Source organism: Paraburkholderia solisilvae (genome assembly GCF_902859875.1).
Classification (GTDB): Bacteria; Pseudomonadota; Gammaproteobacteria; order Burkholderiales; family Burkholderiaceae; genus Paraburkholderia; species Paraburkholderia solisilvae.
Genome location: NZ_CADIKF010000046.1, coordinates 1 through 56,454 on the forward strand (window position 1 = coordinate 1; position 56,454 = coordinate 56,454).

Below are 56,454 nucleotides of genomic sequence, written 5' to 3' on the forward strand. Positions count from 1 at the left end.
GGCATCGGCCGCGGCCGCGGCGGCGACCGCATCGCGCGCCGCTTGCGGCGCCAGTCGCGGACCCGGCGACGGTTCGACCGCCGGGTTGACCGAAGCGCTCATCGCGGGCCGCGTCGGTTCGGCGGCGTAGGCCGATTGCCGCCCGCGCATCGGCATCGGCGGCTCGACGGCTGCGCGGTTCGCGTTAGCGCGGCCCTGAAAGATCTCGCCGGTTTGCGCGGCGTCACGATGCAGCGTATCGGCCGCGCCCGCGCCTTGCGGCGTGACGTTCGATGCGCTTTCAGGGGAATCGGTGGCGGCCGCTTCTTTGGCAGCCAGCGGCGTGGCGGCCGCCGGCATTGCTTCGGGCTTCGAATCGGGCTGTGAGGCAAACTGCGAACCGGATGGTGAACCGGCCTGTGAGTGTGAACCAGGCTGTGTACCAGGCTGTGTACCAGGCTGTGAACCAGGCTGTGACACCGGCTGTGATGCATCCGGCGGGATGGCGGCAGAGGGGGTACCGGAAACTCCGGCGTTATCTGGTTTATTTTCGCTCATGACGGTGTGTCAGGCGCGCCCAGCGCGCGAACGAATGGACAGGGTTCGATTATCCGCCAGCGCGCGATGAGCGGCAAACCAGCACACAATTGGTCACATCCGGTCACACCGATGCGCGCATCGCGTTACATCGCGTCACAACGCTGCGACCCCGTACGCGGCGCACGCTGAAAGCACACCGTCAAGGATCGGGTTGCTCGTCGAGTGTTTCGCGCAGCGCGATCTGCATCGATGCGTGAATGCGCACGAACCAGCGCCACAGCGCGGTCACCAGCAAGCCGGCGCACACCAGCACGGCGATCAGCAGGCCGGTCGGCGGCAGAATCGTGCCCGACAATGCCGCGACCAGCAGAAATACGCCGACCATCGACGCGACCGGCACGAGGTCCGAAATCGCGTAGCGCAGCGCGCTCGTCAGGCGTCCTGCCTTCGCCGGCTGCACGCTGACTTCGGCAAGCAGGAGCGCGAGCGACTTCGTCTTCCGGTAGACCGCGACCAGAAACGGCATCGACACGATCAGCGCGGCGCTCCACAACACGACACGCTGGATCGGTTCCGACGGCACCCAGCCGGCGAGCAGCCTGCTTGCGAGCGGCGCGCCATACGATGCGCCGAGAAAGATCGCGACCACCAGTGCGAGATTCACCGCGATCTGCAGAATGATCCGGCGCGTCATGCTAAAAAGCGTCGGCTCGCCGCGCTCGGGACTCAGGTTGCCGAGCCACTGCCCGTACAGGCCGAACATGTTGGCGAGACCACGCGGCATTGCGTGTGCGACGCGCTGTGTCAAAGGATCGGCCGCGCGGATCAGATACGGCGTGAAAAGCGTCGTGAGCGCCGAGACAGCGACCGCGATCGGATACAGGAACGCGCTGGTCACTTTCAGCGTCAGGCCGAGCGACGCGATGATGAACGAAAACTCGCCGATCTGCGACACGGTCATGCCGACCCGCATCGCGGTGCGTCCGTCCTTGCCGGCGAGAAAGGTGCCGAGACCGCACGACACGATCTTGCCGACGATCACCGCGACCGTGATCACCACGATCGGCCATGCGTAGTCGACGAGCACCGCCGGATTGAGCATCAGCCCGATCGTCACGAAGAAGATCGCGGAAAACGCATCGCGCAGCGGCGCGATCAGATGTTCGATGCGATGCAGATGGCGCGACTCCGCCATGATCGCGCCGATCAGAAACGCGCCGAGCGCGATGCTGTAGTCGAGCTTCACGACGAGCAGGCAGAACGCGAAGCAGAAGCCGAGCACCGACACGAGCAGCATTTCGTCGCTGTTCGAGCGCGCGACATAATTGAGCGCGCGCGGCACGACGAGAATGCCGATCACGAGCGACACGGTCATGAAGAGCAGCAGCTTGCCGAGCGTGACGAACGCGACGCCCGCGGAGAGTTCGCCGGTTTGCGCGATGCCGGACAGCAGCACGAGCATCGCGATGCCGAGAATATCTTCCACAATCAATATGCCGAACACGAGTTGCGCGAAGCGCTCGCGCTTCAGGCCAAGCTCGGACAGCGCCTTGACGATGATCGTGGTCGACGAGATCGCGAGAATCGCGCCGAGAAAAAGCGCATCCATCGAACCCCAGCCGAACGCGCGGCCGATCTCATAACCGAGCCACAGCATCAGCACGATTTCGGAGAGCGCGGCGACAATCGCGGTCGCGCCGACGCGAAAGAGCTTGCGCAAGCTGAACTCGAGCCCGAGCGAGAACATCAGGAACACGACGCCGAGTTCACCGAGCGTCTGGATGGTCTGCTGGTCGTGAATCAGCTGGAACGGCGGCGTATAAGGACCGATGATCACGCCGGCCGCGATATAGCCGAGCACCACCGGCTGCTTCAGGCGATGGAACAGTACCGTGACGACACCCGCCAACGCCATCACGACTGCCAGATCCTGAATGAAGCCGATACCATGGTGCATAGCGCGAATCCTTACAAAAAGTAAACTTCAAGCTGCGATGGTAGCGCACAACCTGTGGCCGCTGATCGATCGATTGCAGATTCTCCGTTTGGCTGTGCCTGATTAATGGACAGGTCACAATAGCGGGCATTCCGCATCCGGATTGCGCGCTGGATTGCGCCCTCGATTGCGTCACGAATTGCGTCACCCATTGCGCCCCGAAGCGCGCCCCGAACCGCGCCCTGAACCGCGCCCCGGATCAGCGCTCGAACCGAGTCCGAACGACCCGCCCCGAACGACCACCCTTTACGCCATGAGCACCGACTTCACGCCCTTCCCGCCCCTCGCCCAGCTTGCCGCCGATCTGGCCGCCGGCCGCACCACGAGCCGCACGCTTGTCGAAACCGCGCTCGAACGGATCGCCGATCCGGCCGGCCAGGGCGCGACCGTATTCGTCGACGTCGATGCGGCAGGCGCCCGCGCCGCCGCCGACGCGCATGACAAACTGCGCGCGGCCGGCACCGTGCTGTCGCCGCTCGCCGGCATCCCGGTGTCGATCAAGGATCTGTTCGACATTGCTGGCCAGCGCACGCGTGCCGCGTCGCGCGTGCTCGCCGACGCGCCGCCCGCGCACACGGACGCGCTCACCGTCGCGCGCCTGAAACGCGCGGGCGCAGTGCTGATCGGCCGCACCAACATGAGCGAGTTCGCGTTCTCCGCGGTCGGCTTGAACCCGCACTTCGGCAACCCGCTGTCGCCGTACCGGCGCGACGTGAAAGGCGACGAGCGGGTCTCGGGCGGATCGTCGTCCGGTGCGGCGGCGTCCGTCGCGGACGGCATGGCGGCGGTCGCGCTCGGCACCGATACCGGCGGCTCGATCCGCGTACCGGCGTCGTTCTGCGGACTGACCGGCTTCAAGCCGACCGCCGCGCGCATTCCGCGCGAAGGCGGCATCCCGCTCTCGACCACGCTCGATTCGTTCGGCCCGATCGGCACAAGCGTCGCGTGCTGCGCGCTTGTCGACCGCATGCTCGCCGGGCTCGAACCGGTTATTCCCGCGGTGCGGCCGCTCGAAGGCGTGCGTCTCGGCGTGCTGACGAACTATGTGAACGAAGGCCTCGACCCCGAAGTCGAAGCGGCGCTCGACACCGCGCTCAAACACCTCGAAGCCGCCGGCGCGATCGTGTCGGACGTGCGCTTCGCGGCGCTCGACCGGCTGCCCGAGATCAACCGCGTCGGCTTTTCGTCGATCGAAGCGTACGCGTGGCATCGGCCGCTGCTTGAAAAACATCGCAACGAATACGATCCGCACGTGCTGTTCCGGATCATGAAGGGGGAACCCGCGAGCGCCGCCGACTACCTCGATCTGCTCGCCGAACGCGACGCGATGATCGCCGCCGCGCGCCCGCTGTGGCAACGCTTCGACGCGCTCGTCGCGCCCACCACGCCGATGGTGCCGCCGCGCGTCGCGGATGCGCTGCGCGACGACGACTCGTTCTTCCGGATCAACGGCCGCATTCTGCGCAACCCGAGCGCGTTCAACTTCCTTGACGCGTGCGCGCTGTCGCTGCCCTGCCATCCGCGCGGCGCCGCACCGGTCGGCCTGATGCTCGCCGGCGCGCCATACGGCGACGACGCGTTGCTTGCGCTCGGGCGCGCGGTCGAAGCGGTGCTCAATACGATTCGCTGATGAGCGCTACGTTGCGTGGTCCGCGTGGTTCGTGTGGGCCACGTGGTTCGTGTCGTCCGCACGTGCAGTATGCGCAGTACGAGCGGCACGGCGGGTTCGTCACCGCTTCAGCGACAACGGTTCGGCGAAGCGCGCGGCGTTCGCGCTAGAATCGCGGCACCCAACCCCTCCGGTCTCCCATGCAACGCTACCGACCCATGTACAACGACAACGCCCTGTTGCGCAGCGAGCGCAACCTGCTCGTCCTGCTTGCCCTCGTCTGTGTCGCGCTGGTGGGCGGCGCACTCTATCTGCAGTTTGTCGAGCATCAGGACCCGTGCCCGCTGTGCATCATCCAGCGCTACTTCTATCTGCTGATCGCGATCTTCGCGTTCCTCGGCGCCCGCCTGCGCGGCTGGGGCGGCGTACGCCTGCTCGAGGTGCTCGCGCTGCTGTCCGCGGCCGGCGGCGTCGTCACTGCCGCGCGGCATGTCTACGTCCAGTCGCACCCGAACTTCAGCTGCGGCTTCGACGCGCTGCAGCCGATCGTCGACGGATTGCCGCCCGCGCACTGGCTGCCGTCCGTCTTCAAGGTCGCGGGACTGTGCGAGACGCTGTACCCACCGCTGCTCGGTCTTTCTCTTCCCACCTGGTCGCTGATCGGCTTTGTGCTCGCGTTCATCGCGCTGGCGACGAGCCTGTGGCGCCACCGCCGCGCGGGCTAACGTCATCACTGCGTTCACCTTGCCGCGTCCGCCGCGCGGTTCGGCCGCCGTGCGCCGTGGGCGTGACGGCGGCAGCACGGCCAGCCGCAGCAGTCGCTACGCCAGCGAACCGAACCCTCATAGTCTGCCGATTCCCGAGATTCCCGGGGATTCCCGGAAATCTCCACCGCACCGGCCGGCGACCCGCCGTCCCGCTGACCGCCGCGCCCTGCGCTTTTCATTTGCGCGAAAGCCACTGCGTGTTCGCGTAAACACCTGGCCGTGCGCCTGCGCGACGCCGCGTGCCGCCGGCGCCACGCATACTGGCCTGAGCGCCTTGCGCGGCGGGGCTCTGCGCGCGTTCCCGCGGGCCGCGGCCGGATCCCGCCGGGCCGTTTCTCGCCCTCGCATGACCGCCCCTGAATAGCCTTCATCACCGGCGGGGAATATTTTTGAGACGAGGTGGTGCTATCTTCGCTACAAGGATGGCGATCTACGTGCGCGAGCCCGGCCGATTCGGGCCCAATGCGTAACGCGCGCCCGGTCCGCAATGTCTTCCGGATTTGCCATGACAACGCACACCATCCGCTTCTACCGCCAGGGCGCCGTGCACGAAGTGCGCGACGTGCCCGCATCGCGCACGGTGCTGCAGTACCTGCGCGAGGATTTGCGCTGCACCGGCACGAAGGAAGGCTGCGCGGAAGGCGACTGCGGCGCCTGTACAGTGGTGATCGGCGAGCTCGATACGCATGGTGCGCTGCAGTTGAAGGCGGTCAACGCGTGCATCCAGTTTCTGCCGACGCTCGACGGCCGTGCCCTCTTCACGGTTGAAGACCTGCGCGCGGACCACGGCGCGCTGCACCCGGTGCAACAGGCGCTGGTCGACTGTCACGGCTCGCAATGCGGGTTCTGCACGCCGGGCTTCGTGATGTCGATGTGGGCGCTATACCAGAACCAGCCGGCCGACGCGGGTTTGCCGACGCGCGACGAGATCGGCGCGGCGCTGTCCGGCAACCTGTGCCGCTGCACCGGCTACCGGCCGATCGTCGATGCCGCGCAAAAAATGTTCGACTATCCGCGCGTCGCCGTGGATCGCGCAGCGCTCACGCGCGCACTGGAATCGATCCGCCGCCACGACACGTTCGAATACACCGGCCCCGACGCGCGCGGCGCCGCCTTCGGCACGCGTGCGTTCCATGCGCCGCTCACGGTCGACGCGTTCGCGCAGTTGCGCGCGCGGCATCCGCAGGCGCGCATCGTCGCGGGCAGCACCGACGTCGGCTTGTGGGTGACCAAACAGTTTCGCGAACCTGGCGATCTGCTCTTTATCGGCAACGTCGCCGAACTGAAGACCATCGGGCGCGATGCGCAAACGCTGACGATCGGCGCCGCGGTCTCGCTCGAAGCGGCGTACGCGGCGCTCGCCGCCGATTATCCGGAACTCGCCGAACTGTGGACGCGCTTCGCGTCATTGCCGATCCGCAACGCGGGCACGCTCGGCGGCAATGTCGCGAACGGCTCGCCGATCGGCGACTCGATGCCCGCGCTGCTGGCGCTCGATGCGCAGGTGGTTCTGCGGCGCGAATCGATCGTCCGTACGCTGCCGCTCGACGCGTTCTATACCGGTTACCAGAAAACCGCGCTGGCCGCCGGCGAATTCGTTGCCGCGATCCGCGTGCCGCGGCCGGCGACGAATCTGCGTTTCCGCACGTACAAAGTGTCGAAGCGCTACGACCAGGATATTTCGGCGGTATGTGCTGCGTTTGCGCTGCGCGTCGTCGACGGCACGATCGCCGGGGCGCGCGTCGCGTTCGGCGGCATGGCCGCGACGCCGCAGCGCGCGCACCGTGCCGAAGCCGCGCTCACCGGCGCCGTCTGGGACGCGGACACCGCGCACCGCGCGATGAACGCGCTCACGGCCGACTACCAGCCGCTCACCGACATGCGCGCATCGAGCGCATACCGGATGAAAGTCGCGCGCAATCTGCTGTGGCGCTTTCATCTGGAAACGCGCGATCACGCGCCGTTGCCGCTCGTCGGCGTCAGCGCTTTCGCATACGAAGCGCCCGCCGACGCGCATGCCGGCCCGGATATGGGCGCGGCGCTGAAGGAGCCCTTGTGATGAACCAGCCGTCCGGTCCGTTCATCGCGCCCGCCGCGCCTGCGGGCTCTCCTGGGCAAAAGACGGCCCGCTCCGCTCATGCGCATCCGCACGACGCCGCCGCGGATCAGGCCGCAATCGGCGTGGCGCTGCCGCACGAATCGGCGGCGCTGCACGTGAGCGGCGAAGCGACCTACACCGACGACATCCCCGAACGGCACGGCACACTGCATGCCGCGCTCGGGCTCTCGCGCCATGCGCACGCGCGCATCGTATCGCTCGATCTCGGCGCGGTGCGCAGCGCGCCCGGCGTGATTGCGGTGTTCACCGCCGCCGACATTCCCGGCGAGAACAATTGCGGTCCCGTGGTGCACGACGACCCGATCCTCGCGGACGGCGAAGTGCTCTATCTCGGCCAACCGGTGTTCGTTGTGATCGCAACCAGCCACGATCTCGCGCGCCGCGCCGCCGCCCTCGCGAAAAGCGACGACGTGGTGGGCTACGAGCCGCTCGAAGCGGTGCTCACGGTCGCCGACGCGAAAGCGAAAAAGCAGTTCGTGCTGCCGCCGCTGCATCTGACGCGCGGCGCGCCCGCCGAGCGGATCGCCGCCGCGCCGCACCGGATCGCGGGCACATTCGAAGTCGGCGGACAGGAACAGTTCTATCTCGAAGGCCAGATCGCGTACGCGCTGCCGCAGGAAATGGACGGCATGCACGTCTACAGCTCGACGCAGCATCCGACCGAAATGCAGCAGGTGGTCGCGCATATGCTCGGCTGGCCGGTGCACAGCGTCGTTTGCGAGTGCCGGCGGATGGGCGGCGGTTTCGGCGGCAAGGAATCGCAATCGGCGCTTTTCGCGTGCGTCGCGGCGCTCGCCGCGCACAAGCTGCGCCGCCCGGTCAAGCTGCGCGCCGATCGCGACGACGACTTCATGATCACCGGCAAGCGGCACGACGCGACTTACGAATACGAAGCCGGCTTCGACGAACGCGGCCGCCTCGTCGGCGCGCGCGTCGAGATCGCGCTACGCGCGGGCTTCTCGGCGGACCTGTCGGGCGCCGTCGCGACACGCGCACTGTGCCATTTCGATAACGCGTATTACCTGTCCGATGTCGAAATCGTGGCGCTCGCGTGCAAGACCAACACGCAGTCGAACACCGCGTTTCGCGGCTTCGGCGGACCGCAAGGCGCGCTCGTGATGGAAGTGCTGATGGACAGCATCGCCCGCGAGCTCGGGCTCGATCCGCTCGACGTGCGGCGTGCGAACTTCTACGGCATCGGCGAGCGCGACGAAACGCCGTATGGGCAGCGCGTCGAAGACAATATCCTCGAGCCGCTTGTCGACGAACTGCTTGCGTCGAGCGACTATCGCGCGCGACGCGCGGCGCTCGCCGAACTGAACGCGCGCAGCCCGGTGCTCAAACGCGGCATTGCGCTCACGCCGGTCAAATTCGGCATTTCGTTCAACGTGCCATTTCTGAATCAGGCCGGCGCGCTCGTGCACGTGTACAAGGACGGCTCGGTGCTCGTCAATCATGGCGGCACCGAAATGGGCCAGGGACTCAACACGAAGGTCGCGCAGGTGGTCGCGAACGCGTTCGGCCTGCCGCTATCGCGCGTGCGCGTGAGCGCGACCGATACGTCGAAGGTCGCGAATACGTCGGCCACCGCGGCGTCGACCGGCAGCGACCTGAACGGCAAGGCGGCCGAAGACGCGGCGTGCAAGATACGCGCGCGCCTCGCGGAACTCGCGGCGCAACGGCTCGGCGGCGACGCACGCGACGTTACGTTCGCGGGCGGCGCCGTGCAGTCGAACGGCGCCGCGATGCCGTTCGCCCAACTCGTGAGTGCCGCGTACCTTGCGCGCGTGCAGTTGTGGTCCGACGGTTTCTACGCGACGCCGAAGGTTCATTGGGATCCGGCGACACTCACCGGCCATCCGTTCTACTACTTCGCGTACGGCGCGGCGGTGTCCGAAGTCGTGATCGACACGCTGACCGGCGAATGGAAACTGCTGCGCGCGGACCTGCTGCACGACGCGGGCCGTTCGATCAATCCGGCGATCGACATCGGGCAGATCGAAGGCGGCTTCATTCAGGGTATGGGCTGGCTCACGACCGAAGAACTCTGGTGGAACCACGACGGTCGCCTGATGACGCATGCCCCCTCGACGTACAAGATTCCGGCGGTCAGCGACACGCCGGCCGCGTTCAATGTGCAGCTCTTTCGCAACGACAATGCGGAACCGACGGTCTTCCGTTCGAAAGCGGTCGGCGAGCCGCCGCTGCTGCTGTCGTTTTCGGTGCTGCTCGCGATCCGCGATGCGATCGCCGCGGCCGTGCCCGACGCACGCCGCGCGCCGCCGCTGCGCGCGCCCGCGACGCCCGAAGCGATCCTCGATGCGCTCGATGCTTTGCATGCGGACGCAACGATCGCGGACGAGCACGGTCCAAGCCGGGAACCCGGGTCGCAACCGACGGCGGTGCACGTGAAGGCCGACACCGCCGCCTGATCGAACGACCGGAAACGACCGGAAACGACCCGCGGCAACCCGCAGCGCACATTGCCCGCGGACCGCAGCACGAACAACCGCCATGCGCCGCGCACCACACGTGCGCGGCGCGCCGATCAACCAGCCGCGCGGACACCCCGCCGCGGCGATGGATGGAGAAGAGCCGCATGCATGCGTGGCTGACCGACCTGCAACAGCTGCTCGCGCACGGCGACGCCGTCGTGCTGGTGACGGTCGCGCGCGCCGAAGGCTCGGCGCCGCGCGAAGCCGGCACGAAGATGATCGTCACGCGCGAGGCGGCCCGCCACACGATCGGCGGCGGCCATCTCGAATGGAAAGCGATCGAGACCGCGCGCCAGGTGCTGCGCGATGGCATGCGCGCACCGCATATGCGCCGGCTCGAACGCTTCGCGCTCGGCCCGAGCCTCGGCCAATGCTGCGGCGGCGCGGTCGTGCTCGCGTTCGAGCGGCTCGACGTCGGCGACCTCGGCTGGGTCACCACGCTGGCGAAGCGCGTTGCCGCGGGCAAGTCGATGGTCCGCAGCGTCTCGTTCGGTCCCGCGCCGGACGCGGTGATGCTGTCCGAGCCGGAACCCGGCGTCGAGAGCGCCGACTGTCTGCTGTGGGATGGCGCCGGCTTCGACGACAGCGGCGCGCTGCTCACCGAAACGATCGCGCCGCGCGACTTCGCGGTCGTGCTGTTCGGCGCCGGGCACGTCGGCGCCGCGCTGGTGCGCGTGCTCGGCACGCTGCCGTGCCATGTCCGCTGGGTCGATGAGCGCGATGCGCAGTTCCCGCCGGCGGACATGCTGCAGGCGGACAACGTGACGATCGACGCGAACGACGCGCCCGACGAAGCCGTCGACCGCGCCGCGCCGAACACGTACTTCGTCGTGATGACGCATGACCATCAGCGCGATCTCGCACTCGCCGAGCGTATCCTGCGGCGCGGCGACTTCGCGTTCTTCGGCATGATCGGCTCGCATACGAAGCGCAAGCAGTTCGAGCACCGGCTCGCCGCGCGCGGCATCGACCCGGCGCGTATTGCGCGCATGCAATGCCCGCTCGGCGTCGAAGGCATCGAAGACAAGTCGCCGGAAATCATCGCGATCTCGGCTGCCGCGCAGGTGCTGCGCGCGGTCGAGGCCCACGCGCACGCCGCGCCCGCACAAACCGTCTGACCCATTCAAACCAGCCAGAAGACGCATCAAAGACCGTCCCATGAACACCACCACCCCACGCTCCGCGCTCGCCGAAAAGGTTGCGCGCGCACCGAAAGCCGAATTGCACATTCATATCGAAGGCTCGCTCGAGCCCGAGCTGATCTTCCGGCTCGCCGAACGCAACGGCGTGCGGCTCGCCTACGAATCGATCGACGCGCTGCGCGCCGCTTACGCCTTCACGGACCTGCAGTCGTTTCTCGACATCTATTACGCCGGCGCGAGCGTACTGCTCGAGGAGCAGGACTTCTACGACATGACGATGGCCTATGTGGAGCGTGCGCTGGCCGACCACGTCGTGCATGCGGAAATTTTCTTCGACCCGCAAACGCACACCGAACGCGGCGTGCCGATCGCGACCGCGGTCGCCGGCATCGAACGCGCGCTCGCGGATGCCGAACGGCGCGGCCTGTCGAGCAAACTGATTCTGTGCTTCCTGCGGCATCTTTCAGAAGACGACGCGCTCGCGACCTTCGATGCCGCGTTGCCGCTGTTCGATCAGTACTCGCACCGGCTGATCGGCGTCGGCCTCGATTCGTCCGAGCACGGCCATCCGCCGTCGAAGTTCGAGCGCGTGTTCGCGCAAGCGCGAGCGAAGGGGTTGAAGCTCGTCGCGCATGCCGGCGAGGAAGGACCGCCGTCGTACATCTACGAAGCGCTCGATCTGCTGAAGGTCGATCGCGTCGATCACGGCGTGCGCAGCATCGAAGACCCGGCGCTCGTCACGCGCCTTGCGGACACGCGCGTCGCGCTGACGGTCTGCCCGCTGTCGAACCTCAAGCTGTGCGTGTTCGACGATCTGACGAAGCACACGTTGAAGGACCTGCTCGATCACGGCGTCGCGGTGACCGTGAATTCGGACGACCCCGCGTACTTCGGCGGTTACGTCAACGAAAACTACTTCGCGACGATCGACGCATTGAAACTCACCGATGCCGAGGTGTACACGATCATCCGCAACGGCTTCGACGCATCGTTCGTGACGCCCGACGAGCGCGCCGCGCTGATCGCGCAGCTCGATGCACACTGGCATGCGGCGCCCGCGCGCTGAAACCTCGCATCGACATCACTGATCGGAACCCGCACGGCGCCGTGCCGCTTGCCACGCAAACGCAAACGCAAACTCATACATTCACGCACGCGCCGCGCAACCCTCATACCTAAACTACGGAGACACGTTCTGCCATGACTCAATCGGCCTTCCGCGCACAACTGCTGACGTTCAACGGCGATCCCGCGCAATCGTCCAATGCGGCGGTCTTCGATGAAGACGGCCTCGTGATCGTCGAAGACGGCCATGTGGTCGCAGCGAGCGCGTATGCATCGGCCGCGGCGCAGCTCGCGCCCGGCACAGCGGTGCAGGAGATGCGCGACAAGCTGATCGTGCCGGGCTTTATCGATACGCACATCCACTACCCGCAGACCGACATGATCGCGTCGCCGGCGCCGGGGCTGCTGCCGTGGCTCGACCGCTACACGTTTCCGACCGAGCGCGGCTTCGAAGACCCGGCGGTGGCGCGCGACACCGCGCGCTTTTTCGTCGACGAACTGCTCTCGTGCGGCACCACGACCGCGCTCGTCTACTGCACCGTGCACAAGGATTCGGCGGATGCGCTCTTTAGCGAAAGCGATGCGCGCAATCTGCGGATGGTCGCGGGCAAGGTGCTGATGGACCGTCATTGTCCGGAGTTTTTGCGCGACACCGCGCAGTCGGGCTACGACGACAGCGCAGAGCTGATCGGCCGCTGGCACAACAAGGGGCGGCAAATGTATGCGCTCACGCCGCGCTTTGCGCCGACTTCGACCGACGCGCAGATGCGCGCATGCGGCGAGCTCGCGCGCGCGCATCCCGACGTGTTTATTCAAAGCCACGTCGCGGAGAACACCGACGAGGTGAAATGGGTCGCCGAGCTGTTCCCGGGTCATCGCAGCTATCTCGACGTCTACGATCATTACGGTCTGTTGCGCCGTCGCGCGATATATGGCCATTGCATCTATCTCGACGACGCGGATCGCAGGCGGATGGCCGAAACGGGCGCTATCGCGTCGCACTGTCCGACCTCGAACCTGTTTCTCGGCAGCGGCCTGTTCGATTTCGCGAAAGCCGACGCCACCGGTATGCCGCTCGCGCTGGCCACCGACGTCGGTGGCGGCACGTCGTTTTCGATGCTGCAGACAATGAACGAAGCGCACAAGGTCGCGCGTCTGACCGGCTACCAGTTGAGCGCCACCCGGATGTTCTGGCTCGCGACCGCGGGCGCCGCACACGCGCTCGATCTGGCCGACCGGATCGGCACGTTGAAGCCGCGCACCGAAGCGGACTTCGTCGTGCTCGATCCGCAAGCGACGCCGTTGCTCGCGCGCCGCACGTCGCGCTGCGAGTCGCTCGAAGAGTTGCTGTTCGCGTTCGCGCTGCTCGGCGACGATCGCGCGGTGTATGAGACGTATGCGGCCGGCCGGCGTGTGCACCGGCGCGATGCGCCGCGCGAGCACGCGGTGCGGACAACCCGCATCGCAGCGTGATGGCCGCGTGACAGGCGATAGGTGACGCGTGACGGCGGCATGACCGCCGTAGGCGCATCCCCGGCATGAAGTGCAGGCGTACGCGCGAGCGTGAGCGTGCGCAAGTCCTTAAAAAATGGCGCAACGCACGGGACTCGCAACGAAATGTCTTCGTTAGCTTCGTAGGCGAAAAGAACCTCGACAAAAAGCGTCTTCCGCGAAAACCCCATGCTATACTTCCGCGCTCATTGGGGAGTAGCCGCCCCGCTGCATGTCACGCGCAATGCCGGCTCGCGAAGGCTTCTGTGAAGTCTGTCGTATCGAGGTCGGTCGGGTCGTTCCGGTTGCGCGGCGCACATCGCTTGCGGGGGCGTCTGTCAACAAACTTGGCCTGTACGGCCATGGCAGACGCAGCCTTTGGCCTGGCGAGACCGATGATCCATGGCGTGCCGCGAAGGGCCCGGCGCGTTGTGGGTCGTCGCTCGCTCACATCCGGCCCGGGGAAAACATAAAAACGTGGAACAGGCCTTTCTGATCTCGACCGGTGCGGTCGCCCTTGCCGAAATCGGCGACAAGACACAACTTCTCTCGCTCGTTCTCGCGGCCCGTTACCGCAAGCCCGTGCCGATCATCCTCGGCGTGCTCGCCGCGACATTGGCCAATCACGCGGGCGCCGGCGCGCTGGGCGCATGGCTTGGCTCGCTCGTCACCCCGACTATCATGCGCTGGGCGCTCACCGCGTCGTTTATCGGCATGGGGCTGTGGATTCTCGTGCCCGACAAGCTCGACGAAGGGGAAGCCCAAACCAACCGGTCGCACCTGGGTGTATTCGGCGCGACCGTCGTCACCTTCTTCCTCGCCGAGATGGGCGACAAAACGCAGCTTGCGACCGTCGCGCTCGCGGCGCGCTTTCACGATTTCTTCGGAGTCGTCGCCGGCACCACGCTCGGGATGATGATCGCGAACGTGCCGGCCATCCTGCTCGGCGACCGCTTCGCGCACAAACTGCCGACGAAACTCGTGCACGGCATTGCCGCGGTGATGTTCGTCGTGCTCGGCGTGCTCGCGTTATGCGGCGTGGGTGTCTGAGTCCGGCCGGCGCGAAAAATCACGAAAGGGCGCGAGAATGAACAGACGGCGCCGCCGACGCCGTCCGTGATGCGGGAACGCGTACGCGCGCCCGCCGCGCCGCGACGGAAGCACGCTCCAACCGCTATTGCACCGTCTTCGCACCCGACGCCGGCGCGGCGGGCGCCGCGCTTCCCGCCGCGACTTCGTTGGGCGCGCCGCCCTGCGAATCGACCGGCAGTTTCACCGTCCGCACGACACCGTTGCCAAGCGGGAAATCCGCCATCGCGCTGCGCGCGAGATACGGCATCGCATATACGAGCGACGGCTCGTCGCCGGAACTGCGCGCGGTCACGTTATAGACTTCCTTGTCGCTCGCGCGATCGGTGATGCGAACGCCGAGCGTATGCGTGTACACCGGATAGCTCTGCGCGACGTAGCCGCCGCCGTACGGGCCCCACGGCCCCCAGCCGCCCCACCCGTATGGGCGGCCCCAGTAATACGGGCCCGGCCACGGATCATAGTAGTAAGCCGGCACCGAAGTCAGCGCCATGGCCGAGCGCGTTCCATAGGCAATCGAAACCACGTAGTGCGCTTGCTGCAGATCCACCTGCCTGAACGCATGCGTCGCCAGTTCGTTTGCGACCACCTGCTCGTAGGTCGAGTCTTCGAGGCTGTTCTGCTGCGAAGCGGTGCGCTGGAATGCGTACGTGCGCGTCGCGTCGCTGCCGCCGTCCCAGTTGGAGAACGCGGTCACCTGAGTCGTCACATAAGACGCGCAGCCTGCCAGTAGCGAAGCCAGCGCGGCGAATGTCAGCGCGGCCTGCCGGGTCCATCGATCGAGCTTCATCGTATTTCCTTCCTTCGCTGTCGTCGCCCGCGCACGCCGCGCAAGCGGCCCCGATAATACGCTGACCGGGTGATCAGGCGAAAAGTTCGGGGCGCGCACGGCCCGACGGTGCGGTATGCGCCATCCGGCGCAAGCCGTCCGGCAGGGTCCGCCAGGACTGCGCCAGACGCGACGCGCCTTTGCTCTTAAAATGATCCGACCAGCCCGGCTCGCGCATCGCGCAAGCCGGCTTCGAGACTCTTATTTTCTACCCACCATGGCCGATACCGCTACGCCCTTCGTCATCCGCCGCGCCGATTACACACCGCCCGCGTTTCTTATCGATACCGTCGCACTGGAGTTCGATCTCGTGCCTGAACGCACGACCATCAGGAACACGATGCGCGTGCGCCGCAATCCGGACGCGGCCCGCGCCGCACATCTGGAACTGATGGGCGAACAGCTCGAATTCGTCAGCGCCGCGATCGATGGCGCGCCTTATGCCGCGGTGCGCGTGCACGAGCATGGACTCACCGTCGAAAACGTGCCCGATTCGTTCGAGCTGACGCTCACCGGCGCCTGCAGCCCGGCGGAGAACACCACGCTGTCGGGTCTGTACGTGTCGAGCGGCAACTTCTTCACGCAGTGCGAAGCGGAAGGATTTCGCCGTATCACCTGGTTCCTCGACCGCCCCGACGTGATGGCCACGTACACGGTCACGCTGCGCGCGGACAAAGCTGACTACCCGGTGCTGCTCTCCAACGGCAATCTGCTCGAACAGGGCGATCTGCCGGATGGCCGCCACTTCGCCCGCTGGGAAGATCCGTTCAGGAAACCCAGCTATCTGTTCGCGCTCGTCGCCGGCAAGCTGGTCGCGCTCGAGGAGCGCGTGAAAAGCGGGTCGGGCAAGGAAAAGCTGCTGCAGGTCTGGGTCGAACCGCACGACCTCGACAAGACGCGGCATGCGATGGATTCGCTGATCCATTCAATTCGCTGGGACGAACGCCGCTTCGGGCTCGAGCTGGATCTCGACCGCTTCATGATCGTCGCGGTCAGCGATTTCAACATGGGCGCGATGGAGAACAAAGGCCTCAACATCTTCAACACGAAGTATGTGCTCGCGAACCCGGAGACGGCCACCGATACCGACTTCGCGAATATCGAAGCGGTCGTCGGTCATGAGTATTTCCATAACTGGACGGGCAATCGCGTCACGTGCCGCGACTGGTTCCAGTTGAGCCTGAAGGAAGGCCTGACGGTATTTCGCGATCAGGAATTTTCCGCCGACATGGCGGGCGGCGTTCATCTGGGCGATCACCACGCGAAGACCGCGGAAGGCGCGCGCGCGACCAAACGCATCGAAGACGTGCGCGTGCTGCGGCAGATGCAGTTCGCCGAGGACGCCGGCCCGATGGCGCACCCGGTACGGCCGGAAAGCTACGTCGAAATCAACAATTTCTACACGATGACGGTCTACGAAAAGGGCTCGGAAGTCGTGCGGATGTATCAGACGCTGTTCGGCCGCGACGGCTTCAGGCGCGGCATGGATCTGTACTTCGAGCGCCACGACGGCCACGCGGTGACCTGCGACGATTTCCGCCAGGCGATGGCCGATGCGAACGGCCGCGACCTCGCGCAGTTCGAACGCTGGTACAGCCAGGCCGGCACGCCGCGGGTAACAGTATCGACTGAATACGATGCGGCGCAGCGCCGCTATCGCGTGACGCTCAGGCAAGGCTACGGCGACAGCTCGGCGGCTGCGCGCGAAACGCAGCAAGGCCCGCTGCTGATTCCGTTCGCCATTGGCCTGATCGGCACGGACGGCCGCGACCTGCCGCTGCGTCTGGAAGGGGAAAAAGAGCCGGCCACCGCCACGACCCGCGTGCTCGACTTCACCGAAACCGAGCAGACCTTCACCTTCGTGGACGTCGCCGAAAAACCGCTGCCGTCGCTGCTGCGCAATTTCTCGGCGCCGGTGATCGTCGAGTACGACTATGGCGGCGCGGAACTCGCGTTCCTGCTCGCGCACGACAGCGACCCGTTCAACCGCTGGGAGGCCGGCCAGCGGCTCGCGACGCGCGAACTGCTGACGCTCGCCGACCAGGCCGCGAGCGGCACGCCGCTGCAACTCGACGAAGCGGTCGTCACCGCGTTCGCGCGCGTGCTGAGCGACGAGACGCTGTCGCCGGCGTTCCGCGAACTCGCGCTGATGCTGCCGTCCGAAGCGTATCTCGCCGAGCAGATGGACGAATCGAATCCGGCCGCCGTGCACCGCGCGCGCCAGTTCGTCCGGCGGCGCCTCGCGAGCGCGCTGCAACGCGAGTGGCTCGCGATCTACGAACGCCATCAGACACCGGGCGCGTATCAGGCGACGCCGGAAGATGCCGGCCATCGCGGCCTGAAGAATCTCGCGCTCGCGTATCTCGCGGAGCTCGACGACCCGCGCGACGCGGTGCGGCTCGCCTCCGAACAATACGCATCGGCGAACAACATGACCGATCGCTCGGCCGCGCTGTCCGCGCTGCTTGCCGCGGCGGCAAACACCGGCAACGGCGAAGCGCAGCATGCGCTCGACGACTTCTATCGCCGCTTCGAAAAGGAACCGCTCGTAATCGACAAATGGTTCGCACTGCAGGCGACGCAGCGCGGCACGCCGCAGCGCCCGGTGATCGACATCGTGCGCCGGCTGATGACGCATCCGGCGTTCAACCTGAAGAACCCGAATCGTGCGCGCTCGCTGATCTTCAGCTTCTGCGCGGTGAACCCGGCGCAATTCCACGCGGAGGACGGCTCCGGCTACGCGTTCTGGGCCGAGCAGGTGATCGCGCTCGATGCGCTCAATCCGCAAGTCGCGGCACGCCTTGCGCGTTCGCTCGAATTGTGGCGCCGCTTTACGCCCGCGCTGCGCGAGCAGATGCGCGGCGCGCTCGAAAAGGTCGCTGCACATGTGAAGTCGCGCGACGTGCGGGAGATCGTCGAGAAGGCGCTGGCCTGACGGTCCGTACAGTTCGTTCTCCTGCTGCAGGATGAAGCCGGCACGTCGTGCCGGCTTTTTTATTTGCGCGCCGCCCTGGCCGTTCGGATGACTACTCAGTCACGCGCGAAACGATCACAGTTAACGCACCCTGAACAACACTTTACATTTAACGCGGTGCGTTATACGATACCCATGATTTCAACATTTGGCGACAAGGCTACAGCCCTCGTTTTCTCGGGCGGCTTCGCCCGCACGCTGCCGGCACACATTCAGTCCATCGCGCATCGCAAGCTGCAACTCATCGACGCGGCCGCGTCGCTATCGGACCTGTTCGTACCGCCTGGCAATCGTCTCGAGGCTTTGCAGGGAGAGCGCAGCGGCCAGTGGAGCATCCGCATCAACGATCAATGGCGCATCTGCTTTTACTTCGTCGAAGGCGAGGCGCTTGGCGTGCAAATCGTCGACTATCACTGAATCAAAGGGAGGTTGTATGGTCATCAAACGTTCCGAGCTGGCAAGCACGGATTTTTCAGATATCGCCACTGGCGAGCGGATCGCCGCGGTTCATCCCGGCGAAGTGCTGCGCGCGGAGTTTCTCGATCCGCGCGGCATGTCGGTGAATGCGCTCGCGCTCGCGCTGCGCGTGCCGGCGCCGCGCATCAACGATGTGGTGCGCGGCAAGCGCGCGGTGTCGCCGGAAACCGCGCTGCGTCTCGCGCGCTACTTCGGCACCAGCGCCCTCTTCTGGATGAACCTGCAGGTCGCCTACGACCTGCGCGTCGTCACCGAGGAGTCGGGCGCGCAAATCGAACGCGAAATCGAACCGCTGCCGCCGCGCGAGCGTCCGAAGCCGCCCAAAACGCAGGCCGCACAGGCGCGCGCTGCCGCGCTCGCGGCGAGTGCGGCACGACGGGTGAGCAATCGTACGGCCGTCGCGGCGCCGCGCAAAGCTTGACACGCCGCGGTCACAACCTGAGCCGCGCATTTTCTTTATGCGAAATCGTTCAGACGAGCGGGTAAAATCGGGGGATTCCCCTGCCTCTCCGGAGCACTGCAATGTCACTGCAACGCCGCACCACTCTCACGAAGTACCTGATCGAGCAGCAGCGCGAATATAACAATCTGCCAGCCGACCTGCGTCTGCTCATTGAAGTCGTTGCACGCGCGTGCAAGGCGATCAGCTATCACGTCAGCAAGGGCGCGCTGGGTGATGCGCTCGGCACCGCCGGCAGCGAGAACGTGCAGGGTGAAGTACAGAAGAAGCTCGACATCCTGTCGAACGAAATCCTGCTCGAAGCGAACGAATGGGGCGGCAACCTCGCCGGGATGGCATCGGAGGAGATGGAACAGTTCTTCCCTATTCCGGCCAACTATCCGCGCGGTGAATATCTGCTTGTGTTCGATCCGCTCGACGGCTCTTCGAATATTGACGTGAATGTGTCGATCGGCACGATCTTCTCGGTGCTGCGCTGCCCGGACGGCCAGCAGCCGACCGAAAAATCGTTCCTGCAACCCGGCACGCAACAGGTCGCCGCCGGTTACGCGGTGTACGGGCCGCAGACGGTGCTGGTGCTGACCACCGGCAATGGCGTGAACTGCTTTACGCTCGACCGCGAACTCGGCTCGTGGGTGCTCACGCAAAGCGATATGCGCATTCCGGTCGATACGCGCGAATATGCGATCAACGCGTCGAACTCGCGTCACTGGTACGAGCCAGTGCAGCAGTACATCGGCGAATTGAATGCCGGCCAGGACGGCCCGCGGCAGGCGGACTTCAATATGCGCTGGATCGCGTCGATGGTCGCAGACGTGCATCGCATCCTGAATCGCGGCGGCATCTTCATGTATCCGGCAGACAAGCGCACGCCGGATCGGCCCGGCAAGCTGCGGCTCATGTATGAAGCGAATCCGATGGCGTTTATCGTCGAACAGGCAGGCGGCGCGGCCACCAACGGCGAAAAGCGCATTCTCGACATCATGCCGCAACATTTGCATGAGCGCGTTGCCGTGTTCCTCGGCTCGAAGAACGAAGTTGACCGCGTAACCCGTTACCTCCTCGAAAGAAAAAAATAAGTGTTGGGGTTGCCAAACGGATAAAGAAGTCCCTATAATCGCGGTTCTCCTGATGCCGGAATAGCTCAGACGGTAGAGCAGCGCATTCGTAATGCGAAGGTCGGGGGTTCGATTCCTCTTTCCGGCACCAATAGATTCAAAAAAAAGCCCAGTCCCTGCGACTGGGCTTTTTGCTTTTCTTAATTAACGCGCGTGCGTCGAGGCAAAGACGTTACGTTGATGTTTCGCAACGTCGAGGGGCTGCGTCGCGCGCCATCGTTCGTGCGCGATCGCGCCCCACGCTCGCGAAGCGTCAGCAATGCGACGGCCAATACTAACGCCACCACCTACCGCCACACCCACCGCCACCTCTACCTCGACCTAATGCCGCCACCCATCGAGCACCTCCGGCGCAAGCAGCCCGCTGTGCGATTGCCGCGCGCCGTGCGAATCGATCAGCACCGTGCGCGGCAGCTCGCCACGCCAGCCCGGATCGAGCGCCATGCGTAATTTTTCCGGTATCGCTTCGGCGTTCGCATATTGCGCGACCTGCGGCGGCAGTTGCATCGTCGCGAGTGCTTGCGTAAGTGCCGCCGCATTGTCGTCGAGCGAGTCCATCGCAATCATCGTCAAACGCACGTCGCGATGCCGCTTCTGCCATTGCGCAATGCGCGCGACATTTTCGCGACAGTAACTGCAATCGAGCGACCAGATTTCGACAATCTGCGTTTCGCCCTGCCTCGACGCAAACACACGGCCGACGTCGGCCGCGACAAGCGGTTGCAGGTCCGCCGCGGCCGCCGCGCGAACCGGTACCCCTTCAACGAAAAACAGCAGCGCCGCCAGCAACGCGATCAGGTATTTCATTTACTTCTCCCCGTCCATCGGCAGCAGCATGTAGCCGTCGTTCTGCGTGCGCCACGACAGATATACCCGCCCCGCGTCCGTCAGCAGTTGCGGGTTGTCGCTGCCACCCGCGGTTTGCGCGAGCGTGCGGGGCGCGCTCCAGTGCCGGCCTTCATCGTCGGAACGGCGCACCAGCACGCGCATCGTGTCACCGTCGAAGTCCTTCCACGCGAGCCATAGCGTGCCGCCGTTATCGAGCAGCGCCGGGTGCGACGCCTGCTCGCCGGGCTTGCCGGTCGCGCCGAACGCCCAGGGCTCGCCAATCGGTCGTCCATCCGCGGCGAGCCGTGAGTAGTAGATATCGGCGCGTCCGTCCACGACGCTGAACCACGCCATATGACGCACGCCGTCGCGCGTGATCGCGAGCGCCGGCCCCTGCTCGGGACACGCTTCGACGTGCCAGTTCGAAAAGGTCGCGCGCAGCGCAACGATGCGCGTGGCGGCCTCGGCAGGCAGCACCGCGAGCGCATGATCGCGAATCTGCCCGGGAAAGACGTTGCGCCACATCGCCTGCACACGGCCTTCGCTATCGAGCGCAAGCGCGATGCGGCAGCATTCGCACGTGTGATCGGCAATCTTGCGTTCCGGCGCAAACGACTGGCCGCCATCGCTCGACACCGCGTAATAGACGGCGAGGCCGTCATACGACTTGCCGTCACGCTTCGCGGCCGCCTTGTCGCGCCTGTCGATCCATGCGACAAAGATGCGCCCCTGCGCATCGACGATCAGCGAATCGAAGCGATGCGTAATCGGCTCACGATCGTGATGCACGGTGACCGGCACCGACCACGTCGCGCCGCCGTCGGTCGAGCGCGAAAAGCGGACCATGCCGGTGTACGGCTGATCGAGCGGCATCGACCACGTCACGTAGAGCGTGCGCGCATCTGGGCTGGCCGCAATCTTCGGCAGGTTCTCCGCGCTTGTGTAAACCGGCTCCGGCATCGCGTTGACGACCACCGGCGCTGACAGCGTATGACCGCGATCATCCGAATGCGCGACGACGACGTGCTGCCCCTCGACCCAGGCGACCCACAGCCGATGCCGGGAATCGAACGCCGCGCCGGTTGCGAGCGGGGTCTTCCCGGCTTCGCCGGGTGCGGACATGTCCATTTGCATCATCGTGTGCGAGCCGGCGGCATCGCTCGCCGGCGCAGCGCCATCAGCGAACGCCGTGTAGGGCAACGCGCAAGCGATCAGCACGACCAGCCATTTATTCAACGCGATCATTTGTGTTCTCCACGGAACGTCCGGCGAGGAGCGGGGTGACAAGCCGGGCGACAAGCGGCGTAACGGCGCTCGGCCAGGCTGTCGGTGCCAGGCAACACCGGCCACTGGCGATCGGGCTGACAACAACGCAGCTTCCGATCGGCACCCAGCAATGCGCTCATCGCACCACAGACGTCGTGATGGATAGCGCCGTTGCCGGGCGGGTCGCCCGCCTGACGATTGCCGCCGGGAAGAGGCTTCGCAAAACCATAAGGACCGTCGTCGTGCCGCGAGAAGGAGTGCGTGTCGATCCACGCCTCGTACCCGTCGGGCCTGTGCGTCGCGATCCGCACGGTCGAGCCGGGCCAATCGTCCGGACGCCGCACTGAAAACGGACCGTCCAGCGGGCCATGCAGCGGATCGTCCAACGCGTCGACCTGCTCGATATCGTCGGGCGCGATCAGCCGCCCGCGCCGCGGATTCGCGTTGCGCGCACCGGGCGAATTCGACAGCAGCCGGGCGTCCGCGCGCACAAGGCCCGCGCGTTCGCTGTGCAATTCGTCGAAGTCGCGGCCCGTAAATACGGAATTGCGATCGCCGGTGAAGCGTTTACGTATCAGAAGGTGCGGCGCGTACCTGAGCGCACCGTCGCTCGCGACGAAGTTGCGCGTGTCGACCAGGTCGCGATCGGTCGCGCCGACGCGGCTCGGCGTGTCCGGCATGTGCGGCACGCGCACCGGCGCGGCAGACACCCAAACTGCTTGCGACGGTTGCGCGGACGTCAACGCGCTGTCGAAATCAGTCGTTATGGTGGTAGGCGACGGTGCGCGCGAAGTCGCACGCGCGTTGCGCGGATGTCGTGTCGCGGGATCGGGATCGGCCCACGCGGACGGCCAGGCGAGCGCCGCCGCACGCGCGATCGGAAACGACCGGCGCGCAGGCAGCGCAGCAGAAACGAAGTGCATAAAAGTCCTGAGTTCATGATCAGAACCGTCGCGGCGCGGCACGTACGCCACACGAGCGCGATACGCCGCGCGGACGGTGACGCAAGGATGGCCGGACGGGCGAACGCAAACCGCTAGCGCCGTAACAAGGTGGCGCGCCCGGCAAGCGATGGCTGCTTCAGATCAAGGTTTCAGGCGGGGCGCGCGGCTGTGCGACGCGAACGCTGCGGCGCACAAATGAGGATTGCAGTTCGAAACTTCGCACGTGGGTGAACGCGCGAAGCGGAGCGGAAACAGCAGGAAGGCTTGCGCCGAGTGCGAAGTTCGCGGCGAAGCCCGGGCAGTACACGCAGTGCGGCACGACCCAATGCGTCTGCGTTGCATCGCCGGAACCGGCAGGGCCGATCACGACCTGCTGCGCGCCCGCGGCGTGACAGAGTTCGACGGACAGCGGATCGCCCGCGTTCGCGGCACGCGCATAGCCGATGACCGGCGACAGTACGTTGAGTACCACCGCCAGCCATACGAGGCCGATCCAGCGTGTAGAACGTTTCATCGCTATCTGGCGAAAGTGAGCGCGCAGTATAGCAAGGGCTCGAACAGCATGTGTTTGAAGTGGACTGGAAGTGGTGCCGAAGTGGTCTGCGACGAATGTATTAAGGACAAGCGATAAATTTTATTCAAGCATCTTCAATCGCGGAACGCGTGTGCCGTTAAAGCAACAACAACGGGTCCATTCGCGGGTTTTGCGGTCGACCGCACTAGTGGCAAACGGGGACTGAGGCAGATAATCGATTTGTAAAGGAGAAAGATCATGGACACGAAACCGCCGAAGATTCCGACCCCCGACAAGGTGTACAGCCCGGATCCGGAACCTGCAGGCGTCGAATTTCTCGGGGCCGAATTGCCGGAGCACGTGCGAGCGTTTTTCGACGAGCAACGCAAGTCGTGCGAACCGAAGTAACGGCGACGAACGGGGATTTCACAGCGGGCGATTGCGCATCGACGATGCGGCGGTGCGGTATGCGCGCTCGAGTGATTGCCTGTGTGGGCGCGGCCGGGTGATCGTCATCGCTGGCGCGGCAGGCGCTGCGGGTTCGCGCGCGGCTGGCGTCAAGGTATCGCGTGCACACTGAGTTCGTCCGCGCATCCGGCGTCGGCAGCGACGGTCGATTAGTGCGGCGATGCGTCGGCGGCGCGGCGGGGTTCGTCTCCCGCGTCCTCGGGCGCGGCGATTGGCGCAAGCGGACCGATCGCGTATCTTTCAAACATTGCGGCAGCTTTGCGCTGTCGCGGTATGTCGCAACTGCCCGCCGGCGAGCCCATCGCGGCCCACCCCACTTTCCCGATCTTTTCTCTTTTATGGCAAGTTCACTTCGCGTGGCCGCGCTGCGCCCGCTGGCATTAGCGATCGCACTCGCGACGGCGTTCGCTTTCACGTTCGCGCCCACGCCGTCCCACGCGGACACCGATGACACCGCGCTCACGAACCTGATCTCGCTGGTTTCCCAGCGGCTGGCGCTGGCCGAGCCCGTCGCCCGCTGGAAGTGGGTGAACCACCGCCCGGTCGGCGACGCGCACCGCGAAGCCGCGCTGCTCGCCGACATCGCGAAACGCGCGCCGGCCGTGGGCGTCGATCCGGAGTTCGCGCGCGCGTTTTTCCAGGACCAGATCGATGCGAGCAAGGACATCCAGAACGCGCTGTTCGAGCAGTGGCGCAAATTGCGGCCGCCGGACGGACCGGTGCCGGATCTCGACACGCGCACGCGCGCGCAGCTGGATCGGCTGACCCAATCGATGATTTCCGCGCTCGCACGCGTGCAGACGCTGCGTGCAACACCCGACTGCCCGACGCAGGTCGCGCGTGGAGTCGCAAACTGGAAATCGTTGACGCGTTATGACGCGACGCAAACAGAAGCGCTCACGCGGGCGCTTGGGCACGTCTGTGAATCGGGAGGCGTCGGCGCAACGGGCTAGCGGGCGTCCACTACCGCGGCGGTGTCCTCGTTGGCGCCCGCTTCAAGCGGCATGAACACCGGCGCCGACGGTTCAGTCAAGGTGGGCGGCTGCGACGGCGCGAGCGGCTGCACGTGCAACCCGCGCGCCAGATGCGTCTGCATGAGCCGGTACGTCGACAGTTCGAACGCACGCGGCCTGTCCTGCGCGAGCAGATGAGCCGCCTGTTCCGCCGACGGCGCATGGCCCAGATAGCACCAGCGATCGACCACGTGAAAGACCCGTGCGTGCTCCAGCGCAGGTTCCACGGCACGGGTTGCGTGATCCGCGCCACTTTCTCCGAACACGATCGCGCCGTCGAACGGCCATGCCGCCTCGACCGGATCGCTGCGCGACGTGCGCGGCAAGCGGTTGTGAGCCGGGCGCAGCGCGGCAATCCATTGTGCTTCCGCGAGCAGCGCCCCCAGTTCGCCGCCCGTCGCGCGCCAATCGACGCGCCGTACCAGTTGCGCCAGCCGCAGATCCTTCGACGAGCGCCGCTCCCCGGTCAGATGCGCACGAATCCGCTGGCGCACCCGCACGCTGCGGCCGACATAGAGCGGCACATCGTTTTCTCCGTAGAACATATAGATGCCACAGCCCGCCGGCGCCGCGTCGAGCGAATCCTCGGTCAGATCGCCGGCCAGCCGGTAGCGCCGCACCGTACGATCGATCTGCGCGCGCAGCACATCGAGCGCCACGAGCTCATGCAGGCATTGCCAGAATTGCCACAGCAAGTCCGCGTCGGCGAGCGCCCGGTGGCGATCGGACGGCACGAGCGCGTGCCGCGCGACCAACGCGTCGAGCCCGTGGCGCTTCTCAGCGGGAAATAGCGCGCGCGACAGACGCACCGTGCACAGCACGTCCGGATTGAAGGCGATCCCGGCGCGCTCGAATTCGCTGCGCAGAAAACCGCGATCGAAGCTGGCGTTGTGCGCGACAAACAGCTTGCCGTCGAGACGCGCAAACAGTTCGGGCGCGATTGCGTCGAAAGTCGGCGCGCCGCGAACCATTGCATCGGTGATGCCGGTCAACTGCTGGATAAACGGTGGAATGGGCTGCCGCGGATCGACAAGCGTGCTCCAGCGCACAATGCCTTGCGGGCCGACTTCGACGACGCCGACTTCGGTGATCCGATCCACACCGGTCGAGCCGCCGGTGGTTTCGAGGTCGACAAACGCGATCGGCACATCGAGTGCGGCGGGCGCGGCTAGGAAAGGTTCAGACATGAATGAGACCAGATTTAAGTGCGATGATTTTGGGCAAGTATGCACCATCATCGCCGGATCGGCCTGAGCGGAACTTTCACGTCCGGGTATCCGCAGTCGCAGCGCTGGGCCGCGTGCATTTTGAACAACATCACGCTGAATAAATCTTCTGAGTCAAATTTATTCTTTTAAGATAAGTCTGATAATCGACCGGGATTACAGGACGCGTGATGTCATAGCGATTTCGGATTCTTTATCAGCACATTGTCATTTTCATGATAAAAACAAAAAGCCCTCGCCAATGCGAGGGCCTGTCTTAGCGTCGGATACGTACGATGCTGTTACAGCGGCTGGATGTTTGCAGCCTGCTTGCCCTTCGGGCCGGTCCGAACTTCGAAAGAGACGCGTTGATTCTCTTTCAGCGATTTGAACCCTTCCGAGCGGATTTCCGAGAAGTGTGCGAACAGATCGTCGCCACCCGCATCAGCAGTAATAAATCCAAAGCCCTTAGCATCGTTGAACCATTTGACGACACCGGTTTCCATATCCATTTCCTCGAATTTGTTTGAGACGGGCAATACATGCGCCGGACCGAGCTTCATTCGGCATTCGGCTCCGCATTTATACGGGGAGTGACGGCAAACCGTCAAGCGCTGGTTTACCAGTGGGCCATTATCATTCGACAAATGCGCGGTGCATGCGTGCGTTTCTCTTAAATGCTGCAATAACAGAATAGTGATTTTTTACCGAACTCCATTCGATATCGGGAATTTATGCCGATGTGTAACTAAACGTGAATTTCGTAAGTGTTTTTACGGGTTGTTCAGGCATGGAGCGCACACCATGATGGTCTTCAGCAGTGGGGTTCAGGGAGACTGTCATGCTATTAAACGTTATTCGCCGCCTGGCGGCTCGTTTCACGACGCAACTTTCCCATTCGTCTGAAAAACGACCCGTCCCATTGCGATCTGGCGCCGCCCAGCCGGCGCTTCAGTTCGATCCTGTCTGGCACGGCGACCACTGGCAGAACCTGCTGTCTTCCCCGATGGACGCCCGTCACTACGTGATGGAAGACTGGAGCATCGTGCCCGGTTTCGACTACGTGCCGGCCACGGTCGTCGCCCGGCGTCACCGTTGAACGTCCGAAGTTCTCCTGAACGTACAGGCAAAAAAAAGCGCGACGGTTAGTCGCGCTGACAAAGTTTGGAGATCTTTTTCGTCAACGAAAAAGTCTGCTTCGGAAAGCAGAGTATTCAGTATAGCGCCCTCTTTCAACGCAATTAGGCGTGCACTTAACAAACACTCATTTCCGCTTCAGCAATAATCTGACCTTTGTCGATTTCCTGTTGTTTTTCTGCGTCACTTCGACGTCGCAATTACACAACGCAACGTGGCTGACACACGCCCCAGGGTCATCCCTTACTACTGTAAGGCCTTTGCCTGTAAGGCTCGACAGGCAGCGCTAGATCATTTCTCGTCTCGTAATACTTTATTGCGAAAACTGGAATGGTCACGCGGCGATGAGCATCTCTACACTTTGCCTACCCGGAAAGCGAACGTGCACTGGTCATGCGCGTTTTCACGCGAACTTCGCCTCTCGCAGCGCCTCGCGTGATGGTTTTCTTAAAGCCTGGGTTTCCAAAACCCATCCTGTTCTCGGAGTTTACAAAGATGAAAAAGACACTCATGGTCGCCGCCCTGACGGGCGTGTTTGCTACTGCCGCTCACGCGCAGAGCAGCGTTACGCTGTACGGCTTGATCGACGCCGGCATCACCTATACCAACAACCAGCATGGCTCCAGCAACGTTCAGGAAACGAGCGGCTCGATCAACGGCAGCCGTTGGGGCCTGCGCGGTGCTGAAGACCTCGGTGGCGGTCTGAAGGCAATCTTCACGTTGGAAAACGGTTTCGGCATCAATGACGGCACGCTCAAGCAAAATAGCCGTCTGTTCGGCCGTCAAGCGTTCGTTGGTCTCGCGAGCGACCAGTTCGGCGCCGTTACGCTCGGCCGTCAATACGACAGCATGGTCGACTACGTCGCTCCGCTGGCGCTGACGGGCACGCAATACGGCGGCACGCAGTTCGCCCACCCGTTCGATAACGACAACCTGAACAACTCGTTCCGCGTAAACAACTCGGTGAAGTTCTCGAGCGTGAACTACGCGGGCTTCAAGTTCGGCGCGTTGTACGGCTTCTCGAACCAGGCTGACGGCTTCGCAAACAACCGCGTGTACAGCGCGGGTGCGTCGTATAGCTTCGCTGGCTTCAACTTCGGCGCAGGCTACTTGCAGATCAACAACAACGCCGGTGCAAACGCGACGACGGCTGCCGCGTTCAATACGAGCGGCGCGGTCAACGGCGACAACACGTTCTTCGCAACCCGCCAGCAAACCTGGGGCGCGGGCGGGAACTACACGCTCGGACCGGCTACGTTCGGCCTCGTGTACACGCAAACCAATCTGCAAGACCTGGCCGGTTTCGGCTCGGGTGCCGGTGGCCAGCCGTCCCTCGGCGCTCCGACCAGCGCGCACTTCCAGAACTTCGAAGCAAACGCGCGTTACGCTCTGACGCCGGCTCTGAGCATCGCCGGTTCGTACACGTACACGAAGGCAAGCCTCGCAGCGACCCGCCCGCACTTCAACCAGGTCAACCTGCAAACGGACTACGCACTGTCCAAGCGTACGGACGTGTATCTGCAGGCTGAATACGTGACGACGAACGAAAACGCGGTCGTTCACCCGATCGTCAACGGTCTGAGCGCCGCCTCGGCGACGAACAACCAGGTCGCCGTCACCGGTGGTATCCGTCACCGCTTCTAAGCAAAACAGTAGTATCGGTAGTATTGAAGGCGCCGCTTGCGGCGCCTTTTTTTTATTGCCGCGCTCAGTTCAGTAGCACGATGCGTTGCGCCCCGGCGAATCTTCGGCGCCCTCAGGCCGCCTCTTCTTCCGCGGACGGATAGTGAACGTCGAGCACGTCGATCGGTTCCGGACCAGCCGGCGTATACAACGTGACCTGATCGCCGATCTTCGCCTTCAGCAACGCACGCGCGATAGGCGAGATCCAGCTGACGTGGCCGTGATCCAGATCGACCTCGTCGACGCCCACGATCCTCACGGTATGGGACTCGCCGTCGCCGGTCGCATATTCGACGGTCGCGCCAAAGAACACCTGCTCGGTGTTCTCCTGCTTGCTGCTATTGACGACTTCGGCGAGATCGAGCCGCTTCGTGAGAAAGCGGATGCGCCGGTCGATTTCGCGCAGCCGGCGCTTGCCATATATATAGTCGCCGTTCTCCGAGCGGTCGCCGTTCGACGCCGCCCACGACACCAGCTTCACGACGTCCGGCCGCGCCTCATCGATCAGATGCAGCAACTCGTCGCGCATGCGGCGGTAGCCGGCCGGCGTGATGTAGTTCTTCGCGCCTGCGGGAACGTCGGTTTGCGCGACGTCGAGATCGTCGTCGTTGTCGTCGGTTGATTCTTTGACAAAAGCCTTGTTCATGATGATCCATCCCATACTGCCGACGCCGGTTCGAACCGGCGTTAGGCCTAAAAGACGCCTGGTTCGTCCGCGGCGATGAAACACGCAAATTGCAACGCGGACATCGAAACGCCCAGTCACCAAGCCTACACGATCGCCGCAGCAGGACAAACCGCCGATTGCTGCTTCCCTTTTCCGCCAGCTTTGCTATAATCCCGTTTCTGCGTGCGGCTGTAGCTCAGTTGGATAGAGTACTTGGCTACGAACCAAGGGGTCGTGGGTTCGAATCCTGCCAGCCGCGCCACCTATTCGAGGGCCTTCTTCCGAGAAGGCCCTTTCATTTGATCCGGCGCTTCGCGTGGGTCAATTCAACGGTTGTCAGTAGTACCGCCTCGCGTGCGGCTGTAGCTCAGTTGGATAGAGTACTTGGCTACGAACCAAGGGGTCGTGGGTTCGAATCCTGCCAGCCGCGCCATTCTCAAAAGGCCTTCCATATGGGAGGCCTTTTGTTTTTTCCGCTCCGTTGTTGGCGCTCTGTCGCTTCGCTTCGTCGTCTCGCCATGCTGCGGGCTTTTGTCGCTCGCTCGCACGCGCTCACGCGCCCTCGTTCGCCATGCACGCCATGTTTGACGCGCCACCGCGCGCCTAGCGCGGAGCCGACTTGATATCGCCGATTTGCGCATCCGGCATCGGCAGGTCTTCGATCGCATTCATCGCGCTCTGCTCGCCGACCGGTTCTGCGCGTGCACCGAACAACGCCTGCGATTGCCGCAGCACGTCATCGACGGCGTCGCCGAAACGGCTGGCAACAAACGCCCGCAACAGCGCGATCCGCAGCGACTCGCCGTGCGCTTGCACAGCTTGCCCGCGTCCTCCGTCGAATTCCACGCTGCAGCGCACGGCGCCATTGCGCAAACGCTCGCGCACGTCCACTCGCCGCGCGCGGTCGAGCACGGCGGACGCGGTCTCCCACGATGTCGACGGCGTAAAGCGCCCGTCCCATTGCCGTCCGCGGTCGTTGCCGCGAATCGAAACCGTGCGGCCGCTATCGGTGAAATGGATTTCGCGCACGAAGTCGTGCAGACTGCGCGCGACCCAGTAGTCGAGCGCCAAGCCGGTCAAGTCCGACACGTTCATTGAATTTGCTCCCCACACCAGACGCAGGCCCTATCGCGACGCAGCAAGGCGTGCGCCAGCCGATGCGCACGCACACACCGCCGGTGGCCGCAGCGCCGGCCGCCGCGCCGCGCAACGCGACCGCCTCATGCGTCGTCGTCGCCGCAAGCCTCAGTAATCGGCCCGCTCGCGATCGATGCGCATGCCGCCGTCGTGGCGATGATGACCTTCTTCGCTTGGCCGTTCGCGCGCGATGCGCATCACATCGAGATTGGTCCGTGCGCGCCGCATCACGTTGGCCAGATGAACCCGGTCGCTCACCTGAATCACGAAGCGCAGCACCGTCGACTCCTGCGACTGATCTTCATCCATCGCGATATGGACGATATTCGCGTCGGCGGAGGTAATGTCCGCCGCCACGCGCGCGAACACACCCTTGGTGTTTTTCACGAGCACCTTCACGGCGACGTCGAACAGACGCCCCGGTTGCGGCGCCCACGCGACATCGATCCAGCGGCCCGGATCGCGCCGATGAATGCGCTGCGCGACACGGCAATCGGTGGTGTGAATCGCCATGCCGAGACCGATGCCGATATAGCCCATGATGTCGTCGCCAGGAATCGGCCGGCAGCACGCGGAGAGCTGCACCGACATGCCTTCGGTGCCGGTAATGACGACCGGCGGCGCGTTCGACGTGCCGCCGTGCTCGCGCGAATGATGGCCGTCGTCATCGCCCTCGCGCCCGTTCATCAGCACTTCGATGCGTTTGGCCATCACCGCGGCAACCCGTCGGCCGAGACCGATATCGGCGAAGATTTCATGCCGGTTCTTGTTGCCGGTCCACTGCACGAGCTTTTCCCACGCTTCGGGCGTGACGTCGGCAAGCGACAGACCATAGCCCTTCAACGACTGATCGACGAGCCGCTCGCCCAGTTGCACCGACTCGTTGAGCCGCATCGTCTTCAGATAGTGGCGAATCGCCGTGCGCGCCTTGCCGGTGCGCACGAAGCCGAGCCATGCGGGATTCGGCTTCGAATACGGCGCGGTGATCACCTCGACGATGTCGCCGCTCTTCAGCTCGGTGCGCAGCGGCAGCAGTTCGTTGTTGATCTTCACCGCGACGCACTGGTTGCCGAGGTCGCTGTGAATCGAATACGCGAAGTCGAGCGCGGTCGCGCCGCGCGGCAGCGCCATAATCTTCGACTTCGGCGTGAACACGTAGACCGCATCCGGGAACAGATCGATCTTCACATGCTCGAGGAATTCGCTCGAATCGCCGACTTCGCTTTGAATATCGAGCAGCGACTTCAACCACTGATGCGCGCGCTTTTGCACGTCGTTCAGATCCGCACCGCCGTTCTTGTACAGCCAGTGCGCGGCGACGCCCGCTTCCGCGATCTCGTGCATCTTGCGCGTGCGCACCTGGAATTCGATCGGCGCGCCGAACGGCCCGACGAGCGTGGTGTGCAACGACTGATAGCCATTGACCTTCGGAATCGCGATGTAGTCCTTGAACTTGCCCGGCACCGGCTTATAGAGCGCATGCAGCGCGCCGAGGCACGTATAGCACTCGAGCGGACTCTCGACCACCACGCGAAAACCGTACACGTCGAGCACCTGCGAGAACGACAGCTGCTTGTCGCGCATCTTCTTGTAGATGCTGAAGATGGTTTTCTCGCGGCCGGTCACTTCGGCATCGAGCTTCGCATCGACGATGGCGCGCTGCACCGATTCGAGAATCTTGCCAACCACTTCGCGGCGGTTGCCGCGCGCGGCCTTCACGGCCTTTTCGAGCGTCGCGTAACGATGCGGATTGAAGTTCGCAAAGCTCAGGTCCTGCAGCTCGCGATACGTGTTGTTCAAACCGAGCCGATGCGCGATCGGCGCGTAGATATCGAGCGTTTCGCGTGCGACGCGCCGGCGCTTCTCCGGCGGCACCGCGCCGAGCGTGCGCATGTTGTGCAGCCGGTCCGCGAGCTTGACGAGGATCACGCGCACGTCGCGCGCCATCGCGAGCAGCATCTTGCGGAAGTTTTCCGCCTGCGCTTCCTCGCGATTGCGAAACTCCATCTTGTCCAGTTTCGACAACCCGTCGACCAGCTCCGCGACCTTCGCGCCGAAACGCTCGGCGAGTTCGGCCTTGGTCACACCCTGGTCTTCCATCACGTCGTGCAGCAGCGCGGCCATGACCGACTGCGCGTCGAGCTTCCAGCTCGCGCAGATTTCCGCGACCGCGACCGGATGCGTGATGTAGGGTTCGCCGCTTTGACGGTATTGCCCGAGGTGGGCTTCGTCGCTGAAGTGGAATGCGGCCTTGACGTCCTTGATCTCTTCCGGCGCCAGGTAGCCGGCCAACGCCGTGGTCAGCTTGGCGATCGAGACGACGTCGTGCCGGCGCGGCTGCTCCGGCGTAGCGGTCGGCCCGAACAGATGGCGAAACGATTGTTCGAGGACCGCATCGATGTACTTGCGTGCGGACGACGGTGCGTCCGTATCGTGCGCGTCGTCCGCATTCGGCGCGACGTCCGGCAGGGAGGACGAGGGATTCGAGCTCATGTCCGCCTCCTGATCGGTTGATCGACGCTAAGCGACGCGCAAGTCCGCACGCGTGGGTTCAATTACATGACGTTCGACAGCAAATGAAAGTGCACGCCTAGACGGGCACCTTCTTCAACATTTCGACGCCGACCTGACCTGCCGCGATTTCACGCAGCGCGACGACGGTGGGCTTGTCGCGGCTTTCGATCTTCGGCGTGTGGCCTTGTGCGAGCTGACGCGCGCGGTACGTTGCGGCGAGCGCCAGCTCGAAGCGATTCGGGATCTGTTTCAGACAGTCTTCGACGGTAATGCGGGCCATGTTCAAATTCCTTCTCTGATTGTTACTTATTCTACCTTATGTGTTCGGACCGCCGCCCGCTCAGCCCGCGTGCGGCAAGTGGATGCCGAGTTGCACGAAGAGGTTCGTATGCCATGCGTACTGCGACGCGAAGCGCAGACGCGTCGCCGCGACGAGGCATTGCAGGTCCGCGAGCGCGCGATCGAAATTCTCATTGATCAGGACATACTCCGCTTCGGCCGCGTGCGCCATCTCGCCACCCGCCGCCAGCAGGCGCCGCGTGATCACGTTCGGCTCATCCTGACCGCGCTTCCTCAGGCGCTCCTCGAGAGCTTCGAGTGACGGCGGCAGAATGAAAATCTCGACGGCATTGTGAAACTGGCGCTTCACCTGCTGCGCGCCCTGCCAGTCGATTTCGAGCAGCACGTCGTGACCGTTTTTCATCTGCTCTTCAATCCACACCCGCGAGGTCGCGTAGTAATTGCCGTGCACTTCCGCGCTCTCGAGAAACTCGCCCGCCGCATGGCGCGCCACGAAGTCTTCGACGCTCGTGAAATGATAGTGCTCGCCGTCCTGCTCTTTCGGACGCGGCGTGCGCGTCGTGTACGAAATCGACAGACGGATCGCCGGGTCGCGCGCGAGCAGCGCGTTGACGAGCGTCGACTTGCCGGCGCCCGACGGTGCGACAACCATGAACAGATTGCCCGGATAAGCGCCCGCGTACGGATTGCGCGGCGCGTTGCTTTCGCGTGTGTGGTCAGTCATGCCCGTAGCTCCTGCCTGTAACTGCTTTTTGATCTGCGTGTTCTGATTGCTGCTTTGCCACTTTACCGCTTTGTCATTCGACGAGCGGCCCGACAGCCCGCCCGTCCATTCCAGTTCGCTTACTCGAGATTCTGGACCTGTTCGCGCATCTGTTCGATCAGCAGCTTGAGCGTCATCGACGAATCCGCAAGTTCCTTCGCGGCCGCCTTCGAGCCGAGCGTGTTCGCCTCGCGGTTCAGTTCCTGCATCATGAAATCGAGCCGCTTGCCGACCTTGCCGCCCTTCTGGATGACGTGGCGCGTCTCGTTCAGATGCGCGGTCAGGCGCGACAGCTCTTCGGCGACATCGATGCGAATGCCGTACATCGTGACTTCCTGGCGGATCCGTTCGGCGATTTCCTCGCGCGAGACGATGGTCGCCGCGCCATCCGGCGCGGCCATGCCGAGCGCTTCCTGCAGACGCTCGACAATCTTCTGCTGATGCTTGGTGATCAGCTCCGGCACGAGCGGCGTGATCTTCGTGACGATCGACTCCATTTCGGTGACGTTCGCAATCAGCATCGCCGCAAGCTGCGCGCCTTCGCGTGCGCGCACGTCGATCAGTTCGGCGATCGCCTGCTTGCCGGCTTCAAGCACCGCATCGCGCAGCGCGTCGCCCGACACGCCGCTTTCGGCGAGCACGCCGGGCCAGCGCAGAATCTCGCCGGTGCGCAGGCGGCCCGCCTCGGGAAAGGCGTTGGCCACCGTGCGTTCCAGCGCCGCCAACTGATCGAGCGCATCGCGGTTCAGCGTGCCGGCGGTAGACGTCTGCTCGCTGCGCTGCAAATTCACGCGAATGTCGACCTTGCCGCGCGAGAGCTTCGTCATCAGCATTTCGCGCAGCGTCGGTTCGCAGACGCGCACGTCCTCCGGCATCCGGAAGTTCAGGTCGAGAAAACGCGAATTCACCGTGCGCAGTTCGACGGACACGCTTACGCCGCCATTGCCGGAAACCGCGGCGAGCTCGCGCGTCGCGCTCGCATAGCCAGTCATGCTGTAGATCATCGTTCGTCTCGCGAAGGGGGCATGCGGCTGCGCGCACCGCCCGGGATACAGATCGCCCGGCGTGTACGAGACGCGGGGCGGGGAACGCGCATTATCCCATTTTTGACGAAGGAGCCCGTCAGACGCGCATCTCCGGCCAGCGCGGGGATCGGCGGTAAAATCGACATTTCACCCGCGCCCTCCTTCCCGACCACGACCACGATGAACGACACCACGACCCGACCGAGCGGCCGCCGCGCCGACCAGCTGCGCGACGTGCGCATCACGCGCCATTACACGAAGCACGCCGAAGGCTCCGTATTGATCGAATTCGGCGACACGAAGGTGATCTGCACGGCCAGCATCGCCGAGCAGGTGCCGGCTTTTCTGCGCGACCGCGGCCAGGGCTGGCTGACCGCGGAATACGGCATGCTGCCGCGCGCGACCCACACGCGCAGCGACCGCGAAGCGGCGCGCGGCAAGCAAACCGGGCGCACGCAGGAAATCCAGCGGCTGATCGGCCGCGCGTTGCGTTCGGTATTCGACCTCGAACGCCTCGGCCCGCGCACGCTGCATATCGACTGCGACGTGATCCAGGCGGACGGCGGCACGCGCACCGCGAGCATTACCGGCGCCTTCGTCGCCGCCCATGACGCGATCGCGAAGCTGCTGGCAACCGGCCGCATCGAGTCGTCGCCGATCACCGACTACGTCGCGGCGATTTCGGTCGGCGTGTTCGACGGCCTGCCGGTGCTCGATCTCGACTACGACGAAGACTCGCAGTGCGACACCGACATGAACGTGGTGATGACCGGCGACGGCGGCTTCGTCGAAATCCAGGGCACCGCGGAAGGCGAGCCTTTTTCGCGCGACGAAATGAATGCGCTGCTCGACCTCGCGCAACACGGCATCGAAACGCTGATCGCAAAGCAGAAGGAAGCCTTGGAGTTGCAGGGTGAATGATCGTCGGAACGCAGGCGCTGCGGTGACGGCAGCGCCCGGCAAGGTGGTGCTCGCGTCGAACAACGCGGGCAAGCTGCGCGAATTCGCGGCGCTGCTGTCCGCGGCCGGCATCGAACTGATCGCGCAAGGCACGCTCAACGTGCCGGAAGCGGAAGAACCGCATCAGACGTTTGTCGAAAACGCGCTCGCGAAGGCGCGCCACGCGGCGCAGCTCACCGGGCTGCCGGCGCTCGCCGACGATTCCGGCCTCTGCGTGCGCGCACTGCGCGGCGCGCCCGGCGTCTATTCGGCGCGCTATGCGCAACTGGCCGGCGGTGAAAAAAGTGATGCGGCGAACAATGCGCGCCTCGTCGCGCAACTCGCGAATATCGCCGAGCGGCGCGCGTATTACTTCTGCGTACTCGTGCTGGTCCGCGCGGCGGACGACCCGGAGCCGCTGATCGCCGAAGGCCGCTGGCAAGGCGAAATTGTCGACGCGCCGCGCGGTGCGCACGGCTTTGGTTACGATCCGCATTTCTTCATTCCGGCGCTCAATGCGACGGCTGCGGAACTCGAACCGTCGGTAAAGAACGCGACGAGCCATCGCGCCATCGCGTTGCAGCAACTGCTCGCGCGGCTCAAGGAGGACGCATGAGCGCCGCTGCCGCCGGCGCCGGCGTGATCCAGGCATTCACGGCGCCGGGCACGATCCGTCTGACGTCGCTGCCGCCACTCGCGCTTTACGTGCACTTTCCGTGGTGCGTGCGCAAATGCCCGTATTGCGATTTCAACTCGCATGAGTGGAAAGGCGACCGCTTTCCCGAAGACGACTATCTCGACGCGCTGCGTGCCGATCTCGAACACGCGCTGCCGTTGGTCTGGGGCCGCCAGGTGCATACGGTGTTTATCGGCGGCGGCACCCCGAGCCTGCTGTCGGCGGCGGGGCTCGACCGGCTGCTGTCGGACGTGCGCGCGCTGCTGCCGCTCGACGCCGATGCGGAGATCACGCTCGAAGCGAACCCTGGTACGTTCGAAGCGGCGAGGTTCGCGCAGTTTCGCGCAAGCGGCGTGAACCGGCTGTCGGTGGGCATCCAGAGTTTCAATGAGACGCATCTGAAGGCGCTCGGCCGCATTCATGATGCGGCGCAAGCGCGACACGCGGTCGAGGTGGCCGCGCGCACCTTCGACAACTTCAACCTGGATCTGATGTACGCACTGCCGCAACAGACGCTCGCCGAATGTCAGGCGGACGTCGAAACGGCGCTGTCGTACGCGCCGCCGCATCTATCGCTGTACCACCTGACGCTCGAGCCGAACACGCTGTTCGCGAAGTTTCCGCCGCCGCTGCCCGACGACGACGCGTCCGCCGACATGCAGGACTGGATCCACGAACGCACGACCACGGCGGGCTATGAGCGCTACGAGGTATCCGCGTATGCGAAGCCGCATCGGCAATGCAAGCACAATCTGAACTACTGGCGGTTTGGAGACTATCTCGGCATCGGCGCGGGCGCGCATACGAAGCTGACGTTTCCGAACCGGATCGTGCGGCAGATGCGCTACAAGCATCCGACGACGTTTATCGAAGAGGCGAAAGCCGGTCGCGCAGTGCAGGAGGAACACGAGGTCGGCACGCGCGACTTGCCGTTCGAATTCATGCTGAACGCGCTGCGGCTTGTCGAGGGGTTCCCGGTGCATCGCTTTATCGAGCGCACCGGGCTGCCGATGACGTCGATCGAACCCGCGCTGCAGGAAGCGGAGCGGCGCAAGCTGATCACCCGCGATCATGAGAAGATTGCGCCGACTCCGCTGGGGCAGGCGTTTCTGAATGATTTGCAGGCGTTGTTTCTCAAAGATTCGCAGTAAGGTTCTGTCTCGCTGCGGCGGCCATCGCATTTCAGGTTACAATTTCGGGCTCGGAGGGCTGGCAGAGCGGTTGAATGCACCGGTCTTGAAAACCGGCAAGGCTTTACGGCCTTCGTGGGTTCGAATCCCACGCCCTCCGCCAGCGAACACCACAAAATCCCGTGAATTCAAAGGTTTGCGGGATTTTTCTTTTCTCAGCCCATTATTCAGCCTATCGGCGCGATCAGTTTCGACATCCGAACTATCTTGCCGGAGCGTCGCGGATCGCCGTGAAGACGCGTGTCTGTTGCCTCGTTCCGGCGTGTACGATACAGGTATCTCAACCGACTCCATCAGTCTCAATGCTTCACCCGCGCTCAAACGCCTGTCGGGCAAATCACGCGCATCCGTGACTACTGCCTCTACGAGTTCGCGATATGCCTCAGCCGCGCGCTCGTACCCCTCTACAGTCTCCATCAGCAACGAAAGAACCGTATGCTCACTACGACGCTCTTCGAGCGTCACGGCAGGATTACGCAGGACAGTCGACACGAGGACAGAAACAGCGCGAAGCTGCTCAAGAGAGCGGTCGCAGTGACGAAGCGATGACGCTGCGAGCCGGGTATAGCGATCGTGTCTGCCGTTCGGTCGAGGCTGCTTTCGGCGTTGGTCTTTTTTCATGCTGCGTCCTCCACTGTCAGTGAAAGCCCGCGGCATCAATAGATGGGTGAGCGGGCGCGATGACAAGGTTGGCGGACCGGCGTTAGACCAAAACCGGCAGACCCAAAGGTCTCCCTGCCACGGCCCGCCCATTGACAACTGACGTGCAGAGGCAAGGCACGACCTGCGTGCGCAGGCGTGCCGGTCTAACGTTATCAGGCCGCCAAGCCTGAGCCGTCGGTACTTCGACGGCATATGGAGTATATGGGCGCCGAACGGAATTGTGTTCGCCTGCGCGGGCTAAATTCGATGGGTGTATTGATTCAGAAATCCCCGTCCCAAAGTCGCTTGATATTTTGCCGGAAAATTCCGAAATATTTGTGGACTTATCCTAAAACAAACTCAAAAATGAATGCACATCTGAAACGCAGAGTCAGGCTGCTTTGTAGCAGGATGAGAGGGCCGCGGCAGAACCGCTATCAAAGCCCACCATAGCGGGCTTTGAAAGAATCATGGTGTCATCCTTCGAGTGACATTCTTAGCGCCTTTCGCCTTGGATTACGCGGGATATCGATCTCGCTCGTGCCGCATTATCATCATCATCTCACGAAGTCGCGACAACTCGTCGTGCCATTCCTTTGTCGGAATCTTCTCTTTCTCTAGCACGGTAAACACGCGATCGAGTCGATGCTCAATCTCCCGGGATATATCGATTTCTCGTGCAATCCGGCGCATATGACGATCCATCAGCTTCGTGACTATTTCCGGGTTGGCACTCGCTTCGGATACGGAAATTCGCTTGTCCAATGCAGCAATGTCAGTTCGAAGATCTCCCAGTGTGGAAACAATTTCTGCAAGGGTGCGATCTTCTGGATTTTCGCTACGCCTGAGCGCTTGTAGTTCCACGGAGACTGAAATCGGGGATTCAATTTCATCGGGCTCCTTGCCGAGAACGGATCTCACCTGCTTTTCAATTTCTGACTTCGCCTCTTGCACGCTATCCAAGTCGTGATGATCAACAGGTATCGTTCGCATGCCTGCAACATCAAACGGAATCTTTTCGTCTTTCTGAATTATTTGAACCAGAGGCTTACGTATTGCGTGCCGGATCGCGAGTTCATAAAACACGTTCGGATTGGAGCCAGTCAGGTCGGCGATAACTAGCGGGTCTTCAACGATGTGCTGAATAACCTGCGTTGTAATCAGGCCCGGCTCCGCAATCTTATCGGCGCGTATGGCTTCGAAGCCGTGTGCCTCCACTGCCGGCGCAATTACGTGCCGGAATACCTGATCGGCACGCCGTCGTACATCACTTCCATCCGTGCCTATTGGCGATATAACAAAACAGGGTTGCTTGTTGTCACTCATGGTCTCGTTGATTATGCGTTATGAATAAATGGTCTCTCGTCGTGCGTATGCTTGCCCTGACCGACAGACAAAGCCGACCCATTCTATCAGTGAGAACTTTCTTCTTATGTCAAAGCCTTCGACATTTCGGAAAGTTGTGAGTGGAGTCCCTAAATTTTCTTAAAACTCAAAACTAGAGAAGCTCAAGCGCCGCGATGAGCTCCGACCCTGTCTCCGACATCAGGTGTGCGCCCATGCTTCCATCATCGTAGGGCGTTGCCCACGCCCACTGCATGATGGCGTGCATACGCCGGCGAGTGCGGCTCACCGGTTGCGCGGCACTTTCGCCACGCTGCTTAGCGAACACGGTACGCCGGTCCAGACGATCCAGCGCGTCCTGCGCCATAAGGACGTGCGTACGACGCTGGGCTACCTTGAGTCCGACCTCGCGCATGCAGCCCGCGCACAGGCCCGGATCGCCGAACAGGGCGGCCTGCAATGACGGCGGAGTCAGTGGCGAGCGAGTGGCGAGAAAACCGCGCAGAGGCTCTTGCAGCAATGCGCCTGCCTTTATCGGGAGTTGTGCAGTGTGAGCGGTGCGTCCGCATTGAAGGTGGGTCGTGGCGGGCCGCGAAGCGTTGTAAACATGACCGGAAGCGAGCCATCCCGACCCCATTCGACCCACTCAAAACGGGTAGAAATTTCAACGGGTCCCTCTACAGCCGTCGGGTGCGTGCGCGGACGATAACCCCCGGATTTCCACCAGCGCTGAACTTCGAAATTTGGGTAACAACCGGGCTCAAAACCGCCCATTGAGAAAATCTATGACGACGGAATCCCAGGCTGAGTTTGCTCGTCGATGCGGTAAATCGCGCAAGACAGTGAGCGCATGGAAAAAGGCCGGAAGGCTTGTGCTTCAAGGAGATCAGGTCGAAGTCGAGGCGACGCTCGAGCTGATGGAGCGACACCGCAAAGGCGGCACGCCGGCTGTTACCCCCCCGTGTTACCCTGGCTGTTACCCAAGCTTCCGAAGGTAACAGACAGGGTAACAGTCCAGCCGTCTCGGCTCCGCGAAACAACGCGCTGGTGCCGGGCGTCGACGACATCCAGATGCTTCCCGGCGAGACCGCCGAACAGGCCGCAGACCGGCTCATCGGCGATGTCGACATGAAACATGTCGTTCGACGAGGCCCGGCGCCTTAAGGAGGTCTATCTCGCGCTGCTGAACGGAATCGAGTACGAGGAGCGCATCGGTTCACTGATCAATCTGAACGAGGCTCAGACTGTGTTCTTCGAAGAGTTCAGGTCTGCGCGCGACGCATGGATGAACTGGCCGGCTCGGGTCGGTCCTATCCTCGCCGCGGAATTGAACGTCGATGCGGGCCGCGTAACCGAGCTGCTCACCGGGCACGTGCATCGGCATATCACGCAACTCGGAGAGCCGGATCCGGATCTGGCCTTCGCGCGCAATTGAAGAATCATCAACGCAGGGATGCCTATGAAAATCAAACTTGCTGTGGACTTGACCACATCGGATGCCGACGTGCCATTTGAAGTCGACGCGCCCCTCACGTGTGAAAATTTTCGGCCGCCATTGTCGACTTCGGCCGAAGTGATGTGGCGAGCTAGCAGGAGGGCTGCTGACGACCGGTTTCGCTCCATCGCGCGAGCCGCCCGACACGCTGCTTACTCGCTGGATTAGTCGTAGTCGTCTTCACAAGTTTTTTCTCAGCCAGTCGGAGCAGTTGTCGTTGAAGCCAAACCACGCTGCCGAGCCCGTATGCTGCGCCACCAACAGCCTGTCGTCTTTATGCATGTGCGTCATCAACGCATCGCGAATTTCGACCGAAGTTTGATTGCTGATAATGATCCATGTCGAATCCAGACAGTGCCACCAGTTTGGAAATCCCTTTAGAGCATCGATCAGATTTGTGTAGTCGTGGCCGTCTTTACGGGTAAGGTCGTACCCGACGATATACGTGGTCATCTTTTGGCCCAAAGAGTGGCGGGCCGGGCGACCCCTTGCAACTCGGGATGCTCGGCCTGCTTCCTTTTACTTCTTCGTCGGTTTGCCTGCGCCGTTATGGGCCGGACGGTCCATTTCATATGACTGGCCTGGCTTAGGAGTAGGCGGCATGGGTTTGCCCTTTACTGCTGTCCGCTCCTGCCCCGTGGCACCTCCTCCTGGACCCACGATGCCGTATTCGCCTGACCGCGGCGCCGGTTGCCCCGGCTTTACTTTGCTCGTCATACTCACACTCCTATGTCCTGCATCGGGCGCTTAACCCTCGGCGTGTTTGAGAATGCCCACCAGCTGATCACAGGAAGAAGGTGGACGATTATCGACGGTCCGCACTATTTACTGTCACCTCTGCCGCCGCCGGTAAACGCTACCGTAAACTTTTAGTCTGACAAAGCTCGATCGTTTAGAATTAGAAAATAAATCGTTGACTGCAAAGTCTGAACCTGAATTACCGATGCAACTCGCATCGGATGATGCCAATCGACTCTCAATTTATTCACACAGCATAAAACGATCAAAACGGGACTTTATGAAACGGACTACGGGGATTGCAGCGATCGCAATGGCTATCTCGCTCACGGGATGCCAGCAAAAGCCGGATGAAAAGCTGTTGAGCGCGTGCTGGAGCGCCGGCGCAAAAGAAACAGTTAAGTCGCTCTCGACTAGGGCCATTTCGCGGCAGATCGTCGATTCTCTGATGGCCGTGGACCACGGTAAGGCAACGCGTTCTGACGTAGAGCAGTTCGTGAAGGGACGGCTGACTGTTGCTCTTTCGAATTTCTATCTGACAGCGGCCGATCCGAACACGGGGTCGGTGACCTGCGGCGCCGACGCTGCGATGACCTTCAAGCGCAGCGATGGAAAGGTGGCGTCGGGCGACGACGCGTCGTTCTCGTTTTCGTCTTACCCGAGCGAAGGCGGAAGTTCGATGTACGTCATTCAATCCAGCCTTCCGTTAATACAACTCGTTAATCGCGCTGCGGAAAGCGTGCCTGACAATTCACAATCCTCTGCGCCGACCTCGGAGCCAACAGCGAGGGATGATCCGGCCGAGGCGGCGCGCAATGCAGCGGCGGGCATGGAAGCAGCAAGCAGTGCGGCGGATGGGGCAACTGCGGCAAGCCAATGAAATTGATGCTATTGCCTCACTCCAAAAAGCGTTGCGCTAACCACCTCGATCGATTACTGTGTTTTTATACAGTATTTGATTTCGTGGACTACCATGTTCGGAAAATTAGTAAAAACCTATTTCATCGCTACAGCCCTCGCGCCCGTCTGCTTTTCTCTGAGCTATGTTATCTCGCAAAAGCAGGGATTCCTGCCATGGGGCCTTGTAGCGCTTGCGGTTGCGATTGTGCTCGGCGGATCTTGCGTTGTCATTGTGAAGCTCGCGAAGAGCCAACTCGAAACCGTTCCGATCTCTATCAAGAAAGCGAAGTCGGCGGACAAAGATGTAATCGGTTTCTTTGTGGCATACGTTCTACCACTTTTTTTTGCAAAAACGGTCACTCTAGAACCGACAGCCATACTTATATTTATAGCATTGCTGGCTTTTGTTATATGGGGTACTCATTCGATTCAGGTAAATCCTTTGCTTGGAATATTCGGCTATCATTTTTATGAGGTGGATTCCGAAGGCGGAATATCATTTTTACTTGTAACAAAGAGAAAAATAGTTAACGTGAAAAGCGTCACAGTTGTCGTCCAACTAACTGAGTATTTAATATTAGACAGGAGTTAGGTCGTGCCGGAGATCCTTTTGAATTTGTTTGTTCTGACGGACATTAATGAATCTCGAGTGATGCGAGTGTCTGTTACGCAGGAGTTGCAAAAATCAATAACCGTCTTGTTCAAGGAACAAGAAGAACGTTTTTTCAATGGAGTCGACGCTGAAGACTACTACAAGTTCGACGGTAAGTATCGTCCAGAGGATCGTGAACTGCTCTACATCGAGGACTTTGATGACATTGACAAGCTTGGATCGGCGATTTCCGACCCGCTCGGCTATCCTGAGCTAAGCATCGAGAACGGAGGATTAGAGCACGTCCATGCGGTCTTCTCGGGATACGTCGACCAAGGTAAAACTCGTATATTGGCTCAGGCTTTTGATCGACGCAGAATCATCAGCCCCAAAGGCTTTTCGATCATCCATAGCAAGGATAAATTTACAAAATTCGACGGAACGGGTCTGACTCTTGACAATAAACTTACAGCTGTTCTTGATGGAACAAAATTGTTATTTTCCAGCTTTCACTTCGTCAGGACAATTTTCGACGTTTCAAATTATTTTAAGGAAGCGACCGACGCTGACGTTAAGGAATTCTGTCGGATTGGAGAAAAGCCAGCGGAAGCGCAAAAGGCATTCCTCGACACATGCGATGCGTGGACGCGTCGAAAAATTGGCCTGATTCGTCAATCCGGAATCTTAGAAAAAACACCGGCGGACCAAATCGCGAAAGTCGCCGTCAGCTTTGACATCGAAATAAAAACACAAGAAGTAGACGGAAAGCTCGCAATTGTTTTCCCGGACAAACGAGCCGAGTTGAAGCGCGTCCTCAGATTTTTGGACGAAGATTATTATCAGTCTCCGCTGAGTGATGCTCGCTACATATCCAACTCGAAGACAGTCGCGAAGCCAGCCAAGGGCGCCGCGAAGCCATAGAGGAGCCGACAACATCGGCCCACGTTTCAGTCTCTTAGGTGAGTCGTTTGGTGGATAGAATTTTGGAATTCGCTTAAGCCATTGTCGGGCAAGGGTTCGAGGCGGACCGTCTCACTGACAATGCGCAATCGTCTGCGCCGGCGTCGGATCCGTCGGCGACGGATCATCCGGCTTGAGGTAGCGTGCCTGTGCGGCCGGAGCCATGGAAACGGCAAGCGATGCAGCGGCCTCGACTACATCAGCTAGCCAATCAACACGTTTAAGCCGTCTTTAGCTACCTTTTCGCCAGTGCCCGGATGACGTCGTGGTGACGCTCGTACACCTTCTCCGCGGCCCGTAAGATAGCTTCGCGGCCCTCTTTGGTATCTGTAGCAATTCTCGCCTTGGACTCATGTATGCGGTCTCGTTCGGTTACTTCGATTCCGTGGATGATCCCGGTCTTCCCTTCCAATGCGCTCATATAAGTCTCGGGCCGGTTGCGCTGTCTATGGCATTCTACGCAGAGAGTCACTCGAAAACGAACTGATCATAGATGAGCATGAAGCACAACAAACGCCAGCGCAAAAAACTGCACATCGGCGAATTCCAAGAGATGGGATTTCACGCGACGGCGGACCTGTCGCATCCGCTCGATGAAGCACAACGGGACGCACTAATCGATGCATTTCTCGAGCAGTGCATCGAAGCAAACGACATGCTGTTCGGTGGCGGCATCAATCGAGATCTGGATGGATACATCGTTGCCGACGGCAAGCGGAAGTCCGCAACCGACGAGCAGCGCGAATGCGTTCGCCAATGGCTTGAAGGGCGGCCTGATTTCACGGCGGTCCGCGTTGAACCTCTAACTGACGCTTGGTACGGGCACGATTAACTATCTAGCATTCGTCGTTTCCCGGCTCGAAATGCTACGGTCGCACCTGACTCGCGATAGCAAACCTTCCGGACACTGAGAAAGCGAACTATCGGAGCAGTGGTCGGCAGATGTTAGTGCGTTCTCGTCCAAGGCCCTGTTATGTGTCGGCAAGGTGTGCCTTTTAGAGCTCACGGTGCAATCAGTACTCTGACCGTCAGTTCATCCTGAGTCGCATTAAGATCGTTCTCAATCCCGCGCGGGTTATTGATTCTTCCATCGGGGTCGTATACGAAGCAAAACAAAGTCCGACAGTTTGGATGTTTTTTGTACTTGGCGATGTCAACGATAAGTTGTTCGCCGAGGTGTCGCGCGTTTAATCCTTCGCGCGATTTCTTGATTTCGACGACTGCCTCGATTTCCGGCAAGAGAAAGTCAACACGCGATGATGCACCCGCATAGCTCGGTGTCCACTCCTCGGGCCGCACATCATCGAACGCCAGTCGCAGCAGAGCGTGGAAAAGGTCCTGCACGTCGTATTCGTCATTCACATCCAGGGTGGGGCGATCTTGGCGTCGAATTCGAAGTTGCTTCGCGACCAGATGGAATCGTGCGCCTATCTGATACAAAGCTTCGATGCGATCGGGTGCCGTTGGCGCGTCCGGCGCCGCATGTGTGCTCCTCATACACCCCGGACTCCTCTTGACTCGAGCGAGAACCGCGTTGACTAGACCTTTTACGTTTTCCACGCCTCGATACGAGGGAGAGCCGACGTAGTTGCTGACGCTGTCGTTGAGGTAGGCACTCACGGTTCTCGCGTGATGCAAACCATCAACCATCTCATCCTTAAACAGGTCGAACAGTTCGAGACCGATCTCCCTGAACCGGCTTTCATCCCCATGAGCGATTGAGATAGCGTCTCTTGTCTTTGTGAATCGACCAAGAATCGCGTTAAGCTCGGCAGAGTAGGATTCCAGTGAGTCTATGAGCTCGTCTCGGGTCATATCGGACTTTTTGCGACGCTGTAAGGATCTGTCGAGTTTAGTTCGCCATTCTGTTTATTGAAAGCTACGAACTTGGATGCGCGAGACTCTGCCTGTGACGCCGCTCTATCCGCCTAGATGGTGACGCGTGACTCCGACTATTCCAGCTGGCGTTTCGACGGCGTTACCCGCGATAAAGCCGCTTCCCTTGCCGCCTGCGACACGCAAATACTCAACTTCGACTTTTGCCGAGTTGATGATGACCTGGGCGATCTCCGCAATGGCTTTTGCACGGTCAATTTCAGCAGGGTCTTTGCCGTCCTTCAGTGACTCCATCGCTCGAAACAGGTGTTGCCGAAGGTCCGCTATCGTGTTCATCAACTTTCCTTTTTAGTTGTGCATGCAACCGGATCACGTCGCGCAGCTCAGGAGGATATTTCTCAAACCAATGACGTTTGAAGACTTCGCTAGACGTCGACAATTCCAGATTCTCCAGGCCTACATTGAAGCGATTGCCATCTTTGAATGTCACGACGAATCCGTCTGGAATTGGTCCATGCGCAGCAGTCCAGACAAGGTGATGGGCTATCACCCAGTCCGTCCGCCAATTGCCCGTATTGGACACCTTCCGAGTCAGATAGCCGCCATTTGTTACGCGCTCACTTCCGATGGGCAAGGCGTTCGGCGCGGGGAGGCGATTCTTTCGTATTCTCAACTCCTCCGCTTTGGATCTAATTGACGCCGCGGGGCGGCCCCATTCAGCAGCAAGGGTCGGCGTCGGTACAAACGGGTATCTGGCGACGAGTCTCTCGAGATCCGCAGGGGTCCAACGCTTTCGGGGGCGGTATGGTCTTGCCATTATGGTTTCGTCCTTCACGCGACGGCCATGTAAGAGGAGCGTACTATGGGTTTACGGCTTTGCTTTTCGCTTCTTAAGTCCACGGCACTAACTTGCATCGACCTCACCGAATTTTGGCGGGTTGTATGGTGGGTAGCGCCCCGCAACCTGCCGGATCGCCCTGCCAGACGGTCATTCATAGAGGACATGCCCTCCGCCAGCGCATCATTGAAACGGGCCTTCGGCCCGTTTTTCATTTCCGCCCTCGCGAGTTGCACAACAGCATCACAGGCTGAAGTGGCACTCCGTCTCTTTGCACGGCACAGCACGGCCGGCACGCGGTGAACCAGCAAACGCTCATGCATGCGTCGAATGGCGACGCTGTCGTTCGTTATCCGGATCAGTTTCATAGAGCAAACGCGCCGATCAAAGACGAACGCAATCGTGACAGCACGGCACCTGAACGGCGCTCGTCCGACGACGAACGCCGCAATGAACATACATCAATCGCCCCACAAGCGAACTGCGCAACCCGCCGTCGAACATCCGAAAATCCCGATGCTGTGTGCGAACACACGCACCTTCGGCCGACACGTCCGCTCACGCACCAGTCCAACCCGCAAGCCAACCCTTCGCACAACACGCACACCCGCCGGAAGCACACCGGCCGGGCGTTCCCCATCATCCAGGTTACATCCGTAAACCGCCGATACAATTGAACCAGAACCCTTCCTTGCATCGCCCTTCTCACACTAAAGGAAGGAGGCTGCAATGCTCAAAACTGCTCTCGTCGCCGGGGCGGCTGCAATCCTGACCGGCTGCGTCGTCGCGCCGCCCGGCTATTACGGTTACCCGTACGGACCTTACGACGCGTATGACCCCGGTTACGCGTATGCATACGGTCCAGGCTACTACCCAGGCTACTACCCGGGTTACTACCCATATCCCGCGTACGGCAGCGTCAACATCGGCTTCTGGGGTGGCGGCTGTTGCTTCGGACACGGCTACTACCATCACGGCGGCTACTGGCATGGCGGCGGAGGCTGGCACGGCGGCGGAAACGGCTGGCATGGCGGAGGCGGTGGGCATGGCGGCGGGGGCGGCCGCCACTAATCGCCAAAGCACACGACACCGCGCCTCGCGGCGTCGTCGCTCAAGCGGCGCCCGTGACCGTGCGCCGCCCCTCGTATCCGTATGAACATGAATTGAATCGCGCAGCACGTCGACTACGATCCTGATACAGGCTACCCGCCGCACGCAGGTATCGAAGATGATGTTCGATCGCGCCCATGACCGCCGCTCCGTTCTTCCCGCCATCCGGGCCGCCGCCGAATGCGCGCTGCCCGCCGCATGCGGCGCCGCACTCGTGCTGCTCTTCGCGCTCAGCGCCTGCACCTTCACCCCGCCGCCCAAACCGGTAGCGAGCGTGCCGCTCGAAGCGATCAACAGCCTCACGCTCGACCAGTACCGCAAAGCCGTTGCGAAACGCATTCTCGAGCGCAATCCATCTTACGTGCTGCAAGGTTCGCCGCAAGCGATGCTGCGCTCGCTGGTCGTCGTGTCGTTCGTGGTCGACGGCCGCGGACAGATCGTTGCGTCGTCGGTGTATCGCACGAACGGCGACGACGAGGCGGAAAGCACCGCGCTCGCCACGCTGCGCCGCTCCGCGCCGTTACCTCTACCGCCCGCGAAACTGCTCGATCGCGCAGGCCACCTCGAGCTATTCGAAGACTGGCTTTTCAACGACAACGGCAAATTCCAGCTGCGCACCTTCGCCTCTCCACAGGCACAAACCTTCGATTGACGCGGTGCACGATGCAGGCCGCGGTCAGTCGCATGACAGTCGTGACAAACGAAGCAACGCGAGGCGAAGCCGTTCTTTAATGTGACAACGCTTCGGTGTCGATATAATTTCGTCACGCTTGCGCCGGGAAACTCCCGGCATCGCTTTCGCCGCAGGGTCATCCGCCTGCCGCGAACAGCACGGTCGCCGCGTGCCGCGTTATCCGCGCGTTCGCCCGTCCGCCACGCATCGACGGCACGCTGCCAGAACCGACAGCAGTCCGACAGGTATGCCGCGCCGGCATGGCACACGCGCCGCAAGCGGCCTGAGCAGCGTGCTGGCGTTGCATGAAAGTTGCACACTCAAACATACTGCCCTCCGGGCGTCAGGGCTTGTTCCACGCTTCGATCAGCCCGCCCGGTATGTCCAATCAAACACGGGTGCACCGACATCCACGGCCGGCACCGCGCGTATCGTGCATGACAGAAGGCCGAACGCGCACGCACGCGGTCGCACCATCGATACTGGAGTTCTACGCATGTCCTCACCGCCGATCTCAACCGCGGGCCCGAACGTCGGTCAGCAACAAAGCACCGCACGCATCATCTTCGCCAGTTTCATCGGCACGGCCATCGAGTTCTACGACTTCTACGTGTACGCGACCGCCGCGGCGCTCGTGATCGGCCCCGTGTTCTTCCCACACGGCTCCGCCACCGCACAGGCGCTGTCCGCATTCGTCACGTTCGGCATCGCGTTCGTCGCGCGCCCGATCGGCTCGTTCCTGTTCGGTCACTTCGGCGACCGCATCGGCCGCAAGTCGACACTCGTCGCATCGCTGCTGGTCATGGGTCTGTCCACCACGCTGATCGGCTTTGTGCCCGGCTACGATTCGATCGGCAGTCTCGCGCCGATCCTGCTATGCGTGCTGCGCTTCGGCCAGGGCATCGGGCTCGGCGGTGAATGGGGCGGCGCCGCGCTGCTCGCCACCGAAAACGCGCCGGCCGGCAAGCGCGGCTGGTTCGGCATGTTTCCGCAACTCGGGCCGTCGGTCGGCTTTCTCGCGTCCAATGGCCTGTTCTTCGGGCTCGCGCTGTCGCTCTCCGACGAGCAGTTTCGCAGCTGGGGCTGGCGCGTGCCGTTTATCGTCAGCGCGGTGCTGGTCGCGCTCGGCCTGTACGTGCGGTTGAAGATCGCCGAAACGCCGGCGTTTCGCGCGGCTATCGAGCGGCACGAACGGGTGCGGGTGCCGGTCGCAACGCTGATCGCGCGCTACTGGTGGCCGACGCTGCTCGGCTCGCTCGCGATGGTCGTCTGCTACACGCTGTTCTATATCTCGAGCGTGTTCTCGCTGTCGTATGGCGTATCCGCGCTGCACTTCACGCGGCCAGGCTTCCTCGGCATGCTGTGCGTCGCGGTGGTGTTCATGGCGCTCGCCACGCCGTTCTCCGCGTGGGCCAGCGACCGCTTCGGCCGCAAGCCGGTGCTGATCGTCGGCGCGCTGCTCGCGTGTGCGTCGGGCTTCGCGATGGCGCCGCTGCTCGGCAGCGGCTCGATGCCGCTCGTGCAGTTGTTCCTGATCATCGAGCTGTTCCTGATGGGCGTCACGTTCGCGCCAATGGGCGCGTTGCTGCCCGAGCTCTTTCCGACCAACGTCCGCTATACCGGCGCGGGTGTGTCGTACAACCTCGGCGGCATACTCGGCGCATCGGTCGCACCGTATATCGCGCAACTGCTCGCGGCGCGCGGCGGTCTCACGTGGGTAGGCGGCTATGTGTCGGTGGCCGCGCTCGTGAGTCTGTTCGGCGTGATCTGCATGCGCGAGACACGCGATGCACGTCTCATGTAAAGCATCGCTTTGCAGCAGTAAAAAACCCGGGCGCAGTCACTGCGCCCGGGACCAGGCATCGCAACAGCAACCGGTGTGACGCCGCCTCCCTGTCGATCGTCACGCCGGCCACGCGATGCACTGCATCACCGGTAGTAGTACCCGTCGTGATGATGATATCCGCCGCCGCCGTCGTACGGCACGACGATACATCCGCTCAACCCGGTCGCCAGCACCGCCCCCGCAATCAACGTCGCTATCAGGCGCTTCACGTCACGCTTCACTGCACTTTTCACATCGTTCTCCCATCGACTCGGTGTCGTTATTCGAGTGCATCTCGAATGCTTCCGATTGAACACGAACGCCTGAGCGTCAAGCGTTGCAATTTGTAAGCAGCGGTCGAGGATCTGTTACACGCACCGAGGTATCGGAGCACGGCATTGCGGCGTGCACGCGAAGCATCGCTCGCAACCGGTGCAGCAGCCTGCCTGAGCGGCGGCCGACGTTCAGCTGCGCGGCATAAGATGGCTTTGGCGGCTCAATCAAAAGCGACAGTTTTAACAAGCCTGTAATGCGCCTTGCGACATCTCTCGCCTGTCGCGGCGAATGTTGAGGCCCGATTGAACTCGACGCACGCGGCACAGTCTTTACTGATGCAGTGTTTGATTTTGTTTGTTCATTGCTGTTTCCTCTCCGCCCGCGTGCGTAGCGCGAGCGTTCTGGAGGCGTAGCGATCCGGTGCCCGGCGAATCGGGCGCCTGCGCGCTGCGCCTCTTTTTTCTTTTCGGGCGCCGGCCACGCACTCTCAACGGCAGAAGGAAGCGCGAACCACGCCTCGCGGTCTGTTCGCGTGATTCGCGTGATCGGCGTGCGTGCAACGGCACGCAGCAGCGCATAGGTGAAGGTTGCGACGCCAGCCGGCGTCAGGTGGCGGCAAGCGGGCGCGTCTGCGGGTTGCCTTCTGCGCTTGCGGACGATTGTGCGGCCGCTTGTGCGGTTGCTAGCGCCGCTGGGGGCGCATCAGATTGTGCGCCTCCTTGATTGGCCGCACCGGGCCGACCACCCGCGGCATCCTGCTCCCCGCTCGCGGGCGGACTGCCATGCACGTAGTCGATCGCTTCGATCGCGCGCGCAACCGGCGGCACCGAGTGGCCGTCGCCGATCGACGTCGAACGGTACGGCGCTTCATTGCCGAAATGCGTTGGCGAAGTCGCGATAAAAATCATCACCGTGCGTTTGCCAAGCGCATGCGCGAGATGCACGAAGCCGGTATCCACGCCAATCACGAACGCCGATGCGTCGACCAGTTGCGCGATGCTGGTCACGCTCAGCTGCGGCAGCACCTGCGCCTGCGGCACCTGCTCGACGATCTGCCGCGCTTCGTGGCGCTCGCTGTCCGAGCCCCACGGCAGCACCACATGAAACCCGCGTCGCACGAGTTCATTGGCCACCGCGACCCAATGCGCGATCGGCCATTTCTTGTCGTCCTTCGACGTTGCGTGGAACAGCACCGCAAGCGGCTTGCCGCCGGCGTCGACAATCGGCTGCCCGGCAGGCGGAATACGCAGGTTGTAGACCGCTGGCCCGTCGGCGGTGTAGCCGAGCGCGTCGGCCACCGTATCGCGCATGCCCTGCCACGCGTTGACGTCGCGACGCACCTTGAAGCGGCCGGTGTACGCGAATGCCGCACCCTGCTCGCCGAGATTCTTCGAGTGGTAGCCGAGGCGCCGCTTCGAGCGCGTGAGAAACGCGATGATCGCGCTCTTGTAGACGCCGTGGATATCCAGCACCACGTCATAGCGGTACGCGCGCAATTCGGCGATCGATGCGGCGATCGCCTTGAAATCGGCCCAGCGCCGCGCTTTCTTGAAACGGCGCAACGGCGCGCACAGCACGCGATCGACGCTCTGGTTCCAGCGCGCCACTTCCGCGTGCGCGTCGTCGCAAGCCCAGTCGACTGCCACGCCGGGGAACGCGCGCTTCAGATCGGCCACGACCGCTTGCGCCTGGATAACGTCGCCGAGGGATGTGACCTTGACGACAAGAATTCGCTTCATTGATGACCTGCCCTGTTCCTCGCGGTGGTGGACAACGTTGTTCCCCGCCCCCGAATTTTAGCCGACCCGGGCTCGCCGGTGCCGCCACGCCCGCGTCCACACGCAGTACAGAACGCAACGGGCGGACCGACGAGCACCCCGCCATACTATTTCAAATCGCTTTCGCAGGAGCGCGGCACGGCGCGCGCCGCTATAATTCACCCTCCGCAACCGAACGACCGCACGCGCTTTTGCGCTTTCGCCATGCTTCGGACACCCGTCCCACCGTTATCGAATCTTGTCCGGCACACGAAGCGGCTGTGGCGCCAGTTCGGCATCTTCTGGCTCGGCGCGATCGCCGTCGGCCTCGCGGCCGTCTACTACGCACGGCTGATCGACTGGGGATATAACACGTTTCTCGAGCAGCAGCGCGAGCGGCCATGGCTGCCGCTGCTGCTCACGCCGGCGGTCGCCGCGGCCGCCGCCTGGCTCACGCGGCGCTACTTTCGCGGCGCCGAAGGCAGCGGCATCCCGCAGGTCATCGCCACGCTGCATACGAATCCTCGCGAAACCGGCGCGCGGCTTCTCACGCTGAAGATTCTGGCCGGCAAGATCATCGTGTCGTTTCTCGGCATTCTTGGCGGTTTCACGATCGGCCGTGAAGGCCCGACGGTCCAGGTGGGCGCCGCGCTGATGTTCAACCTGCGCCGGCTCTACCCGCGCTCGAATGCGCTGATCGAACGGCAGCTCGTGCTGGCCGGCGCCGCGGCGGGCCTGTCGGCCGCGTTCAACACGCCGCTTGCCGGTATCGTGTTCGCGATCGAAGAGCTCACGCGCAGCTTCGAAGCGCGCGCCAGCGGCGTGCTGATCACCGCGATCATCATCGCCGGCGTGATCGCGCTCGGGCTGAACGGCAACTACACGTACTTCGGCACGATCGATGTCGGCACGCGCTTTCCGGATCTGCTCGCGCTCGCCGTGCTGCTGACCGGCGTGGTCACCGGTATCGCGGGCGGCATCTTCGGCTGGCTGCTGCTCAATACCGCGCGCTGGCTGCCCGCGCCGCTGCGCAAGCTCAATGCCGAGCATCCGGTCGTGTTCGCCGCGCTGTGCGGACTGCTGATCGCCGTGGTCGGCCTGATCTCCGGCGGCAAGACGTTCGGCAGCGGCTACGCGGAAGCGCGCGGGCTGCTCGACGGCCGCGAGCAGCTGTCGATGTTCTATCCGCTGCTGAAGATGGTGTCGATGGTCGGCTCATACCTGCCGGGCATTCCGGGCGGTATTTTCGCGCCGTCGCTGTCGATCGGCGCGGGCTTCGGCAACGTGCTGCATACGGTCTTCAACGGCATGCAGCTGCAGATGCTGATCGCGCTCGCGATGGTCGGCTATATGGCGGCCGTCACGCAATCGCCCATTACGTCGTTTGTGATCGTGGTGGAGATGATCAACGGCCACGCACTCGTGATCTCGCTGATGGCAACCGCGCTGATCTCGAGTCGCGTATCGGCCTTCTTCACGCCGCCGTTGTACGAATCGCTCGCGCAGCGTTATATGGCGCCGTCGGCGGACACGGCGCCGGCAACGGCCGCGGCCGCAGCCGCAGCCGGGAACCCGGTACCCGAGCCGCTCGCGCATGCGGCGCCGCCGGACGCGGCGGAGCACGACGGCACATCGGCCGAACACCGCGCGGCAACCGATACAAACGACGACGCCGACCTCGATACGCCGCGCCGCTGATCACCGCGCGCGACGTCAACAACGCAAAAACGCGCAGCGGGAATCTTGCAGCGCGCCCGCACACGCGCCGCAAGCGCACGAAAAACGTGAAACGCGTCAGGCCTGCGGAATCTCGATCTTCACCTCGAGCACTTCGAGATCGTCGTGACGTTCGAGATTGACGCGGATATCGTCGTCGGAGATCTTGACGTACTTCGAAATCACGGCGACGAGCTCGCGTTGCAACGCCGGCAGATAATCGGCGGGGGCACGGCCGCCGGCACGTTCGTGTGCGATGATCAACTGCAGGCGTTCCTTCGCTACCGACGCGGATTTCTTCTTCTCGCCCAGCAAAAACGAAAGAATCGACATACGTGCGCCTCCCTTACTTGGTGCCGAAGAGGCGTTGCAGCAGGCCTGGCTTCTGGTAATCGGTAAAGCGAAGCGACTTCTGTTCGCCGAGGAAGCGCGCGATGACGTCCTTATAGGACTCCGCGACGTCGGTGCCGTCCAGGTGCACGGCGGGCAAGCCCTGGTTCGACGCATGCAGCACCGCCTCCGACTCCGGAATCACACCGATCAGATCGATTCGCAGAATTTCCTGGATATCGGAAAGCGACAGCATCTCCCCTTCGCTGACCCGCTTCGGGTTGTAGCGCGTGATCAGCAGGTGCTCCTTGATCGGCTCCTTGCCTTCGATCGCCCGCTTCGTCTTCGACGACAGGATGCCGAGAATGCGGTCCGAGTCGCGCACCGACGACACTTCCGGGTTCGTCACGATCAGCGCTTCGTCGGCGAAATGCATCGCAAGCAGCGCGCCCGATTCGATGCCGGCCGGCGAATCGCAGATGATGTACTCGAAGTCCATCGCGACCAGGTCGTTGATGACCTTCTCGACGCCTTCCATCGTCAGCGCGTCTTTATCGCGCGTTTGCGAGGCCGGCAGGATAAACAGGTTCTCGCACTTCTTGTCTTTGATCAGCGCCTGATTCAGGTTGGCTTCGCCCTGGATCACGTTGATCAGGTCGTACACCACACGGCGCTCGCAGCCCATGATGAGGTCAAGATTGCGCAGGCCGACGTCGAAGTCGATCACGGCGGTCTTGTGGCCGCGCAATGCGAGGCCCGACGAAAAGCTCGCGCTCGTGGTCGTCTTGCCTACGCCGCCCTTGCCCGAAGTCACCACGATGATTTTTGCCATTGGCCTTTACCTTGTATCCGTCGATTTCGTGAATAATAGTCCGGCACCCTGTGCACGCAGACTGCGCGCGTTGCACACGGATCGCACGCGGATTGCACGCGCGTTGCATGTACACCCGCGCGGCGCGCTATGTCAGCCGCAACGGCTCGATCATGAGCTTCTCTTCGTTGA

General features: G+C 62.6%; 53 protein-coding genes, 4 tRNA genes, 1 pseudogene and 1 riboswitch (1 of these 59 only partly in view). Of the genes and pseudogenes, 33 read left to right on the forward strand and 25 right to left on the reverse strand.

Translation table 11 applies throughout. The annotated features are described in order from the left end of the window. Nucleotides 1–339, reverse strand: a pseudogene (locus HV675_RS24035) (hypothetical protein); the annotation flags it as partial. Between the two features lie 379 nt (nt 340–718). Continuing rightward, nucleotides 719–2,476: a cation:proton antiporter gene (locus HV675_RS24040; RefSeq protein ID WP_175113879.1), complete on the reverse strand. Its 1,758-nt coding sequence runs from the start codon at nt 2,474–2,476 to the stop codon at nt 719–721. A gap of 292 nt (nt 2,477–2,768) precedes the next feature. Between HV675_RS24040 and HV675_RS24045 the strand changes: the two genes are divergently transcribed. From HV675_RS24045 to HV675_RS24080, 8 genes are all read left to right on the forward strand, one after another. Continuing rightward, on the forward strand, nt 2,769–4,145 hold the full coding sequence (locus HV675_RS24045; RefSeq protein ID WP_175113881.1) for an amidase: 1,377 nt from the start codon (nt 2,769–2,771) through the stop codon (nt 4,143–4,145). Nucleotides 4,146–4,342: 197 nt separating this feature from the next. Continuing rightward, nucleotides 4,343–4,849, forward strand: coding sequence for a disulfide bond formation protein B (locus HV675_RS24050; protein ID WP_175113883.1), 507 nt, complete (start codon nt 4,343–4,345; stop codon nt 4,847–4,849). Nucleotides 4,850–5,396: 547 nt separating this feature from the next. Continuing rightward, complete coding sequence (xdhA, locus tag HV675_RS24055) at nt 5,397–6,950, forward strand: xanthine dehydrogenase small subunit (protein ID WP_175113885.1); 1,554 nt, start codon at nt 5,397–5,399, stop codon at nt 6,948–6,950. Further along, complete coding sequence (gene xdhB, locus HV675_RS24060) at nt 6,950–9,442, forward strand: xanthine dehydrogenase molybdopterin binding subunit (RefSeq protein WP_175113887.1); 2,493 nt, start codon at nt 6,950–6,952, stop codon at nt 9,440–9,442. Before xdhA ends, xdhB begins: the two co-directional genes overlap by 1 nt. 167 nt (nt 9,443–9,609) lie before the next feature. Continuing rightward, on the forward strand, nt 9,610–10,623 hold the full coding sequence (gene xdhC, locus HV675_RS24065) for a xanthine dehydrogenase accessory protein XdhC (protein WP_175113890.1): 1,014 nt from the start codon (nt 9,610–9,612) through the stop codon (nt 10,621–10,623). A 40-nt stretch (nt 10,624–10,663) separates the two neighbouring features. Then, the gene (locus HV675_RS24070; RefSeq protein WP_175113892.1) at nt 10,664–11,713 is read left to right on the forward strand and encodes an adenosine deaminase; all 1,050 of its coding nucleotides are present in this window, start codon (nt 10,664–10,666) and stop codon (nt 11,711–11,713) included. Between the two features lie 134 nt (nt 11,714–11,847). Next, nucleotides 11,848–13,185, forward strand: coding sequence for a guanine deaminase (gene guaD / locus HV675_RS24075; RefSeq protein WP_175113894.1), 1,338 nt, complete (start codon nt 11,848–11,850; stop codon nt 13,183–13,185). 217 nt (nt 13,186–13,402) lie between these two features. Then, nucleotides 13,403–13,625: riboswitch (yybP-ykoY riboswitch) on the forward strand. Between the two features lie 55 nt (nt 13,626–13,680). Then, nucleotides 13,681–14,253 (forward strand): TMEM165/GDT1 family protein, encoded by a 573-nt coding sequence (locus HV675_RS24080; protein ID WP_175113895.1) that lies wholly within the window; start codon nt 13,681–13,683, stop codon nt 14,251–14,253. A gap of 124 nt (nt 14,254–14,377) precedes the next feature. Here HV675_RS24080 and HV675_RS24085 read toward each other — a convergent pair whose 3' ends face one another. Continuing rightward, nucleotides 14,378–15,082 (reverse strand): DUF4136 domain-containing protein, encoded by a 705-nt coding sequence (locus HV675_RS24085; protein WP_175113897.1) that lies wholly within the window; start codon nt 15,080–15,082, stop codon nt 14,378–14,380. A gap of 256 nt (nt 15,083–15,338) precedes the next feature. Here HV675_RS24085 and pepN point away from each other — a divergent pair, with 256 nt between their 5' ends. From pepN to HV675_RS24110, 5 genes are all read left to right on the forward strand, one after another. Then, a complete protein-coding gene (gene pepN, locus HV675_RS24090) occupies nt 15,339–18,056 on the forward strand; it encodes an aminopeptidase N (RefSeq protein WP_175113899.1) in 2,718 nt (905 codons plus the stop codon). Between the two features lie 174 nt (nt 18,057–18,230). Beyond that, the gene (locus tag HV675_RS24095; RefSeq protein WP_175113901.1) at nt 18,231–18,512 is read left to right on the forward strand and encodes a type II toxin-antitoxin system RelE/ParE family toxin; all 282 of its coding nucleotides are present in this window, start codon (nt 18,231–18,233) and stop codon (nt 18,510–18,512) included. A 16-nt stretch (nt 18,513–18,528) separates the two neighbouring features. Continuing rightward, nucleotides 18,529–18,993 carry a HigA family addiction module antitoxin gene (locus HV675_RS24100; RefSeq protein ID WP_175113903.1) on the forward strand — a complete coding sequence of 155 codons (465 nt, stop codon included), beginning with the start codon at nt 18,529–18,531 and terminating at the stop codon, nt 18,991–18,993. 101 nt (nt 18,994–19,094) lie between these two features. Continuing rightward, a complete protein-coding gene (locus tag HV675_RS24105) occupies nt 19,095–20,111 on the forward strand; it encodes a class 1 fructose-bisphosphatase (RefSeq protein ID WP_175113905.1) in 1,017 nt (338 codons plus the stop codon). A gap of 54 nt (nt 20,112–20,165) precedes the next feature. Beyond that, nucleotides 20,166–20,241, forward strand: a tRNA-Thr gene (locus HV675_RS24110). A 230-nt stretch (nt 20,242–20,471) separates the two neighbouring features. On the opposite strand, the gene HV675_RS24115 is transcribed toward HV675_RS24110, so the two are convergent. The 4 genes from HV675_RS24115 to HV675_RS24130 form a co-directional block, all read right to left on the reverse strand. After that, the gene (locus HV675_RS24115; RefSeq protein ID WP_175113907.1) at nt 20,472–20,957 is read right to left on the reverse strand and encodes a thioredoxin domain-containing protein; all 486 of its coding nucleotides are present in this window, start codon (nt 20,955–20,957) and stop codon (nt 20,472–20,474) included. Beyond that, nucleotides 20,958–22,202 (reverse strand): exo-alpha-sialidase, encoded by a 1,245-nt coding sequence (locus HV675_RS24120; RefSeq protein WP_377700533.1) that lies wholly within the window; start codon nt 22,200–22,202, stop codon nt 20,958–20,960. A 17-nt stretch (nt 22,203–22,219) separates the two neighbouring features. Further along, entirely contained in the window at nt 22,220–22,954 is a 735-nt protein-coding gene (locus tag HV675_RS24125; RefSeq protein ID WP_175113911.1) for a hypothetical protein, read from the reverse strand. A 370-nt stretch (nt 22,955–23,324) separates the two neighbouring features. Further along, nucleotides 23,325–23,702 carry a DUF2946 domain-containing protein gene (locus HV675_RS24130; protein ID WP_175113913.1) on the reverse strand — a complete coding sequence of 126 codons (378 nt, stop codon included), beginning with the start codon at nt 23,700–23,702 and terminating at the stop codon, nt 23,325–23,327. 258 nt (nt 23,703–23,960) lie between these two features. Here HV675_RS24130 and HV675_RS24135 point away from each other — a divergent pair, with 258 nt between their 5' ends. Both HV675_RS24135 and HV675_RS24140 read left to right on the forward strand, forming a co-directional pair. Next, nucleotides 23,961–24,110, forward strand: coding sequence for a hypothetical protein (locus HV675_RS24135; RefSeq protein ID WP_175113915.1), 150 nt, complete (start codon nt 23,961–23,963; stop codon nt 24,108–24,110). 398 nt (nt 24,111–24,508) lie between these two features. After that, nucleotides 24,509–25,123 (forward strand): chorismate mutase, encoded by a 615-nt coding sequence (locus HV675_RS24140; RefSeq protein WP_175113917.1) that lies wholly within the window; start codon nt 24,509–24,511, stop codon nt 25,121–25,123. Here HV675_RS24140 and HV675_RS24145 read toward each other — a convergent pair. Together HV675_RS24145 and HV675_RS24150 are read right to left on the reverse strand one after the other, a co-directional pair. Further along, nucleotides 25,120–26,370, reverse strand: coding sequence for an exonuclease domain-containing protein (locus HV675_RS24145; RefSeq protein WP_175113919.1), 1,251 nt, complete (start codon nt 26,368–26,370; stop codon nt 25,120–25,122). The two genes, HV675_RS24140 and HV675_RS24145, sit on opposite strands and share 4 nt — an antisense overlap. A gap of 320 nt (nt 26,371–26,690) precedes the next feature. Continuing rightward, nucleotides 26,691–26,894, reverse strand: coding sequence for a cold-shock protein (locus HV675_RS24150; RefSeq protein WP_175113971.1), 204 nt, complete (start codon nt 26,892–26,894; stop codon nt 26,691–26,693). Between the two features lie 335 nt (nt 26,895–27,229). Between HV675_RS24150 and HV675_RS24155 the strand changes: the two genes are divergently transcribed. After that, nucleotides 27,230–27,487: a hypothetical protein gene (locus HV675_RS24155; protein WP_175113921.1), complete on the forward strand. Its 258-nt coding sequence runs from the start codon at nt 27,230–27,232 to the stop codon at nt 27,485–27,487. Between the two features lie 533 nt (nt 27,488–28,020). Continuing rightward, entirely contained in the window at nt 28,021–29,169 is a 1,149-nt protein-coding gene (locus HV675_RS24160) for a porin (RefSeq protein WP_175113923.1), read from the forward strand. Between the two features lie 112 nt (nt 29,170–29,281). On the opposite strand, the gene greB is transcribed toward HV675_RS24160, so the two are convergent. Further along, complete coding sequence (greB, locus tag HV675_RS24165; RefSeq protein ID WP_175113925.1) at nt 29,282–29,854, reverse strand: transcription elongation factor GreB; 573 nt, start codon at nt 29,852–29,854, stop codon at nt 29,282–29,284. 206 nt (nt 29,855–30,060) lie between these two features. On the opposite strand from greB, the gene HV675_RS24170 reads away from it, so the two are divergent. Together HV675_RS24170 and HV675_RS24175 are read left to right on the forward strand one after the other, a co-directional pair. Beyond that, nucleotides 30,061–30,137: transfer RNA gene (locus HV675_RS24170), tRNA-Arg, on the forward strand. Nucleotides 30,138–30,231: 94 nt separating this feature from the next. Then, nucleotides 30,232–30,308: transfer RNA gene (locus HV675_RS24175), tRNA-Arg, on the forward strand. A 170-nt stretch (nt 30,309–30,478) separates the two neighbouring features. Here the strand turns inward: HV675_RS24175 and HV675_RS24180 are convergent. The 5 genes from HV675_RS24180 to HV675_RS24200 form a co-directional block, all read right to left on the reverse strand. Further along, the gene (locus HV675_RS24180; protein ID WP_175113927.1) at nt 30,479–30,970 is read right to left on the reverse strand and encodes a phage protein NinX family protein; all 492 of its coding nucleotides are present in this window, start codon (nt 30,968–30,970) and stop codon (nt 30,479–30,481) included. Between the two features lie 150 nt (nt 30,971–31,120). Then, complete coding sequence (locus HV675_RS24185; RefSeq protein WP_175113929.1) at nt 31,121–33,505, reverse strand: RelA/SpoT family protein; 2,385 nt, start codon at nt 33,503–33,505, stop codon at nt 31,121–31,123. A 97-nt stretch (nt 33,506–33,602) separates the two neighbouring features. After that, entirely contained in the window at nt 33,603–33,806 is a 204-nt protein-coding gene (rpoZ, locus tag HV675_RS24190) for a DNA-directed RNA polymerase subunit omega (protein WP_006025620.1), read from the reverse strand. A 60-nt stretch (nt 33,807–33,866) separates the two neighbouring features. Continuing rightward, nucleotides 33,867–34,550 (reverse strand): guanylate kinase, encoded by a 684-nt coding sequence (gene gmk, locus HV675_RS24195; RefSeq protein ID WP_175113931.1) that lies wholly within the window; start codon nt 34,548–34,550, stop codon nt 33,867–33,869. A 119-nt stretch (nt 34,551–34,669) separates the two neighbouring features. Further along, nucleotides 34,670–35,593, reverse strand: coding sequence for a YicC/YloC family endoribonuclease (locus tag HV675_RS24200; protein ID WP_175113933.1), 924 nt, complete (start codon nt 35,591–35,593; stop codon nt 34,670–34,672). A 201-nt stretch (nt 35,594–35,794) separates the two neighbouring features. Here HV675_RS24200 and rph point away from each other — a divergent pair, with 201 nt between their 5' ends. From rph to HV675_RS24220, 4 genes are all read left to right on the forward strand, one after another. Then, nucleotides 35,795–36,535: a ribonuclease PH gene (rph, locus tag HV675_RS24205; protein WP_175113935.1), complete on the forward strand. Its 741-nt coding sequence runs from the start codon at nt 35,795–35,797 to the stop codon at nt 36,533–36,535. Beyond that, nucleotides 36,528–37,169, forward strand: coding sequence for an RdgB/HAM1 family non-canonical purine NTP pyrophosphatase (gene rdgB, locus HV675_RS24210; RefSeq protein ID WP_175113937.1), 642 nt, complete (start codon nt 36,528–36,530; stop codon nt 37,167–37,169). Before rph ends, rdgB begins: the two co-directional genes overlap by 8 nt. Continuing rightward, nucleotides 37,166–38,380, forward strand: a complete 1,215-nt coding sequence (hemW, locus tag HV675_RS24215; RefSeq protein ID WP_175113939.1) for a radical SAM family heme chaperone HemW — start codon at nt 37,166–37,168, stop codon at nt 38,378–38,380. Before rdgB ends, hemW begins: the two co-directional genes overlap by 4 nt. Before the next feature lie 52 nt (nt 38,381–38,432). After that, nucleotides 38,433–38,522 (forward strand) — tRNA-Ser (locus HV675_RS24220). A gap of 1,055 nt (nt 38,523–39,577) precedes the next feature. On the opposite strand, the gene HV675_RS24225 is transcribed toward HV675_RS24220, so the two are convergent. Further along, on the reverse strand, nt 39,578–40,387 hold the full coding sequence (locus tag HV675_RS24225) for a hypothetical protein (RefSeq protein ID WP_175113940.1): 810 nt from the start codon (nt 40,385–40,387) through the stop codon (nt 39,578–39,580). A 280-nt stretch (nt 40,388–40,667) separates the two neighbouring features. Between HV675_RS24225 and HV675_RS24230 the strand changes: the two genes are divergently transcribed. Together HV675_RS24230 and HV675_RS32620 are read left to right on the forward strand one after the other, a co-directional pair. Next, nucleotides 40,668–40,868, forward strand: a complete 201-nt coding sequence (locus HV675_RS24230) for a tyrosine-type recombinase/integrase (protein ID WP_246270509.1) — start codon at nt 40,668–40,670, stop codon at nt 40,866–40,868. A gap of 672 nt (nt 40,869–41,540) precedes the next feature. Then, the gene (locus HV675_RS32620) at nt 41,541–41,840 is read left to right on the forward strand and encodes a hypothetical protein (protein ID WP_246270510.1); all 300 of its coding nucleotides are present in this window, start codon (nt 41,541–41,543) and stop codon (nt 41,838–41,840) included. A 240-nt stretch (nt 41,841–42,080) separates the two neighbouring features. On the opposite strand, the gene HV675_RS24240 is transcribed toward HV675_RS32620, so the two are convergent. Then, the gene (locus HV675_RS24240) at nt 42,081–42,353 is read right to left on the reverse strand and encodes a SinR family protein (protein WP_175113942.1); all 273 of its coding nucleotides are present in this window, start codon (nt 42,351–42,353) and stop codon (nt 42,081–42,083) included. Between the two features lie 490 nt (nt 42,354–42,843). On the opposite strand from HV675_RS24240, the gene HV675_RS24245 reads away from it, so the two are divergent. From HV675_RS24245 to HV675_RS24260, 4 genes are all read left to right on the forward strand, one after another. Beyond that, nucleotides 42,844–43,518, forward strand: coding sequence for a hypothetical protein (locus HV675_RS24245; RefSeq protein WP_175113943.1), 675 nt, complete (start codon nt 42,844–42,846; stop codon nt 43,516–43,518). Nucleotides 43,519–43,611: 93 nt separating this feature from the next. Further along, nucleotides 43,612–44,130, forward strand: coding sequence for a hypothetical protein (locus tag HV675_RS24250; protein ID WP_175113944.1), 519 nt, complete (start codon nt 43,612–43,614; stop codon nt 44,128–44,130). Nucleotides 44,131–44,133: 3 nt separating this feature from the next. Further along, nucleotides 44,134–45,051: a DUF4868 domain-containing protein gene (locus tag HV675_RS24255; protein ID WP_175113946.1), complete on the forward strand. Its 918-nt coding sequence runs from the start codon at nt 44,134–44,136 to the stop codon at nt 45,049–45,051. Between the two features lie 532 nt (nt 45,052–45,583). Further along, nucleotides 45,584–45,922 carry a YggL 50S ribosome-binding family protein gene (locus HV675_RS24260; protein ID WP_175113949.1) on the forward strand — a complete coding sequence of 113 codons (339 nt, stop codon included), beginning with the start codon at nt 45,584–45,586 and terminating at the stop codon, nt 45,920–45,922. Nucleotides 45,923–46,092: 170 nt separating this feature from the next. Here HV675_RS24260 and HV675_RS32260 read toward each other — a convergent pair whose 3' ends face one another. From HV675_RS32260 to HV675_RS33005, 3 genes are all read right to left on the reverse strand, one after another. Next, nucleotides 46,093–46,905 (reverse strand): PD-(D/E)XK nuclease domain-containing protein, encoded by an 813-nt coding sequence (locus HV675_RS32260; protein ID WP_217478240.1) that lies wholly within the window; start codon nt 46,903–46,905, stop codon nt 46,093–46,095. Between the two features lie 105 nt (nt 46,906–47,010). After that, a complete protein-coding gene (locus tag HV675_RS24270) occupies nt 47,011–47,262 on the reverse strand; it encodes a hypothetical protein (protein WP_246270512.1) in 252 nt (83 codons plus the stop codon). Then, on the reverse strand, nt 47,186–47,743 hold the full coding sequence (locus HV675_RS33005; protein ID WP_377700534.1) for an HNH endonuclease signature motif containing protein: 558 nt from the start codon (nt 47,741–47,743) through the stop codon (nt 47,186–47,188). The genes HV675_RS24270 and HV675_RS33005 overlap by 77 nt, the downstream gene beginning before the upstream one ends. 750 nt (nt 47,744–48,493) lie before the next feature. On the opposite strand from HV675_RS33005, the gene HV675_RS24280 reads away from it, so the two are divergent. The 3 genes from HV675_RS24280 to HV675_RS24290 all read left to right on the forward strand — a co-directional run bounded on the left by HV675_RS24280 (nt 48,494) and on the right by HV675_RS24290 (nt 51,351). Then, nucleotides 48,494–48,835, forward strand: a complete 342-nt coding sequence (locus HV675_RS24280) for a hypothetical protein (protein ID WP_175113953.1) — start codon at nt 48,494–48,496, stop codon at nt 48,833–48,835. Between the two features lie 157 nt (nt 48,836–48,992). Then, on the forward strand, nt 48,993–49,526 hold the full coding sequence (locus tag HV675_RS24285) for a TonB C-terminal domain-containing protein (protein ID WP_246270514.1): 534 nt from the start codon (nt 48,993–48,995) through the stop codon (nt 49,524–49,526). A gap of 517 nt (nt 49,527–50,043) precedes the next feature. Beyond that, nucleotides 50,044–51,351, forward strand: a complete 1,308-nt coding sequence (locus tag HV675_RS24290; protein ID WP_175113955.1) for an MFS transporter — start codon at nt 50,044–50,046, stop codon at nt 51,349–51,351. A 125-nt stretch (nt 51,352–51,476) separates the two neighbouring features. On the opposite strand, the gene HV675_RS24295 is transcribed toward HV675_RS24290, so the two are convergent. Both HV675_RS24295 and waaC read right to left on the reverse strand, forming a co-directional pair. Continuing rightward, nucleotides 51,477–51,626 (reverse strand): hypothetical protein, encoded by a 150-nt coding sequence (locus HV675_RS24295; protein ID WP_175113877.1) that lies wholly within the window; start codon nt 51,624–51,626, stop codon nt 51,477–51,479. A 627-nt stretch (nt 51,627–52,253) separates the two neighbouring features. Beyond that, nucleotides 52,254–53,387, reverse strand: coding sequence for a lipopolysaccharide heptosyltransferase I (gene waaC / locus HV675_RS24300; RefSeq protein ID WP_175113957.1), 1,134 nt, complete (start codon nt 53,385–53,387; stop codon nt 52,254–52,256). Nucleotides 53,388–53,630: 243 nt separating this feature from the next. Between waaC and HV675_RS24305 the strand changes: the two genes are divergently transcribed. After that, nucleotides 53,631–55,103 (forward strand): chloride channel protein, encoded by a 1,473-nt coding sequence (locus tag HV675_RS24305; protein WP_175113959.1) that lies wholly within the window; start codon nt 53,631–53,633, stop codon nt 55,101–55,103. 96 nt (nt 55,104–55,199) lie between these two features. On the opposite strand, the gene minE is transcribed toward HV675_RS24305, so the two are convergent. From minE to minC, 3 genes are all read right to left on the reverse strand, one after another. Further along, complete coding sequence (gene minE / locus HV675_RS24310) at nt 55,200–55,454, reverse strand: cell division topological specificity factor MinE (protein ID WP_075157892.1); 255 nt, start codon at nt 55,452–55,454, stop codon at nt 55,200–55,202. Nucleotides 55,455–55,467: 13 nt separating this feature from the next. Then, nucleotides 55,468–56,283, reverse strand: a complete 816-nt coding sequence (gene minD / locus HV675_RS24315; RefSeq protein WP_175113961.1) for a septum site-determining protein MinD — start codon at nt 56,281–56,283, stop codon at nt 55,468–55,470. A 127-nt stretch (nt 56,284–56,410) separates the two neighbouring features. Continuing rightward, nucleotides 56,411–56,454: the end of a septum site-determining protein MinC gene (minC, locus tag HV675_RS24320; protein ID WP_175113963.1), read on the reverse strand. The gene runs 790 nt beyond the window's last position; 44 of the gene's 834 nt are visible here — the last part of the coding sequence; the start codon falls outside the window, past its right edge; it ends in the stop codon at nt 56,411–56,413.

Bases quoted from the DNA above. Each gene is read 5' to 3' on its own strand.
- HV675_RS24040 (WP_175113879.1), bottom strand. From the start codon at position 2,476: ATGCACCATGGTATCGGCTTCATTCAGGATCTGGCAGTCGTGATGGCG.
- HV675_RS24045 (WP_175113881.1), top strand. From the start codon at position 2,769: ATGAGCACCGACTTCACGCCCTTCCCGCCCCTCGCCCAGCTTGCCGCC.
- HV675_RS24050 (WP_175113883.1), top strand. From the start codon at position 4,343: ATGTACAACGACAACGCCCTGTTGCGCAGCGAGCGCAACCTGCTCGTC.
- xdhA (WP_175113885.1), top strand. From the start codon at position 5,397: ATGACAACGCACACCATCCGCTTCTACCGCCAGGGCGCCGTGCACGAA.
- xdhB (WP_175113887.1), top strand. From the start codon at position 6,950: ATGAACCAGCCGTCCGGTCCGTTCATCGCGCCCGCCGCGCCTGCGGGC.
- xdhC (WP_175113890.1), top strand. From the start codon at position 9,610: ATGCATGCGTGGCTGACCGACCTGCAACAGCTGCTCGCGCACGGCGAC.
- HV675_RS24070 (WP_175113892.1), top strand. From the start codon at position 10,664: ATGAACACCACCACCCCACGCTCCGCGCTCGCCGAAAAGGTTGCGCGC.
- guaD (WP_175113894.1), top strand. From the start codon at position 11,848: ATGACTCAATCGGCCTTCCGCGCACAACTGCTGACGTTCAACGGCGAT.
- HV675_RS24085 (WP_175113897.1), bottom strand. From the start codon at position 15,082: ATGAAGCTCGATCGATGGACCCGGCAGGCCGCGCTGACATTCGCCGCG.
- pepN (WP_175113899.1), top strand. From the start codon at position 15,339: ATGGCCGATACCGCTACGCCCTTCGTCATCCGCCGCGCCGATTACACA.
- HV675_RS24095 (WP_175113901.1), top strand. From the start codon at position 18,231: ATGATTTCAACATTTGGCGACAAGGCTACAGCCCTCGTTTTCTCGGGC.
- HV675_RS24100 (WP_175113903.1), top strand. From the start codon at position 18,529: ATGGTCATCAAACGTTCCGAGCTGGCAAGCACGGATTTTTCAGATATC.
- HV675_RS24105 (WP_175113905.1), top strand. From the start codon at position 19,095: ATGTCACTGCAACGCCGCACCACTCTCACGAAGTACCTGATCGAGCAG.
- HV675_RS24115 (WP_175113907.1), bottom strand. From the start codon at position 20,957: ATGAAATACCTGATCGCGTTGCTGGCGGCGCTGCTGTTTTTCGTTGAA.
- HV675_RS24130 (WP_175113913.1), bottom strand. From the start codon at position 23,702: ATGAAACGTTCTACACGCTGGATCGGCCTCGTATGGCTGGCGGTGGTA.
- HV675_RS24135 (WP_175113915.1), top strand. From the start codon at position 23,961: ATGGACACGAAACCGCCGAAGATTCCGACCCCCGACAAGGTGTACAGC.
- HV675_RS24140 (WP_175113917.1), top strand. From the start codon at position 24,509: ATGGCAAGTTCACTTCGCGTGGCCGCGCTGCGCCCGCTGGCATTAGCG.
- HV675_RS24145 (WP_175113919.1), bottom strand. From the start codon at position 26,370: ATGTCTGAACCTTTCCTAGCCGCGCCCGCCGCACTCGATGTGCCGATC.
- HV675_RS24150 (WP_175113971.1), bottom strand. From the start codon at position 26,894: ATGGAAACCGGTGTCGTCAAATGGTTCAACGATGCTAAGGGCTTTGGA.
- HV675_RS24155 (WP_175113921.1), top strand. From the start codon at position 27,230: ATGCTATTAAACGTTATTCGCCGCCTGGCGGCTCGTTTCACGACGCAA.
- HV675_RS24160 (WP_175113923.1), top strand. From the start codon at position 28,021: ATGAAAAAGACACTCATGGTCGCCGCCCTGACGGGCGTGTTTGCTACT.
- greB (WP_175113925.1), bottom strand. From the start codon at position 29,854: ATGAACAAGGCTTTTGTCAAAGAATCAACCGACGACAACGACGACGAT.
- HV675_RS24180 (WP_175113927.1), bottom strand. From the start codon at position 30,970: ATGAACGTGTCGGACTTGACCGGCTTGGCGCTCGACTACTGGGTCGCG.
- HV675_RS24185 (WP_175113929.1), bottom strand. From the start codon at position 33,505: ATGAGCTCGAATCCCTCGTCCTCCCTGCCGGACGTCGCGCCGAATGCG.
- rpoZ (WP_006025620.1), bottom strand. From the start codon at position 33,806: ATGGCCCGCATTACCGTCGAAGACTGTCTGAAACAGATCCCGAATCGC.
- gmk (WP_175113931.1), bottom strand. From the start codon at position 34,550: ATGACTGACCACACACGCGAAAGCAACGCGCCGCGCAATCCGTACGCG.
- HV675_RS24200 (WP_175113933.1), bottom strand. From the start codon at position 35,593: ATGATCTACAGCATGACTGGCTATGCGAGCGCGACGCGCGAGCTCGCC.
- rph (WP_175113935.1), top strand. From the start codon at position 35,795: ATGAACGACACCACGACCCGACCGAGCGGCCGCCGCGCCGACCAGCTG.
- hemW (WP_175113939.1), top strand. From the start codon at position 37,166: ATGAGCGCCGCTGCCGCCGGCGCCGGCGTGATCCAGGCATTCACGGCG.
- HV675_RS24225 (WP_175113940.1), bottom strand. From the start codon at position 40,387: ATGAGTGACAACAAGCAACCCTGTTTTGTTATATCGCCAATAGGCACG.
- HV675_RS32620 (WP_246270510.1), top strand. From the start codon at position 41,541: ATGTCGTTCGACGAGGCCCGGCGCCTTAAGGAGGTCTATCTCGCGCTG.
- HV675_RS24240 (WP_175113942.1), bottom strand. From the start codon at position 42,353: ATGACCACGTATATCGTCGGGTACGACCTTACCCGTAAAGACGGCCAC.
- HV675_RS24245 (WP_175113943.1), top strand. From the start codon at position 42,844: ATGCAACTCGCATCGGATGATGCCAATCGACTCTCAATTTATTCACAC.
- HV675_RS24250 (WP_175113944.1), top strand. From the start codon at position 43,612: ATGTTCGGAAAATTAGTAAAAACCTATTTCATCGCTACAGCCCTCGCG.
- HV675_RS24260 (WP_175113949.1), top strand. From the start codon at position 45,584: ATGAGCATGAAGCACAACAAACGCCAGCGCAAAAAACTGCACATCGGC.
- HV675_RS32260 (WP_217478240.1), bottom strand. From the start codon at position 46,905: ATGACCCGAGACGAGCTCATAGACTCACTGGAATCCTACTCTGCCGAG.
- HV675_RS24270 (WP_246270512.1), bottom strand. From the start codon at position 47,262: ATGAACACGATAGCGGACCTTCGGCAACACCTGTTTCGAGCGATGGAG.
- HV675_RS33005 (WP_377700534.1), bottom strand. From the start codon at position 47,743: ATGGCAAGACCATACCGCCCCCGAAAGCGTTGGACCCCTGCGGATCTC.
- HV675_RS24280 (WP_175113953.1), top strand. From the start codon at position 48,494: ATGCTCAAAACTGCTCTCGTCGCCGGGGCGGCTGCAATCCTGACCGGC.
- HV675_RS24285 (WP_246270514.1), top strand. From the start codon at position 48,993: ATGATGTTCGATCGCGCCCATGACCGCCGCTCCGTTCTTCCCGCCATC.
- HV675_RS24290 (WP_175113955.1), top strand. From the start codon at position 50,044: ATGTCCTCACCGCCGATCTCAACCGCGGGCCCGAACGTCGGTCAGCAA.
- waaC (WP_175113957.1), bottom strand. From the start codon at position 53,387: ATGAAGCGAATTCTTGTCGTCAAGGTCACATCCCTCGGCGACGTTATC.
- HV675_RS24305 (WP_175113959.1), top strand. From the start codon at position 53,631: ATGCTTCGGACACCCGTCCCACCGTTATCGAATCTTGTCCGGCACACG.
- minE (WP_075157892.1), bottom strand. From the start codon at position 55,454: ATGTCGATTCTTTCGTTTTTGCTGGGCGAGAAGAAGAAATCCGCGTCG.
- minD (WP_175113961.1), bottom strand. From the start codon at position 56,283: ATGGCAAAAATCATCGTGGTGACTTCGGGCAAGGGCGGCGTAGGCAAG.